This is a genomic window from Segatella salivae F0493, from assembly GCF_000477535.1.
GTDB classification, from domain to species: Bacteria; Bacteroidota; Bacteroidia; order Bacteroidales; family Bacteroidaceae; genus Prevotella; species Prevotella salivae.
This window is the reverse complement of sequence record NZ_AWGW01000030.1, coordinates 173015-230685: the sequence shown is the minus strand read 5'-3', so window position 1 is coordinate 230685 and position 57671 is coordinate 173015. Positions and strand designations below refer to the sequence as shown.

At 37.6% G+C, this 57671-nt stretch carries 40 protein-coding genes and 4 pseudogenes (1 of these 44 cut by a window edge); 22 read left to right on the top strand and 22 right to left on the bottom strand.

The genetic code is table 11. The annotated features are described in order from the left end of the window. Positions 1-49: 49 nt before the first annotated feature. The 5 genes from HMPREF9145_RS11595 to HMPREF9145_RS11575 form a co-directional block, all read right to left on the bottom strand. The gene (locus tag HMPREF9145_RS11595) at positions 50-610 is read right to left on the bottom strand and encodes a lipocalin-like domain-containing protein (RefSeq protein WP_021826494.1); all 561 of its coding nucleotides are present in this window, start codon (positions 608-610) and stop codon (positions 50-52) included. A 10-nt stretch (positions 611-620) separates the two neighbouring features. Further along, positions 621-1514: a nucleoside triphosphate pyrophosphohydrolase gene (mazG, locus tag HMPREF9145_RS11590; protein ID WP_021826544.1), complete on the bottom strand. Its 894-nt coding sequence runs from the start codon at positions 1512-1514 to the stop codon at positions 621-623. A gap of 88 nt (positions 1515-1602) precedes the next feature. After that, positions 1603-2949: a tRNA lysidine(34) synthetase TilS gene (gene tilS, locus HMPREF9145_RS11585; RefSeq protein WP_021826487.1), complete on the bottom strand. Its 1347-nt coding sequence runs from the start codon at positions 2947-2949 to the stop codon at positions 1603-1605. After that, positions 2939-4120 carry a class I SAM-dependent rRNA methyltransferase gene (locus tag HMPREF9145_RS11580; protein WP_021826493.1) on the bottom strand — a complete coding sequence of 394 codons (1182 nt, stop codon included), beginning with the start codon at positions 4118-4120 and terminating at the stop codon, positions 2939-2941. Before HMPREF9145_RS11580 ends, tilS begins: the two co-directional genes overlap by 11 nt. A 60-nt stretch (positions 4121-4180) precedes the next feature. After that, positions 4181-4852 carry a 3'-5' exonuclease gene (locus HMPREF9145_RS11575; protein ID WP_021826453.1) on the bottom strand — a complete coding sequence of 224 codons (672 nt, stop codon included), beginning with the start codon at positions 4850-4852 and terminating at the stop codon, positions 4181-4183. Between the two features lie 106 nt (positions 4853-4958). Between HMPREF9145_RS11575 and HMPREF9145_RS11570 the strand changes: the two genes are divergently transcribed. The 4 genes from HMPREF9145_RS11570 to HMPREF9145_RS11555 all read left to right on the top strand — a co-directional run bounded on the left by HMPREF9145_RS11570 (position 4959) and on the right by HMPREF9145_RS11555 (position 10611). Continuing rightward, positions 4959-7457 (top strand): FtsK/SpoIIIE family DNA translocase, encoded by a 2499-nt coding sequence (locus HMPREF9145_RS11570; RefSeq protein ID WP_021826504.1) that lies wholly within the window; start codon positions 4959-4961, stop codon positions 7455-7457. A 436-nt stretch (positions 7458-7893) separates the two neighbouring features. Continuing rightward, the gene (locus HMPREF9145_RS11565; protein ID WP_021826471.1) at positions 7894-8502 is read left to right on the top strand and encodes a LolA-like putative outer membrane lipoprotein chaperone; all 609 of its coding nucleotides are present in this window, start codon (positions 7894-7896) and stop codon (positions 8500-8502) included. Between the two features lie 31 nt (positions 8503-8533). Continuing rightward, complete coding sequence (locus HMPREF9145_RS11560; protein WP_021826516.1) at positions 8534-9478, top strand: hypothetical protein; 945 nt, start codon at positions 8534-8536, stop codon at positions 9476-9478. A 62-nt stretch (positions 9479-9540) separates the two neighbouring features. Beyond that, entirely contained in the window at positions 9541-10611 is a 1071-nt protein-coding gene (locus tag HMPREF9145_RS11555) for a GH25 family lysozyme (RefSeq protein ID WP_021826551.1), read from the top strand. A gap of 172 nt (positions 10612-10783) precedes the next feature. Here HMPREF9145_RS11555 and HMPREF9145_RS11550 read toward each other — a convergent pair whose 3' ends face one another. The 5 genes from HMPREF9145_RS11550 to HMPREF9145_RS11530 are packed head-to-tail and all read right to left on the bottom strand — an operon-like array spanning position 10784 to position 17287. After that, positions 10784-11392, bottom strand: coding sequence for an AbgT family transporter (locus tag HMPREF9145_RS11550; protein ID WP_021826500.1), 609 nt, complete (start codon positions 11390-11392; stop codon positions 10784-10786). Further along, on the bottom strand, positions 11382-12107 hold the full coding sequence (locus tag HMPREF9145_RS11545; protein WP_021826557.1) for a DUF5932 domain-containing protein: 726 nt from the start codon (positions 12105-12107) through the stop codon (positions 11382-11384). The genes HMPREF9145_RS11550 and HMPREF9145_RS11545 overlap by 11 nt, the downstream gene beginning before the upstream one ends. 5 nt (positions 12108-12112) lie before the next feature. Next, positions 12113-15541, bottom strand: coding sequence for a sensor histidine kinase (locus tag HMPREF9145_RS11540; RefSeq protein WP_231369801.1), 3429 nt, complete (start codon positions 15539-15541; stop codon positions 12113-12115). Positions 15542-15578: 37 nt separating this feature from the next. Continuing rightward, positions 15579-16250, bottom strand: a complete 672-nt coding sequence (locus HMPREF9145_RS11535; RefSeq protein WP_007133647.1) for a bifunctional 4-hydroxy-2-oxoglutarate aldolase/2-dehydro-3-deoxy-phosphogluconate aldolase — start codon at positions 16248-16250, stop codon at positions 15579-15581. 14 nt (positions 16251-16264) lie between these two features. Continuing rightward, on the bottom strand, positions 16265-17287 hold the full coding sequence (locus HMPREF9145_RS11530; protein WP_021826542.1) for a sugar kinase: 1023 nt from the start codon (positions 17285-17287) through the stop codon (positions 16265-16267). A gap of 646 nt (positions 17288-17933) precedes the next feature. Here HMPREF9145_RS11530 and infC point away from each other — a divergent pair. From infC to HMPREF9145_RS11450, 17 genes and pseudogenes are all read left to right on the top strand, one after another. After that, entirely contained in the window at positions 17934-18626 is a 693-nt protein-coding gene (infC, locus tag HMPREF9145_RS11525) for a translation initiation factor IF-3 (protein ID WP_007133650.1), read from the top strand. Positions 18627-18697: 71 nt separating this feature from the next. Further along, positions 18698-18892: pseudogene (gene rpmI / locus HMPREF9145_RS13260) on the top strand (50S ribosomal protein L35); the annotation flags it as partial. Positions 18893-18928: 36 nt separating this feature from the next. After that, positions 18929-19273, top strand: coding sequence for a 50S ribosomal protein L20 (gene rplT / locus HMPREF9145_RS11520; protein WP_004380007.1), 345 nt, complete (start codon positions 18929-18931; stop codon positions 19271-19273). A gap of 222 nt (positions 19274-19495) precedes the next feature. Further along, positions 19496-20659 carry a hypothetical protein gene (locus tag HMPREF9145_RS11515; RefSeq protein ID WP_036907610.1) on the top strand — a complete coding sequence of 388 codons (1164 nt, stop codon included), beginning with the start codon at positions 19496-19498 and terminating at the stop codon, positions 20657-20659. Between the two features lie 8 nt (positions 20660-20667). Next, positions 20668-21546, top strand: coding sequence for a nucleoside phosphorylase (locus HMPREF9145_RS11510; protein WP_021826462.1), 879 nt, complete (start codon positions 20668-20670; stop codon positions 21544-21546). Then, positions 21546-22910 (top strand): tRNA uridine-5-carboxymethylaminomethyl(34) synthesis GTPase MnmE, encoded by a 1365-nt coding sequence (gene mnmE, locus HMPREF9145_RS11505; RefSeq protein ID WP_021826517.1) that lies wholly within the window; start codon positions 21546-21548, stop codon positions 22908-22910. The genes HMPREF9145_RS11510 and mnmE overlap by 1 nt, the downstream gene beginning before the upstream one ends. Positions 22911-23255: 345 nt before the next feature. Continuing rightward, a complete protein-coding gene (locus HMPREF9145_RS11500) occupies positions 23256-23672 on the top strand; it encodes a helix-turn-helix domain-containing protein (RefSeq protein WP_036907606.1) in 417 nt (138 codons plus the stop codon). Next, a complete protein-coding gene (locus HMPREF9145_RS11495) occupies positions 23588-24271 on the top strand; it encodes an IS630 family transposase (protein WP_021826444.1) in 684 nt (227 codons plus the stop codon). Before HMPREF9145_RS11500 ends, HMPREF9145_RS11495 begins: the two co-directional genes overlap by 85 nt. Positions 24272-24309: 38 nt before the next feature. Beyond that, entirely contained in the window at positions 24310-25941 is a 1632-nt protein-coding gene (locus HMPREF9145_RS11490; protein WP_021826547.1) for a DUF6377 domain-containing protein, read from the top strand. 205 nt (positions 25942-26146) lie between these two features. Next, entirely contained in the window at positions 26147-29176 is a 3030-nt protein-coding gene (locus tag HMPREF9145_RS11485; protein WP_231369800.1) for a SusC/RagA family TonB-linked outer membrane protein, read from the top strand. 21 nt (positions 29177-29197) lie between these two features. Next, complete coding sequence (locus HMPREF9145_RS11480) at positions 29198-30886, top strand: RagB/SusD family nutrient uptake outer membrane protein (protein ID WP_036907599.1); 1689 nt, start codon at positions 29198-29200, stop codon at positions 30884-30886. Further along, positions 30873-32138 (top strand): histidine-type phosphatase, encoded by a 1266-nt coding sequence (locus HMPREF9145_RS11475; RefSeq protein ID WP_036907597.1) that lies wholly within the window; start codon positions 30873-30875, stop codon positions 32136-32138. The genes HMPREF9145_RS11480 and HMPREF9145_RS11475 overlap by 14 nt, the downstream gene beginning before the upstream one ends. Positions 32139-32617: 479 nt before the next feature. Next, the gene (locus HMPREF9145_RS11470) at positions 32618-33076 is read left to right on the top strand and encodes a hypothetical protein (protein WP_036907594.1); all 459 of its coding nucleotides are present in this window, start codon (positions 32618-32620) and stop codon (positions 33074-33076) included. A 26-nt stretch (positions 33077-33102) separates the two neighbouring features. Continuing rightward, positions 33103-33450 carry a hypothetical protein gene (locus HMPREF9145_RS11465; RefSeq protein WP_021826418.1) on the top strand — a complete coding sequence of 116 codons (348 nt, stop codon included), beginning with the start codon at positions 33103-33105 and terminating at the stop codon, positions 33448-33450. A 446-nt stretch (positions 33451-33896) separates the two neighbouring features. Continuing rightward, positions 33897-34331, top strand: a complete 435-nt coding sequence (locus HMPREF9145_RS11460) for a T9SS type A sorting domain-containing protein (protein ID WP_036907653.1) — start codon at positions 33897-33899, stop codon at positions 34329-34331. After that, positions 34310-40696, top strand: a complete 6387-nt coding sequence (locus tag HMPREF9145_RS13255) for an RHS repeat-associated core domain-containing protein (RefSeq protein WP_021826429.1) — start codon at positions 34310-34312, stop codon at positions 40694-40696. The genes HMPREF9145_RS11460 and HMPREF9145_RS13255 overlap by 22 nt, the downstream gene beginning before the upstream one ends. Before the next feature lie 12 nt (positions 40697-40708). Next, a complete protein-coding gene (locus HMPREF9145_RS11450; protein WP_021826440.1) occupies positions 40709-41308 on the top strand; it encodes a hypothetical protein in 600 nt (199 codons plus the stop codon). A 296-nt stretch (positions 41309-41604) separates the two neighbouring features. Here HMPREF9145_RS11450 and HMPREF9145_RS14285 read toward each other — a convergent pair. After that, a pseudogene (locus tag HMPREF9145_RS14285) lies at positions 41605-41742 on the bottom strand (IS256 family transposase, variant Zn-binding type); the annotation flags it as partial. Positions 41743-41813: 71 nt separating this feature from the next. On the opposite strand from HMPREF9145_RS14285, the pseudogene HMPREF9145_RS14280 reads away from it, so the two are divergent. Beyond that, a pseudogene (locus tag HMPREF9145_RS14280) lies at positions 41814-42934 on the top strand (IS5 family transposase). Positions 42935-43054: 120 nt separating this feature from the next. Here HMPREF9145_RS14280 and HMPREF9145_RS14065 read toward each other — a convergent pair. The 11 genes and pseudogenes from HMPREF9145_RS14065 to HMPREF9145_RS11390 all read right to left on the bottom strand — a co-directional run. Continuing rightward, positions 43055-43261, bottom strand: a pseudogene (locus HMPREF9145_RS14065) (IS256 family transposase, variant Zn-binding type); the annotation flags it as partial. Between the two features lie 310 nt (positions 43262-43571). After that, complete coding sequence (locus HMPREF9145_RS11435; RefSeq protein ID WP_021826428.1) at positions 43572-44462, bottom strand: AraC family transcriptional regulator; 891 nt, start codon at positions 44460-44462, stop codon at positions 43572-43574. Between the two features lie 61 nt (positions 44463-44523). Continuing rightward, on the bottom strand, positions 44524-45720 hold the full coding sequence (locus HMPREF9145_RS11430) for an AGE family epimerase/isomerase (RefSeq protein WP_021826530.1): 1197 nt from the start codon (positions 45718-45720) through the stop codon (positions 44524-44526). Positions 45721-45741: 21 nt separating this feature from the next. Continuing rightward, entirely contained in the window at positions 45742-47163 is a 1422-nt protein-coding gene (locus HMPREF9145_RS11425) for an MFS transporter (RefSeq protein WP_021826408.1), read from the bottom strand. Then, positions 47160-48323, bottom strand: coding sequence for a glycoside hydrolase family 130 protein (locus HMPREF9145_RS11420; protein WP_021826531.1), 1164 nt, complete (start codon positions 48321-48323; stop codon positions 47160-47162). Before HMPREF9145_RS11420 ends, HMPREF9145_RS11425 begins: the two co-directional genes overlap by 4 nt. Before the next feature lie 49 nt (positions 48324-48372). Then, the gene (locus tag HMPREF9145_RS11415; protein WP_021826498.1) at positions 48373-49455 is read right to left on the bottom strand and encodes a glycoside hydrolase family 26 protein; all 1083 of its coding nucleotides are present in this window, start codon (positions 49453-49455) and stop codon (positions 48373-48375) included. A 2-nt stretch (positions 49456-49457) separates the two neighbouring features. Continuing rightward, positions 49458-51722 carry a glycoside hydrolase family 3 N-terminal domain-containing protein gene (locus tag HMPREF9145_RS11410; protein WP_021826442.1) on the bottom strand — a complete coding sequence of 755 codons (2265 nt, stop codon included), beginning with the start codon at positions 51720-51722 and terminating at the stop codon, positions 49458-49460. A 56-nt stretch (positions 51723-51778) separates the two neighbouring features. Beyond that, a complete protein-coding gene (locus HMPREF9145_RS11405) occupies positions 51779-53059 on the bottom strand; it encodes a glycoside hydrolase 5 family protein (RefSeq protein WP_021826459.1) in 1281 nt (426 codons plus the stop codon). 14 nt (positions 53060-53073) lie between these two features. Beyond that, a complete protein-coding gene (locus HMPREF9145_RS11400; RefSeq protein ID WP_021826443.1) occupies positions 53074-54309 on the bottom strand; it encodes an acetylxylan esterase in 1236 nt (411 codons plus the stop codon). 103 nt (positions 54310-54412) lie between these two features. Continuing rightward, entirely contained in the window at positions 54413-55639 is a 1227-nt protein-coding gene (locus HMPREF9145_RS11395; RefSeq protein ID WP_021826538.1) for a glycoside hydrolase family 27 protein, read from the bottom strand. 652 nt (positions 55640-56291) lie between these two features. Then, positions 56292-57671, bottom strand: the 3' portion of a protein-coding gene (locus tag HMPREF9145_RS11390) for a sialate O-acetylesterase (protein WP_231369798.1). The gene runs 42 nt beyond the window's last position; the window shows 1380 of its 1422 coding nt (coding positions 43-1422); the start codon falls outside the window, past its right edge; it ends in the stop codon at positions 56292-56294.

The following is a 57671-nucleotide window of genomic DNA, read 5'->3' as shown; positions in this document are numbered from 1 at the left end:
AAATAGAAATGACATCTAACTACACCTTAATATATATAGTGTGCTGACGCTATTTTAAACGTTTGAAAGCAAAGATTCCATCTTTATTTTCAAGATAAAGCGAATCAGCTCCTAAGTTGTCAATCACAAATGTATCTTTGTTCAGCAATAATTTTCCATTACATATCTTCCAGGAAGTCCACGGATTAGTTTCTGCTTTGACATTATTCTTAATCTGTCCACCTTCAAGTATTTCAAAATTCTTATCTAAACTCGTCCACTTTCCAAGTAAAGTCGTAAGGTTTATCACACGTTGTGCATAACGTTCTCCATTTACTTCATGACCAATTACAGCAAGGCGATCACCTGCCAAGAGTCCACCAAGGATAACAGCAGAGTCACTTCCCTCATCCATTGCCATGAATTCTAACGTATCTCCCAAATCAGTGATTAGCTCAAGGTTATGCATAGAACTTCCCTCACCACACAAACCATAAAGCGTTGTGTCTGTAACCGACGAATCATTTAGGCTGTCTTTGATTTCCAAATTAGAGGAACTCTGCTTGTGTTTGCATGCAACAACGCTCATCATTCCTAATAATATAACACCGAGATAAAATAGTTTCTTCATATCTTTTTATTTAATGATTCATATTTTTCTTTGCTTCTTCCCAAAGTTTATCCATATCCTCCAGCGATAAATCATTCAGCTTCCGATGCATTGCTTTTGCTTTTTGTTCAACATAATTAAATCGTTGAATAAACTTTTGATTCGTTCGCTCCAACGCATTGTCAGGATTTAGATGATATAATCGTGCCGCATTAATAATGCTGAATAAGAAATCTCCCAATTCATTGGTTGACTTATCTTTATCTTCCCGTTTAAGTTCAACCTCCAATTCATCCAATTCCTCATGCACTTTCTTCCAAACATCTTCTTTATGTTTCCAATCAAACCCAACATTTCGAACCTTATCTTGTATTCGGTAGGCCTTTATTAGTGCAGGCAATGATTGTGGAACACCCGAAAGTACTGTCGTGTTACCATCTCTTTCCTGCTGTTTGCGTTGTTCCCAAGTAGCCGATACCTCTGAAGCTGTTTGGGGTTGCAACATGTTTTCTTTTACTTCTTCATCTTTGTAAACGACATGTCCCTGTGTATTTATTTTCATTTCAGGATTGGTTACAGTCCAATCACCATCCTTATTCCAATCAATGAAATCATGTCTAAACATCAGTTTATCAGCTTGGGCATTGCATACATCTGCAATATCAAAATCGTTAGATTCCTCACCTAACATAGCATAAAAGACAACATGCTCTAAAACGTCTCCCAACTCCTTGCAAATATCCTTATGATTATTCTTAATCAGTGCATCACAGAGTTCAAAAACCTCCTCAATAGTATTTGGACGAAGGCTTTCATTCGTCTGTTTTCTATCCCAAGGACACTCGCGTCTGAGTCTTTCTTGTACATCAAGTAAGCGTGCAAACGCTTGAAGCTTTTCTTCTTTTGAATGTTTTTGTTGTTTCATATTACAAATATAAGCAAAAAATGGCATATAAACAACCTCATCATAACGAATTTATTGATTGCAGTTATAAATGCCTTTGCGCGTTCATCTATGTTACAATTGTCAGTGTCAAAATACGCTTGGTATTCTTAGTCACAGCAAAGCGCTGATCCACTCTTACGCCGACAACCCATAAAATATGCCCATGAGCATCTTCAACCATAAGCTGTTGTTGCTTATCTATAATGGAATATTTGAGGTTTGTGAGTAAATCGCTGACCAGTTTACTGCCTTTCATACCAAAGGGTTGAAATCGATCACCCTGTTTTATGTATCGAATCGTTAAAGGAAAAGCTATGATTTCACCGTCTAAAGTGACTTGTTTTGGCTCACGACTTGGCTCAAAACACGAGGTAATCTCACTTAAATTAATTTTGAATTTAATGTGCTCATTCCAAACGAATAAACCTTCTTCAGGAACTCGCAACACTTTTGTTGTTGGCTGAGTACGTGTAGCAATAAGTAGTGTTTCCCTATCTTTTACCAACTCATGAGTCTTTGAATACCATCTTTTTCCTGTAGAAGCATTGAGAGATTGAGCGATATTCTCAATCTGAGCAGACGAAAAAGAGTAGTTAGATAACACAGAATATAAAATATATTCGGGTGAAACTTCTTTTTGTAAAGCCTTGATGTTAATCGCAATCTGATTTTGTTTATTCACTGAAACAACTCTCTTCTTACCATCTTCTAAGGCAGAATTAAGTACATTTGAAGCCTCGTTTAAGTGTTTAATTGTTATAGATATATTGTCTGATACAGAGGGATTTAACGTTTTAAGCAAAGGGATTACTTCTAATCTAATTTTATTTCTCATTACGTCGGCAACTAAATTACTGCTGTCAGTGACATAATCTTGATGAATAGAAGATAAGTATTGCTCTATCTCTTTACGTGAAACAGACAATAATGGACGAATGATATGCCCATTCTTTGGCTTCATACCCAACAAGCCTTGAATACCTGTACCACGTATTAAATTTAATAATGCAGTCTCGATATTATCATCTTGGTGATGAGCAACAAGAATATCATCTGCTGAAATATCTTTTCTTAGCTTCTCAAAATAATCATAACGTAATTCGCGTGCAGCCATTTCAATACTAACATGATGCAAACTTGCATACGCTTTCGTATCAAAATAAACGCGATGAAATGGCACTTTTAATGACCGACAGAGTTCTTCACAAAACATTTCATCGCGCTTTGATTCGGCATTTCTAAGTTGAAAGTTACAATGAACTGCTGCAACATGATAGTTTAATTCTATCATAATACGAAGCAGAGCTACACTATCACATCCGCCACTCAGTGCTAACAGATAGGTACTTTCAGGCTGAAACAGTTGATTTTCAGCTATAAACGCCTTTACTTTTTGAGCAAAACTACTCAACATATAATACTAAGCCTTTCAAATATTCACCTTCAGGGTGATAAATATTGATTGGATGATCGGCGGGTTGATGTATCTGATGCAAAATTCTTACCTTGCGACCAACCTGTACTGCAGCTGCAAACACTGCATTACGGAAATTATCTTTTGACACAACTTGTGAGCAACTGAAAGTAAACAAGAGACCTCCATGCTTGATATGTTGTAGTCCATTCATGTTAAGACGTGTATATCCAGACAACGCTTTGCGTAAAGCGGAACGATGTTTAGCAAAAGCAGGTGGGTCAAGAACGATTAAATCATACTTGTCATCATGGTTAGCCAAGTATTTGAATGCATCTTCACAAAAAGCTTCATGACGTGTATCACCAGGGAAATTGAGTTCAATGTTACGATTAGTCAATTCTACTGCCTTTGCACTACTATCCACTGAATGCACTAATTTGGCTTGCCCTCTCATGGCATATACTGAGAATCCGCCCGTATAACAAAACATATTGAGAACACTTTTACCTTTTGCATAGTGCTCCAAAAGGCTTCTATTCTCTCGTTGATCGACAAAGAAACCAGTCTTTTGTCCACGCAACCAGTCTACATGGAACTTCAAACCATTCTCTAATGCCACATCATTCTCTGTCTTACCATATATGAAACCATTCTCTTGTCCCAGTTCCGCTTTGTAGGGAAGTGTTGTCTCACTCTTGTAGTATACATGCTTTATTCGACTCCCCATGACTTCAATCAAAGCACGACAAATATCTTCTCTACACATATGCATGCCCACACTATGTGCCTGCATGACTGCAGTCTCACCATAACAGTCAATCACTAATCCTGGAAGGAAGTCTCCTTCACCATGCACTAAGCGATAAGTATTATTATCAAGGCTATCTGCTATGCCTATACTTTGGCGCATCTTAAATGCAGCTTCCAATCGTTTACACCAATAATCATGGTTAATTTCAATATTAGAAAACGATAATACGCGTACTGTAATTGAACCAATCTGGTAATGACCAACTGCGATAAAGTCATTGGAATAGGTATATACATTAACGATTTCGCCCTCTTCTATTCCTTCGTCCATGTGCCGTATAGCACCCGAAAAAATCCAAGGATGAAACCGATTCAAAGATTCTTCCTTCCCCTTCTTTAGATATATTGATTTATACATATTGATTAATGTTGACAATGTAATGTGATTTTATATAAGAAATGATAGAAAAGTGCGATTTCATCGATGGATTTCTACTACTTCTTCGTTGTGAGACGCATCAGAATCCATGGGCTCCGGTGAAACGACAAGCGTGTATTCTTTAGTCTTGTAAAGCCGATTTATCTCTTCATATAATTTAATACATGCCCACGCATCCGTTGCAGCATAGAGCTTTTGCTTGTCAGAAAGCACATCAGCTTCCCAGTTTGTAAGCCGTTGTCGCTTGCTAATCTTCTGATGAAATATATTTGCGTAGAGCTTTTGTAGACTTAAATCTTTTATTCCTATCTCTTTAACTATATCCTGTAAATCTACAAAATACCCAGGATTAAATTCTACTCGGCGATGAAGTGAAAGCAGATCATCATGCCAAGATAAACCAATCTTGGGTACAGTACAATCTTCCAATAACCTGATTACAGATGGAGGAATACCTATATCGTTAAGTCTGAAAAGGAAACATGTATCCCGTGATGCGACTTGTAGCAATGCAACCTTATGTTGTTCGCCTTTACGGAACATGGGACGGGTTTCAGTATCTACTCCCAAAATATCGCAAGAGAGTAGATAATCAACGGCTTTGTCAGCATCATTTTCATTGATAATCGTTATAATCCTACCAGGAAAGAGAGCTATTGGCAGTTCTGTTATCAACTTCTTATCAAACTTACTATATATTGTTTTCTTCATTTCTAATTGTATATACAGTCTGCAAATTTAGAAAAAAGTTATGAAAAGAACGCTATTTCTCGGAATTTTACGTTAATTTTGCAGGAAATACAATAGAAAAAAAGACATGGTTAAGAAAAAATCTAACCGCAAACCTAAGAACATAGGAGAAGCAGTTGGCTTTCGTAATGTATTCAGCAACGAAAAAACAGATTTTCTTTTAGGAGTTATTCTCTTACTGGTTGCAATCTTTGTTGTTATTGCAATGGTCTCATTCTTTTCCACAGGACAAGCCGATCAGAGTCTACTTGAGAGCTTAAGACCAGGAGAATGGATGAACACAAATCGTATTTTCACTAATTATTGCGGTTCTATCGGTGCCATCATGTCTTATTTCTTTATGGCCGTTAACTTTGGAATCCCAGCTTTCTTTATTCCAATTTTCATTGTATTAGTGGGTGTAAAGCTCATGAAAATCTATACTGTTAACTTGTGGAAATGGTTCTTTTCCATGATGCTAACAATGATTTGGTGTTCTATTGCGTTTGCAAAGTTCCTGACACCCATTATGGGTGGCCTTTTCTTTAACCCAGGAGGAGAGCATGGTTTGCTATGTGTCCAACAATTAGAAAACATTGTTGGTGCACCAGGCTTAATCGGAATTCTTCTTTTTACGGCCTTAGCCTTCTTGACATATCTAACAACTGAAACCATCGAAATAGTTAGAAAGGCCATGAATCCCGTGAAATATCTTACCTCAAAGGTAAGGTTTACTATCACGAATCATGAGCCACAATCAGAGGAATCAACTCAAGAGGAAATGTCAGAAGAAGAGATAGAAGAGGTGACTACTGACGAATCGTTCATTGATGAGGGGCTACCAGAAGACCTTCCTGCCCCAATTGTTGACTTCACAAACTACGAAGAAGCAAGTAATCCAACGATAAACCCCGTTGAAAACACTCCTATCATAGCACTCTCCCCCATAGCTGATACTCCGAAAGAAGCAACAACTGACGAAGACAATAAACTCACAGTAGAAGTTGCAAAGAATGAAGAGAAGGCAGGAAGTGACGTGGTTAATGTCGAAGAAATCCTAAGTACACCGATTGATCCACTTGAACCTTTCACTAAATATAAGAAGCCGACACTTGATCTTCTCAAGAAGTATGATGATGGAGATAAGCCAAAAGTCGACATGGAAGAAATCAAAGCGAACAATGCTCGCATTGTAGAAGTGCTCAATAGTTTCGGTGTTTCAATTCGTGAAATCAAAGCAACCGTAGGCCCTACCATTACACTTTACGAGATTACACCAGCCGAAGGAGTTCGCATTTCAAAGATACGTAACCTTGAAGATGATATTGCTTTGAGTCTCTCTGCATTGGGAATACGTATCATTGCACCTATACCTGGCAAGGGAACAATTGGTATTGAGGTTCCAAATAAGAATCCACAGATTGTCTCTATGGAAAGTATTCTAAACTCAAAGAAGTTCAAAGAGACAAAGATGGAACTCCCCTTGGCACTTGGAAAGACTATAACCAACGAAGTGTTTATGGTAGATTTGGCAAAGATTCCACACTTGTTGGTAGCTGGAGCAACAGGACAAGGTAAATCGGTAGGCCTTAATGCCATCATTACTTCATTGCTCTATAAAAAGCATCCGAATGAGTTGAAGTTTGTTTTGGTTGATCCTAAGAAAGTAGAATTTAGCGTATATCATAAGATTTCAGACCACTTCATGGCTTGTTTGCCTGAAAATGACGACGAACCGATTATTACTGATGTCACAAAAGTGGTTAGAACACTTAATAGTTTGTGTGCACTGATGGATCGTCGCTATGATCTTCTAAAAATTGCAGGGGCAAAGAATATCAAAGAATACAATGCAAAGTATGTCAATCATAAGCTTGATTTGACGAAAGGACATGATTATATGCCCTACATTGTAGTCATTATTGACGAGTTTGGCGACCTTATCATGACAGCAGGTAAAGAGATTGAGCTTCCAATTGCACGTATTGCACAGCTTGCCCGCGCTGTAGGCATCCACATGGTCATTGCTACACAGCGCCCAACGACTAAGATTATTACGGGTAATATAAAGGCTAACTTCCCTGGAAGAATGGCTTTCCGCGTTAGTTCTCAAATTGATTCACGTACGATTCTCGACCGCTCTGGAGCCAATCAGCTTGTAGGACGAGGCGACTTACTATTCCTTAATGGTAACGAACCAGTACGTGTACAGTGTGCTTTCGTTGATACGCCTGAGATAGAACGCATTAACGACTATATCACCGATGAACCTGGACCAGTTGAACCCATGGAACTTCCTGAACCAATTGAAGACAATAGTGGTGGAAGTGTAGGCAGTGGAGGTGCTGATTTGTCATCTCTTGATCCGTATTTTGAGGAGGCTGCCCACGCAATAGTACTCTCTCAACAGGGTTCTACGAGTATGATTCAACGACGATTCTCCATTGGTTACAACCGTGCCGGCCGTTTAATGGATCAACTTGAACAGGCTGGTATTGTTGGTGCGGCACAAGGAAGTAAACCTCGTGAAGTACTCATCCAAGATGAAAATCAATTGAACAGCCGGCTGCTTCAACTTCGTAGCTAAACCGATAAGAATATAATAATACTCTAAAATACTAACAATATAGGGGCAAAACAGCCCCTATTTGTTTTTTATCTCAGACATTTTTATGCATGAAACAAAATCAATTGCGTTATTCATTATAACACCTTAATTTATATAGCATTTCTTTCGATTTTTCCTTTTGCTTGATTTTACACGATGAAATGGGGCATTTCGTGGGATGAAATGACTGAGTTTACTCGATGAAATCGCCTATTTTGTTTTTCTATCTCTATCGTTTATAAATGGCTATTATATCTTTACATAACTTCAAACCAAATACATAACTTTGTCACAAACCTTTATTTTCATCATCTTTCTTTAATACCTTTAACATCTTGTGTGTTTAATCTTTTAGTGAACTCATTGAAGTTCAGATAAATTATATACCTTTGCATGACAAATATAAACTGATGTAATGATGAAAAAGATTATTCTTCTATCATGTATGGTATTGGCATCTGTTTGCTGTATGGCACAGAATGCAAAAGAAGCATTAAAAGTTTTGGATAAAACTGCAGCCATTGTAGGACGTAATGGTGGTGCTTATGCCGGATTCTCCATTAGTGGGAGTAAACTTGGCGCTACCAGTGGAACGATTGCAATAAAAGGAAATAAGTTCTATGCACATACTCCCCAAGCTACTGTTTGGTTCAACGGAAAGACCCAATGGGCCTACATGAAGGCAACAAACGAGGTGAATGTTACTACACCCAACGAGGCAAAGCAAGCACAAATGAACCCTTATAAGTTTATAACTCTATACAAATCAGGGTATAATTTGACTTCAAAGAAACAAGGAAATGCTTATCAGATCCACATGGTTGCCCAAGATAAGAAACGCAGTATACAAGAACTTTATATCACGATTGGAAAGAATTATATCCCTTCACAAGTTAAAATGCGTCAAGGAACTAATTGGACTACCATTAATATCACTAATTTTAAGGCAAAGAATCAAAGTGATGCAGTGTTTACTTTCAACGCAAAAGAATTTCCGAAAGCCGAAGTCATCGACTTAAGATAAAGCATTTTAGTTCCATTTCTATCGTTTATTGATGAGAAAAAAACGTTTACTTCTCGGCTTCTTTGTATTATGTTTGTTGGTTATAGCATGGTTTGTCTATCGTCTATGGCCTACAGACACGACACAGGCAAAGCGTGCTCTTGTGCAAGTTCAACATCAACGCTACTATCAACTCAGCGATACGAAAGGCAATAAGCTCTTTTTTTCATCACTAAATTCTGATAGCTTACTTGAAGGAGCAGCATGGAATGAGAGGGATGTAAGGCCCAGTAAGTGGATTACCGATGGCTTTTGGGTGAATAAAACATGGCTATATCCTTCATGTAATGGTGAAATTGTAACTGTAGTTTCTGATAGTTCGCATGTGATGGCAAACAAATTAGAGGGTATTCTACTTGTTTCAAACCAATTAAATAAAAGCAAGCGACAACTCAATAGTCTAAAACATCAACAAAACGAATTACGTTATTATCTGCGTGTACATGGAGTCCAAGATATGGGATATAACATTGTAGCTGGCTATGCAAATGATATTCATTTACAATGTGACACCTTAAACAAGGTGATTGCCCTACTCCAATTAATGAAGAAAAGTCAGAAGGTAAGATTATTACGTAAAGATATCTTTACCGTTAGTTATAAAAACGCTGAAGGAAAGGTTGAGAAGACGCATTGTAATGTGATTCGTGAAGATGCCAACCATAAGATTTTGATTCTCAAAACGAAAGATTCGAGGTTTCCATCCAATGCGTATGCGACGACAATAGTTCCGTGGAATATTGACGACATGAATGAAAGTATGGCTGTAACGACACGATTCCATCAGCCATGTGCTATTGAATTTGCACATCCAGGAAGTATGATTTTTGTGTCAACTTACATGCATAAAGGGAGATTTGCAGGCATAAAACTATCAGACGGCTATTATAATAGCAGACAAATAGATAAACTTATTCATTTAGAAGAAAAGAATTGAAAAGGATAACACACATATTTTTTATATGCATTTCTATCATTTGTTGTGTCTCATGTGGAGAAATGACAAAGGATAATCATTTGAACTATGGTATTGTTCGTAAAGATGGATTAGTTTATCAGGGTTGTTTGGTGCATGGAAAACGCCAAGGTGATGGGAGAATGTGTGATTCTATCGGGAACATATATATAGGAACATGGAAAAATGACACGCTTATTCGTGGCACACGTATAGATACTTTAGGCAATCGATACACAGGAAAGTTCAATTCAAACCTACAGCCTCATGGGTATGGTACATACCAATCAAGAGATGGAGGCTTTTATGAAGGCAACTGGAGTAATGGACAACGTAATGGCTTTGGTATCGGATTGGCTGCTCATAGTGAACTAAAAGTGGGCGAATGGCATCATAATCATTATCGAGGGGAATGCCTTAATTATACTAATGAGCGTGTTTATGGTATAGATATCGCTAAATATCAGCATATCGATGGAAAGAAAAGATATGCTATTCAGTGGAAGAAGTTAAGAATTATTGGCTTGGGAAAGCTTAGCAAAAAGAAGGTTATTGGACGTGTTAACTATCCCATTAGCTTTATTTATATAAAGAGTACTGAAGGGAAAAGCTTGCTTAATCCTTATTATAAGAAAGACTATCAAAGTGCTAAGGCCGCTGGTTATAAAGTTGGTACATATCATTTCTTTACTACTTTGACACCAGCTGCACTACAAGCACATTACTTTCTGGAGCACTCTTACGTAAAAACAGGAGATTTTCCGCCTGTATTAGATGTAGAACCTACGCATGCTCAGATTATGAGAATGGGGGGAACTAAAGAACTTTTCAGTGCTATTAGAACCTGGTTGCATATTGTTGAGCGTGCAACAGGTCGCAGACCGGTTCTATATATCAGTCAGATTTTCGTAAATCGCTACCTTCCTGAGGCTCCAGATATCAAGAGAAATTATCATATTTGGATATCTCGTTATGGAGAATATAAGCCTGGTGTGAAACTTATCTATTGGCAATTGTCTCTTGATGGTAGCGTAAAAGGTATTCATGGTAAAGTAGATATCAATGTGTTTAATGGCTATCAAGACGAGTTTGAGCGTTTCTGTAGTCATCATTAAATATTAAACCACACAAGTCTTAGACTGATAACATTTACCAACAACTTATAAATATTACCGTGTATGCTTTGCCTGCATAACACTTTATAGTATTAGTTTTCAAGACAACTCTCTCCTATTCTCTACTATCAACCTGCAACACATGAACACTTCAGCCACAGGTCGAATCATACTAACTGGCAGATAAGACGTAGAGAACAGAGTAAACAAGTTGTGTGAACAATACATAGATGATAAAAAGCGGTGATAGTTGTCGATTTCCTTCACACAACATGTCAAATAATTCAGCTTTTGTGTTGCATCTTCCTGATAAATATGCATAAGTGATAGACGTCACACAGACAACTAAAGAGAGGTAAGGTATAATGCTATTCGCAAGACTTCCGGAGCAAATATCACCATCAATACTCAATAAAACAGCATGAGGTATCAACGTAAGTAAAAGGATGATGGCCACAAAAACAACTATTTCAAAGACAACAAAACGTATGGCGACTCGCTGACGAAAGTCTAATGGGTGTTTAAGTTCTAAGATACCACATGATGAAAGACAACCATAAGCTATTACAGCTACTATCAACCATGCAGTAAGGGGAGTTGCTATGTTACTTGAAAATTGACCGAAAAACCAACGAATACCTTCACTACTCAATAATGAATGTACTGATAAATCAGGCAATGCAGCTGAAAGCAACCATGACAATAGTATTATCATGAGCTGAACCACTACGAGTATAATTATGAAGACGCCCAGGTGACGTTGTAATTGTTTATTCTTCATCAGGTTTTAGATTGTCAATATCCAAAATACGAAGTTCAATTGCCCTCACTACCAAGCGTGTTGCATTGATTCCAACGCCTCCATTACCATTGGGAAACAGCTTTTGAATAAGTTCGTTTTGACGCTTTTCTAAGCTCTTTACACCAAAAGGCATGCCACGAAGATTAGTGATTTGCTCTTTCGTATAACCTAAAGCAAGATGTCGGAGGAAACGTTCATCGTATTCATCTATCTCATAATTGACAAGTGCTTCCTGTCTCATGAGCTGATTGTTAACGCTTTCTTCAAATCTCGAAACTATCTTTTCAAGAATCGGTTGATTAAAAACAAGGCGCTTACCATCCATTACACTCGACACATCCCCACGTGTAAGAAGTTCTCCACTCTTAAGAATGATACCATCACAACCTGCATCCAACACATCTACCCAAAGCTTTTCGTTCAGTATTTCGCCAGTAAAGATGAGTACTTTAATATTGGGATGCAATGCTTTTGTGTGCCGACATATCTCTACTCCAACAGTAGTGCTGCCACCAAGTCCAAGATCAAGTAATACAAGATCTGGTAGATTAGCCTTTAATAGTTTCCAATAGGCTGCCTCATTTTCAGCAGTTCCTATGATTTCTGCTTCTGGAATGTCATTCCGAATGATTCCTTCTGTCCCTTTTAATTCCAAAGGAACATCTTCAACAATGATGATTTTAAAGTTCTTCATAAGTCTCATTTTATATTTAATTGTCGTGGAAGAGTTATCTCTATCAATGTACCTTGGCTACCATTCAATTGACTTGCCGAGATACCGCAGCCTCGAAGATTAGTTGTTTCCCCAATCTCTCGCACGATTTGTCGACACACCATATAATGTATATCAATAGATAATGGAGTGAACAACACGGCACATTGTGCGTCAGTTAGATGCAAAGAAGGTAACTCTAAGCATATCATTGCGTATAATTTATCCTTATCTTTCACTGTCCTTTGTATGTTGGATTCTCCACTTATCTTCTTTATAAGCTCAAAAAGATAGTTAACCAATCGTGAGTTTACCTTAAGATTATTATCCAACTGGACCATAGCCTGCTCACTAAGTAAAGCATAAAGTTGCTTATAATAAAGTGCGACCTCGCGTATTGCATTGAGATCCTTCTTATCTTCATCAACTAATTGGCGAATACGTGAAGGGTAATACATCGTCTCATGCTTTAATGTTGAGAGGCAATTATCAAGTACATTATTACTAACATGAAGCTTTTGATTTTCATATATGATGCGATGTAGTTCATCATTCGCTAATTCTAAATTTGTCGTCAGCTTACTATCATCTTCTATTTTGTCTGAAAGAGCAATACGAATCTTCGACACAACATCATTCAACTTGTTGGTCGTTGACTTCAATAAAACACTTGTTTGCGCCCAGATTTCGTTAATTTGACTCAGTTTTTCATGGGAAGATATGTTAGACAACAATACAGAATTTATCATATTTACACGGTCAACAGCGAGTCGATAATATAGACGATAACGATAATATAGGAAATAATAGGCTGGGAAAATAGATATTAAAAGCAATACAAGAAGTATAATAGCAACGTTCTTATTATTCTCTGAACGTTGCATTACACGCACATATTCTCCCAAACTATTATCAGCTGAGGTCTCACGGAATAGTAATGTGTAAACACGATTATTGTAATGATACGCATCCCACTCGTGCAATGCAAGATTAGCAACAGCAGTTTCATTGCGAATATCAAGGATAACATTATAATCAAAGCGTAGATGTTTGTGATACCAAGATATCTCTGGTGGGATAACATCGGTCTCTATATAACGCAATGTGTCATTACTATCGTGTAGTTTCAATGTTCGATAGTACTTGTTTAGATAGGTTCTGCAACTGTCTGCATAGTCTAATGTACGATGATATTGCCCATTTAAGTTACAAAAATAAGCGCTATCGGCAAACGAAGCAGCCTTTTTAAGCAGGAAAGGAGATGAGAAAGCAGACAATGATATACTTGACATAAATAGACAAAGTAATAGTCGAACTGTTCCTTTGGGTAAGCGGAAAGTAAAGCGACTGCCTTTTCCAAGCTCGCTTTCTGCTTTAATAAAGCAAATTGAGAATATCGAACTAATCTTCTTGTACTTATCAATGATACCCTTACAATTCATTAATCCAAAGCCATGCGACTTCTCGTCAGCAATAGAATCACTTTCTTTTAAAGATTCATCTACAATAGTTTTATGGTCAAACAAATGAGAAACCTGCTTCTCTGACATTCCAAGTCCATTATCTTCTATGACAATATCTACTGTATTTTCCGTAGAACGACTATAGATTTTCACACATCCACCTTGCTGAGTATACTTCCTTGCATTATCAGCAAGCGTGTTAATCATAAACAAAGTCAGGGTTTTATCAGCTTTAACTACATCTTTTGTCGGGCTGACTTTCAAAGAAATGCCTTTCAACTTGAAGCTCATGTACCCCTTAGCTACGATATTAAACAAATCTTGTAGGGCGAAACTTTCCACTCGAATGCTAAGTTGTCCCTGACGAAGTTGAATCCATTGGGTCAAGACATTATTGTATTCACTTATCTGATCAGTGAGTTCGCTGATATAAGCATACCTCTCTTCTCGTACCTTTTCAGTCTCATGACGTTTTCTCAAACAATTAATTTCATGTATAATACGGTCAATCAGTGGAGTAATGCTATTGACAAGAGCTATCTTTGCGCGTTGTTCAATGTTTCTTCTCAAGTTATCTGAGAGATGCAAATTCTCCATTTTAATCAGCTCATCGACCTGCTCGAAATCTTCTTCTCGCTTTAATCGAATAACTCTTTCACGCTCTTGCCATTCATTTAATGGTGCAATGAGCCGCTTCATTGAGAACTTTTTATCACTTCTTACACGCATTCTATCAAATATAATCAATAGAATTACGACTATAACAATCATGAAGACAACGGCTCCAATCATATAGTTCAGCGTGGAAGCAGACTTATTTAATTGATCAGCACGAGCCTCAAGTTGACGATCTTGGCGTGTTTTCTCCTGCATATCTAAATAGATATTGCGATTAAAATCACTTTGCATCTTGTTGTCAATGGCTGAATAAACCAATGACATTTGTTCGCGAATAGACGCTACAAGAGCTGGTGCTTGGTTGATAACTGTATCTCGAAACAAAGCATCATTAAGGCAAATGCTCGCCGAATGATAATCATGAATATGCCAATAGCATTGTGCCAACGTTCTATATGCACCCGCAATCTGATACACATCACCATACTTGACAAAGATGTTTAATGCTCTTTGTGCAAGATTTCCCGCCAAAAGAGAGTCTGGCATGTGGTCAATGTTCAAGTACTTCATTGCTGGTAGGTTATCTGCTATCAGCATATTGCGTTGCTTCGTATCTTGAAGATGCTCACTAATTGCCTGCATTGAGTTTGCCTCCCAATAGGGATAGTTATGCTGACGGGACAATAAATAGCTCTTCATTAGATAGTCAAATTCTTTTTGAATGATTTCTTTCCCTGTTCCAGAAGATATCATTCCTCCTGAGCCTATATTGTAATAATAAGACAACAGCTGTGCCGTATCCTGCTGAATTGCGCCATAAGGGTCTATGTTATTAAGTGCTTCAATGGCCTGTTTACGTAGACCTATATAATAAAAATAGGTTGAATTGACTATATCAAACTCAGACTTAGCATAAGTAAGTCGCTTTTGTTGACGAATGGTTAGCGTTGATTGTTCTTCTTTTATACGACGAAGTCGATGAATAGCACTCTCTCGGTAAATGTAGAAGTCTTTGTTTCGAGATTGTCGTTGGCAAAGACGCATAAACTGAACATCGGCAACAAGTAATTCAATTTGATTGTCTGTAGTCTTTAATGTGGTGTTCAATAGTTTATAAGCATTGTCATAATGCATCCTGACAATACTCACAAAAGCAAGATTATTCAATGCTTCTGCATGCCCATTATCATAATTTTGGCTAAGATTCAGTGCCTTTTCTGCATAGTGTTTCGTTGAATCTAAGTTACGATAATGATAAGAATAGGATATATCATTCAGCCTGTCAACCTGAGTTTTATGCTCTGATTGACAAGCTGAAAGTAAGAATATTCCCACTATTAAAAATGGGAAAAGCTCTTTTATTGATTTAATTCTATGAGCGAGCGCTAACAATATAGCCTAATGCTTCTATACATTTATCTGTGATATACTGCCAATTCTTAGCAGCGATAACATCTTTTGGGAACAATTTTGACCCCATACCAACACAGAGAACGCCTGCCTTTATCCACGCACTAAGGTTCTCTTGATCGGGAGAGACTGCTCCTGTAACCATTAGATTGCTCCATCTCAAGGGGCTTAATACGTTCTTTACAAACGATGGACCGCCCACATTACCAGCAGGAAAGACTTTTGTCACATCACAACCAGCCGCTTGTGCATTACTGATTTCACTAACACTACCGCATCCTGGAGCATAAGGCACTAAACGCCTATTGCAAACTGGTGCTATTTCGGGATTGAAATTAGGACCTACAATGAAGTTAGCCCCCAACTGAAGATATAGAGATGCTGTCGGCGCATCAACCACCGTACCTACTCCAAGAATAAGTTCGGGACAGTCTTTTGCAGCCCATTTTATTAATTCACCAAACAACTCATGGGCAAAATCGCCACGATTGGTGAACTCAAACACACGCACTCCACCTTTGTAACAGGCGCTAATAACTTGTTTGCAAACTTCTAAATCTTCATGATAGAACACAGGAACCATTCCCGTTTCTTTCATTGCTGTTATCACTTGGACTTTATTAAATCTTGCCATAATATCGAATAGTATTATCGTTGAACACGACCATTGGCATTACCTTTGGCTAAACTTTCTACTTCAGAAGTTGAAACGAGATTGAAATCACCAGGAATTGTATGCTTTAATGCACTTGCTGCAACAGCAAACTCTAAAGCTTTAGTCTGGTCTTTATATGACAATAATCCATGAATCAAACCTGCAGAGAACGAGTCTCCACCTCCAACTCTGTCTATTATTGGATTAATATCATAGTGTTTGCTTTCATAGAATGTTTTACCATCATAGATAAGAGCCTTCCAACCATTATGAGAAGCAGAATAACTCTCACGTAATGTTGAAACAACATACTTGAAACCAAACTCCTTCATCATGCCTTTGAAGATCTCATAATAACCTTCAGCATCGGTTTTTCCACCCTCAACGTCTGCATCAGGCTTATAACCAAGACACATATTTGCATCTTCTTCATTGCCTATACAAACGTCAACATATTGCATTAAGGGGCGCATCACAGAGATAGCCTTCTCTGATGTCCAAAGCTTTTTACGGAAATTAAGATCAACCGAAACAGTAACACCATGGCGTTTTGCAGCTTCACAAGCAACACGCACAATCTCGGCAGCTTTATCACTGATAGCTGGTGTGATACCACTCCAATGAAACCAATCGGCATCTTCCATGATTTTATCAAAGTCAAAATCAGAAATATCAGCCTCGGCAATAGCAGTATGTGCCCTGTCATAAATGACTTTAGATGGGCGCATGCTGGCCCCTGTCTCGGCATAATATAGTCCTACCCTATCACCGCCACGCGAAATATACTCTGTTTTGACGCCATATCTCCTCAAAGCATTTACAGCTATCTGACCTATCTCATGAGAAGGAAGCTTTGAAACAAAACAAGCTGTGTGACCATAATTAGCAAGACTCACAGCAACATTGGCCTCTCCACCCCCTGGAAAGATTTGGAAAGACTCACTCTGAACAAAGCGATAGTTCCCTGTAGGAGACAAACGAAGCATAATTTCGCCTAATGTTACAATTTTACCCATTTTACTTTAGATTGTTTTTTTTGATTATAGATTAAGTGTTTTGTTTATCATCGCAAAAATAGTAATTATTTATGAATTTGGAAAATAAAACAAAAAGAAAATGATTATGAACGCAATTGTTATACCATAAAAGAGATATTATCATGCTTTTTAATGATACATAAATTCAAATCATTTATATCTTATGATATTGATACAACAAAGTTAATAACTAATTGTATGTCAACTATTTATTAATTCCTATATTAATAAAAACTAAAATGTATCATTTTACACAACCAAACCTATCATATAAGCATTTAAAATCAGTCATTTCATGAGACTAAATGCATCATTTTACAACGGAAACAAATATAGAAAACAAATGAATTAAAAAGTAATAAGAGAATGATAAGAAATACTTCGAAATAAACTTGATATACAATCATGGCATGGAAAATATATTTGTAACATATCATAAAGGTAAAAGCAAACCTTAACACCTTATTATATATACATAGCTTTAATCCTATCTGCAACAAATAATGCCTTTTTGTAGGAATTGATAAAAAACAAAGAAAAATATAATTTTATTTTCTTGTCTAATTCGTTGGAAAATAGTAACTTTGCAGGCGTTTAGCAAAAATAGCACAATTAAAATAGTTGAATGAAGAATGACAAATTGAAAAATCAGTACCGTATTAACGAACAAATACGTGTACGCGAAGTACGCATCGTAGGAGAAGATGGCTCTGAAGTTGTACCTACACGCAAAGCGTTAGACATGGCACGTCAGAACGGCGTAGATCTTGTAGAGATTTCACCCAATGCTCAGCCTCCGGTTTGTCGTCTTATCGACTATTCTAAATTCCTTTATCAGCAGAAGAAGCATCAAAAAGAGATGAAACAGAAGCAGGTGAAGGTTGAAGTTAAAGAGATTCGCTTTGGACCTCAGACAGATGAACATGATTATCAATTCAAATTGAAGCATGCTCGTGAGTTCCTCAACGAAGGCAATAAGGTTCGTGCTTATGTATTCTTCCGTGGACGCTCTATCCTATTCAAGGAGCAAGGAGAAGTTTTATTACTTCGTTTTGCCAATGACTTGGAGGAGTTTGGAAAGGTTGAACAGATGCCTAAGTTAGAGGGAAAGAAAATGTTTCTCTATCTTGCACCGAAGAAAGTTGGTGTCGTAAAGAAGAGTCAACAAAAGGTAGACAGAGAAAAAAGAGAGGCAGAAGCCAAAGCGGTTGAACAGAACCAAAAGAATGAACAGGCTGAGAACAATGGCCTATTCGCCAATGCAAAGAACGGAGAAGACGTTCTAAGCAAGCTTAAAAAAGAAAGTTCTGTAGAATAATTAAAAGAAGTGCGTAACGCCGGGTATATGCGTTGCCACAATAAATAACAATTAAAAATTAAAAAAAATAGCCAAAAGTAAAGACAAATTCCGGTGCAAAGAAGAGATTCACATTCACCGGTTCAGGTAAGGTTAAAAGACATCATGCTTACCACAGTCACATTCTGACTAAGAAGACAAAGAAGCAAAAGAGAAACCTTGTTCATCAAACACTGGTTGATCAGAGTAATATGAAACAGGTACGTGACTTACTCCGCCTTCGTTAATTAACTTTTTAGTGGAACATTTAAAGACAGAAAATTATGCCAAGATCAGTAAATCATGTTGCTTCTAAAGCAAAAAGAACAAGAATTCTGAAGCTCACTAAAGGTTATTATGGAGCAAGAAAGAATGTTTGGACGGTAGCAAAGAATACCTGGGAAAAAGGTCTCACCTATGCATATCGTGATCGTCGTAATAAGAAACGCAATTTCCGTGCATTGTGGATTCAGCGTATTAATGCTGCTGCTCGACTCGAAAACATGAGCTATTCAACTTTGATGGGTGCCCTTCATAAAGCAGGTATAGAGATTAACCGTAAGGTTCTTGCTGACCTCGCAGTTAATAATCCTGAAGCATTCAAGGCTATTGTTGACAAAGTAAAATAAGCTTTTAGATTAAAAATAGCATATAAAAGAGAGTGAATTACAATAATAGTAGTTCACTCTTTTTTCATTTTACAATATTTATTTTAGCAAGTGGTAATATCTTTCAATACATATTCAATCCTAAAAAGCCTACCATAGACTACCCTACTATTGAAAAACTATGCAAAACATTTTCTTTCTTATTTTTTTTCTTATTTTTGTAACTCTTACATTTAATAAGAAATGAAAATAAAAAATACATTATTATATATATGCATTGTGTGTGTGTTACCCACAATATCTGTTGATGCGCAAAACCATCAGAAAGTAAAGGTAAAAGCACCAAAGACGCAACGTTTGGGTATTAAACACAGCATGAACAATGCTTTGTTTACAGAGATGTTGCCATCAACAGCGAAAATACTATTCGTTGATAGTGTTATTGTAGACAAACAAGACTTCTTCAAGCATATTCCTCTTGATAAAGTATCGGGACAATTTACAAAAACCTCAAGTTTTATTCCAGGAGTAGATGAGCCAAACATGGTAACTTTCTTAAATGGTTTACAAGATAAGGCATATGTCTCCAAGGGAGATTCAACACAATCAACAATCTTTTATACTGATAAGATTGGTGGAAAGTGGATAAAACCTACACGAATCGCTGCAATTGATGATACTTATTTGCAAGCAAACTACCCTTTCATGATGCAGGATGGAGTGACACTTTATTTTGCAGCAAAAGGCAATCATAGCATTGGTGGTTATGACTTGTTTATAACAAGATACAATAGTGAGCAACATAGCTTCTACAATCCAGAGAACATAGGCTTGCCTTATAACTCCCCATCAAACGATTATTTACTGGCAATTGATGAGGTACATGAGTTAGGTTGGTTGGTAACCGATCGAAGAATGCCAGAAGGAAAGGTTTGTATTTACACCTTTATTCCAACTAAACAGCGGCTTTCCTATGAGAAAGATAATCTTACAGCTAAACAGCTTGAGGCTCAAGCACAAATAACTTCAATTGCTTCTACATGGAAGAATGGGAATCGCGAACTTGCACTAAAACGCTTAAATGATCTTATTTCAACTCATAAGACTATGAGAAAGGAGAAAACTCGCCTCCATTTTTTTGTGAATGATGAAGTTGAATTGAATGATATTACAGAGTTTAAGCCAGAGAATCAGTCAAGAATCTCTAATTTACTAAAACTCAAAACACAAGTAAAGCAACAAGAAACGGAGTTAGAGAATCTCAGAGAACGTTATAGAAATTCTTCTCAAACAAGTAAGAAAGAACTCTCAAAATCAATTATAAACGGAGAGAAACAGCTGTATGATATGCAACAGAAAGCTTCAAACTTAGAAAAAGAGATACGTAATATAGAAAACCTTAAATAAAAACGAATATGAAAGAAAAGAAATATTTTGCACCATCAGAACTCATTATAAATGAAGATGGAAGTGTTTTTCATTTACATCTTAAAACAGAACAATTAGCAGACAAAGTAATTTTAGTTGGTGATCCTGAACGTGTAGCCTTGGTTGCAAGCCATTTTGAAGCGAAGGAATACGAAGTTCAGAGTCGTGAATTCCATACAATTACAGGAACATATAAAGGGAAACGCATCACTGTTCAAAGTACAGGAATTGGTTGTGACAATATTGACATCGTGTTAAATGAGTTAGATGCTTTAGCAAATATAGACTTCACAACACGTACAGAGAAAGAAACACATAGAACACTATCCCTTGTTCGCATCGGAACCTGTGGTGGTTTGCAGCCCAATACACCTGCGGGAACCTATATTGCCAGTGTTAAGAGTATTGGATTTGATGGCCTATTAAACTTTTATGCAGGTCGAAATGAAGTGTGTGATCTTCAATTTGAAGAAGCTTTCAAACAACATATGCAATGGAATCCCTTATTGTGTTCACCATATGTTATTGATGGTGATAAAGAGTTAATCGACAGAATTGCGCAAGATGATATGGTAAGAGGGGTTACGATTGCCTGTGGCGGATTCTTCGGTCCACAAGGACGAGAACTTCGTGTGCCATTAGCCGACCCAAAACAAAATGAGAAAGTAGAATGTTTTGAATACAAAGGACTACGCATTACGAATTTTGAGATGGAGAGCTCTGCACTCGCCGGCCTATCAGCGCTTATGGGACATAAGGCTATGACATGTTGCATGGTTATAGCAAATCGCTTAGCAAAAGAGGCAAATACAGGCTATAAGAATACAATTGACAAACTGATTGAAAAAGTTTTAGAACGGATTTAATGGAAAATCATGCTATCTGCGCATTGGCAACTGCTACGGGAGGTGCTATTGGTATTGTGAGAGTAAGTGGAGAAAAAGCTATAGAAATCACAGATCGCATATTTAAGAGTACGCGACTTAAAACCTTGTGTGATGCAAAAGGAAACTCATTGCACTATGGTGAGGTGCATGATAAAGAAGGGAATGTGATTGATGAGGTTCTTGTTAGCATTTTTCGGTCTCCTCACAGCTATACAGGTGAAGATTGTACAGAAATATCTTGTCATGGTTCTGCATTTATTTTAGGCCAGGTAATAAAGGCTCTTATTGACTCTGGGTGTCGACAAGCAGAACCAGGAGAGTTCACAAAACGTGCCTATCTAAATGGTAAGATGGATTTGAGTCAGGCCGAAGCCGTGGCCGATTTAATTGCGTCATCGAATAAAGCCTCCCACCAACTTGCACTCAATCAGTTAAAAGGACACTTTAGTAGTGAGCTATCACAACTTCGAGAACAACTATTAAAGATAACATCACTATTAGAACTTGAGTTAGATTTCTCTGATCATGAGGAACTTGAGTTTGCCGACAGAGGGGAACTTGAGGCACTTGCTGAGAAGATTCAACATCGAATATCTGACCTTATTCTATCTTTTGAAACAGGAAACGCATTAAAAAAGGGAATTCCTGTAGCCATTATTGGCAAAACAAATGTAGGAAAGAGCACACTTCTCAATTGTTTGTTACATGAAGATAAGGCTATTGTAAGCAACATTCATGGTACAACACGAGATATCATTGAAGATACTACAGAAATAAATGGAATCACTTTTCGATTTATTGATACTGCAGGGATTCGTAAAACAGAAGATTATGTTGAACAATTAGGCATTGAAAAAGCCTTCAAGAAAATTGATGAAGCGTCTATTATATTATGGACTATAGATCAAATACCTACGACAGATGATATTAATGAGATGCAACGACTAACTGAAGGTAAAAAACTTCTCATGGTATTTAATAAGATGGATTGCCTTTCTCAACAACAAGCCGATAACCATTTGCCTTTCCGTGTAATTTATATATCTGCAAAATACAAAGAACATATTAACGAATTAGAAGCTGCAATATATGAATCTGCAGATATTCCAACAATTAGAGAGAACAGCGTTATTGTGACCAATGCACGCCATTATGAAGCTTTGGCGCGAGCAAAAGAAAGCATTCAGCGTGTTATTGATGGAATCCAACTTGGGTTAAGTGGAGATTTGATTAGTGAAGATCTTCGTCTTTGCCTTGAACAATTAGGCGAAATAACTGGTGGACAGATAACGACGAACGAGGTACTTGGAAATATTTTCAAACATTTTTGCATCGGGAAATAAGTCGATTTAAGGATATCTATTTAAATATAAGACAGATATAACCAATGCGAGAATACAAAGTAGATTTCATTAAAATAAGTATCAGAATATAAATCAGGAATTTCGCATTAATTTTATTGATTTTATCTATTATTAAATATAGCTGTAATATCGTTATAAATCAGTGATAAATGTCAAGCTATTAATATAAAAGATATGGAAAGATAGTCAAAAAATAAGAACTTGCTGTATAGCAATAAGTATTTTAATATTTATAAAAACAATTATAAACAAAATATTATAAGTAAGTGAACAAAATTAATTTACACAAAATAAATATATGTAATTTCCGTTCTACTTTGAGTTATGGGAAAACCAAAAGTATTGGGGTTAGCCGAGACAGAGCGTCTGGCACTCGATAGAGGATTTCGCTTTGGCGAGAAACATTGTTTCCGTATGCGTTGTCGTGCAGTATTACTGAAGTCGGAAGGTCTGTCATCAGTAGCCATAGGTGCGCAAACGGAAATGAGCCATGTAAGCGTAAACGCTTGGGTAAAGCGTTTCAAGTCGGAAGGCATAGAGGGGTTGAAGACTCGTTCCGGACGGGGTCGGAAACCTATTATGGACTGTTCAGACGAAGAGGCGGTACGCCGTGCAATAGAGCAAGACAGGCAGAGTGTGAGCAAAGCCAGAGCAGCATGGGAGCAATCCTCAGGCAAAGAGGTAAGCGACGCAACGTTCAAACGTTTTTTATCAGCATTGGCGCAAGATATAAGCGAATAAGAAAACGCCCAAGGGGAGTCCTCTCGCCGCAACTCTATGAATACAAGGTCGAGAAGTTGCAAGAACTTGAGAGACAAGCGTATGAAGGACGCATCAGGCTCTATTATGCTGACGAAAGCCACACTTGCACAGAAGGATATGTCCCTTACGGCTGGCAACTGCGAGGGGAAGATGTTTACATCCCCTCCCAAAGAGTGGCACGTCTCAATATTTTTGGAATGATAGATAGAGACAACCGCTACAAGGGTTTCACAACATCCGAGAAAATGACAGCAGACAAAATTGTCAGTTTCCTTGATGAAATCTCGTTCAATCTGAAGATGGATACATTTGTCGTCCTCGACAATGCTTCTGTCCATCGAAACAAGAAAATCAGGGAACTTCGTCCTATATGGGAACAAAGGGGACTCTTCCTTTTCTATCTGCCACCATACTCGCCACAGTTGAACATTGCCGAGACACTGTGGCGCATACTCAAAGGCAAGTGGATGAGACCACAGGATTATATAACTTCTGACATGCTGTTCTATACAACCAATAGAGCTTTGGCGGATATAGGAAAAGGATTGCGTATAAACTTCTCTAAACATGTCGCTTAATTTTGAACAGTTACTTAACTATAATATTCTATACACTAATGATAAAGATTTTATTCACCATGATATTTTGGTCTCTCTCATTACCTACGCAATGTGAGGAACATGACTTGCAAACATTATTACGTAAACTCGATAAGATCATAGCACTATCAAACAAAATAAGCTATAAGCAGAAAATATCCGTAGAAAAATCACTTAAAAGATTTGATGAGGCTGTGAATGATACGCTTAAATATAAGTATTGTTTGGAGCTATTTTCTCAATATAAGAAGTATAACCTTGACTCAATGTATTTCTATGCTAAGAAAGGATACTTACTTGCTAAAAAAATAGGTGATAGGGAGAAGATACAGGGGGCAATGTTAGATGTTGCAGATGCCTATAAAAAGCTTGCCAGGTATGATGAATCCTTAGATATTTTACAAAACATGGACAAAAACTATATTCGTACACATGGCAAACAATATTACAATATGCTTCATGGAATTTATTTCTCTTTACTGAAAGAGGGAAGGAGCAGCGAAGAACAAAGATTTTACCGCCTTATACAGCGCCGGTATAGAGATTCTATGTCTGTCTATGAGATTCCAAATACGATGATGGCTGTATGCAATCAAAGTATGATTTTACGTTTAGATGGGCAGTATAATCAAGCAATAAACTTGTTTCGCAGTTATGAAAAAAAGTTTCCTGATAGCATTTGGAATAATGCTTCTGCATGTGCTGTAGCTTCTGATTTGTATGCTTCTGCAGGATATAAAGATAAGAGCATGCTGTTTTTGGTAGAGGCTTCAATCCTTGATAAATTATCGGGTAATAAGAGTTATACAGCGCTTCAAGACCTTTCCAAAATGCTTTATGAATATGGCGATGTGGACCATGCTTACCGCTATATGATGGTTTGCATGAACGACATCATGCAGAGTAAGGCAAAGAGTAGGCTGACAAATGTTGCAGGTTTGCTTCCAATTATTACGGCTGCTCATGATAAAGTAGTTGAGGAAAAGCGCACTACGTTTATCATTTACATTGTGACTCTTATTTTTTTTCTTTTGATATTGGTGGTCATGGTACTGCTCATTTCAAAGCGAAATCGGCGATTAACGATGTTACGGAAGGAGTTGGAGCAGAAAAACATCAAGCTACAAGAGAATGATACCTTTATTGAGGCAAAGAATAAAGAACTTGCATCGCTAAATCATCAATTACAGGAAGAAAACAATATCAAGGAAGAGTATATTGCTCAACTGTTTAATATTTGTTCGATATATATTAATGATTTGGAAAACTATCGTCTTAGTTTACTCACAAAAATGAAAACGCATAAGACAAAGGAGTTACTTACAACCTTGGAATCTCCTGTAGCATCAAAATATAAAAGAGATCTTTATCGTCTTTTCGATACCATATTCTTAAAGCTGTTTCCTAATTTTATTTCCGACTTTAACAGTCTTATCACTGATGGGACAGTCTTTTTACCAAAGGAAGGTGAAATCCTTTCGCCTGAGTTGAGGATTTACGCACTGGTTCGTTTAGGAATAACTGATAGTGTCCGTATATCTTCATTTCTTGGCTATTCCAAACAAACGGTATACAACTATCGCCAAAAGGTGCGTTCCCATATAGGTATTTCTCGTGACGAATTGATTGAAAAGGTAAAACTTTTATAGTAATAATACTTACCTAAAACTTACTTTTCTTTTGTCTTTAAAACTTGTAAGTTATTGATTATCAATAATAATATAACTCTAATGCACTTACTTTATTTGAATATTGCTTGACTGTGAATAGATTTTAATGTAATTTTGCCTCAACGATAGACAATCTAATCTCTGTAACCTAATAATGAAAGAGAATACTACTAATATTAAATCTATGATGAAGAGAAAATCAAATTGTATTTGGCAAAGTGGATATTTGTTCCATTTGCTATGTATGGCAGGATTGCTCATTACTCCTACATGTGCAGTTGCCTTGGGGTATGTACATGGTAACCTACCCTCTGTGCGTGCTGCTGTCCAGGATGGCAAGAAAATCAATGGGAAAGTCTCAGATGCCAACGGTGAGCCTCTCATTGGTGCTACGGTAATGGTTAAAGGAAGTACTATTGCTACTGTTACAGACATGGATGGTAATTTCCAATTGGATGTTCCTAATGGTGCAACACTCGTAATTTCTTATGTAGGTTATAATCAACAGGAGTTCAAGGTAGGCAGTCAGCGTAGCTATAACTTCAAACTGGACGAAGATAGTAATACGCTGAACGAACTTGTAGTGATTGGTTATGGTCAGGTGAAAAAGAAAGACCTTACGGGTTCTGTAACGGCAATCAATCGCGACGACCTTAATAAAGGTGTGCAGAATACAGCTCAAGAGGCCCTTGTGGGTAAGATTGCTGGCGTGAATGTTATCACAAATTCGGGTGCCCCCGGAGCAGGTTCTACTATCAGAATACGTAGTGGTGCTTCACTTTCTGCAAGCAACGATCCATTGATTGTTATTGATGGCGTTCCTGTTGATAATTCAACGATTGAGGGTGGAGGCAATGTTTTGGGTGGTATCAACCCTAATGATATAGAAACATTCACGGTATTGAAAGATGCTTCAGCTACGGCTATCTATGGTTCACGGGCTTCGAATGGTGTAATTGTGATTACTACCAAGAAGGGAAGTGAAGGCGGTATAAAGGTGAATTATAACGGAAATGTCTCTGTGGGTGTTATTGCCAAGCGTCTTACTCCACTGACTGCTGACGAGTTTCGTAGTTTTGTGCCAACAGTAACTGGTGTACCTGCTGGTGTTTCATTTGGTACTGCAAATACTGATTGGCAAGATGAAATCTTCCGTACGGCTATTGGTACAGAGCAAAATGTTTCACTTTCAGGCAATGCGATGAAAAAGACTCCGTATCGTGTTTCTGTAGGTTATACAAACCAGAGTGGTATCATCAGAACCAATCACTATAGCCGTTATACGTTTGATGGTGGTATTAATCCTACATTCTTTGATAATCATCTCACCGTTGGTTTGAAGCTGAAGGCTTCGTATGAAGATAATGCAATGGTAAGTGGCGATGTTGTAAATAATGCATTGCGGTATGACCCAACGCGTCCGGTTATGACTGGAGCAAGAGGTAGCAACACTCCTGGATTGGGATATTTTATTTGGATGAATGGCAGTTCTCCAATGGCTATTCAGACTGATAATCCTGTGGCCCAACTTGAACTTCAGAAGTTCAACAATAAGCTATCCCGTGCGATTGGTAATGCAACGGTGAATTATAAAGTGCATGGTTTTGAAGACTTGCAGTTGAATGCAAACCTTGGTTTTGATATTCTTAAAAGCATTTATACCAAGGATGTCCCAGATAAAGCAGGAATGATGTACACCTCAAACATGAAAGATGGTACAGGCTTAGATTATGATGGCACGCAGAATAAGCGCAACACGCTTTTAGACCTCTATGCCAATTATCGGCATGTATTTGATAAGAAGCATGATTTCAGTGCAATGGTAGGTTATGGTTGGCAGCATTTCTGGAAGAACTACAATGATACCACACTTTCACCTTCAGGCAAAGAACTTTTCTCCCCATCGCATTATGAGTCAGAATATTACTTGCTTTCTTTATATGGTCGTGTCAATTACACCTATGATGAAAAGTATATGTTAACAGCCACCTTACGTTCTGATGCATCATCACGTTTCGCCAAAGGTAATCGTTGGGGCTATTTCCCATCTGTTGCATTGGCATGGCGTGTGGGCAGTGAGGATTTTCTCAAGGACAACCGTGTCTTGAGTAATTTGAAATTGCGTCTGAGTTATGGTGAAACTGGTCAGCAGGATATCCTCAATGACTATCCTTATATGACCACCTTTACAATTTCTTATCCTGAGGCAAGCTATCGTTTTGGAGACAAATGGTATCGCACTTATCGTCCGAATGCTTATGATACGGATATCAAGTGGGAAACAACAGCAACTTGGAATGTAGGTTTTGACTATGGTTTCTTGGATAACCGAATCTATGGAACTGTTGATTTGTATAAGCGTCATACAACAGACCTTTTGAATACTATCAATGTGATTTCAGGAACTAATTTCTCTTCTATTCTCACTACGAATATTGGTGAGATGAACAATAAAGGTATAGAGTTTTCTATCAATGCACAACCTATCCGTACTAAAGATTTTACTTGGGATTTAGGGCTGAACTACACATGGAATACTTCTAAGATTACAAAACTGAATACCATCGATTCTGAGTCTAACTTTGTTCAAACTGGCTCAATTTCAGGCACAGGTAAATATGTTCAAGTATTCATGGTGAACAAGCGTCCATATACTTTCTATCTTGCCAAGCAGGCATACGACAGCAATGGAAAACCTTTAGAGGGGAAATATGTACAGCCCGATGGCTCAATATCCTCTACAGAGACTCGCTATGCTACTAATAAGAGTGCACTTCCTAAGGCATATTTAGGCTTTAATACTCATGTGAACTATAAGAACTGGTATTTGGGTTTGAATGCTCATGGTGCTTTCGGAGCTTATGTTTATAACTATATTCGTGCTGACCAATATTTGCAGCAAGTGTATAGTGATCAAGGAAGCTTCTCTAACATTCTTCCTTCTACTCGGAATTTGGGCTTTGATGTACAGCAGCTCTATTCAGATTACTTCCTTGAAAAAGGTGATTTCTTCCGTTTAGACAACATTACGCTGGGATATACCTTTAAGAAACTATGGAACGATAAGTCTGATCTCCGTTTGGCTTTTGCCATACAGAATGTCTGTACGATTACAGGCTATAAGGGCATCGATCCCGAGTTGGCAAGTGGTATTGATCGTGATGTCTATCCGCGTCCACGCACCTATTCTTTGTCTGTGAATCTGAACTTTTAATTCAACCAAGAATATATAACTATGAATAAGAATAAAATCATCGCAGTCATATCAATCCTATTTTGTTTAGGATTTACATCATGTTTCAACGACCTTAACACCATGCCACTTGATGATAACCAGATTGTTAGCGAAAAAGTCTATAGCACAACAGACGGATATGCTGGTATGCTTGCAAAGTGTTACGGCTCAATGATTCTAACTGGTCAGAAAGGTGGCGATGGAGGAGATGGCGATTTGCAAGGTGCAAACGAAGGCTATTCTGGGTATGTCCGTCTGTTGTTCTATCTTCAGGAACTGAACACCGACAATTTCCTCATGCCTTCTTCTTCCAATGGGCTTCGCAAAATGCTCAATCTTTCATGGAATGCTTCCAATGCTCCAGTAGTCACCTGGACCTATCAGCGCCTATACATGAGTATTGCCTATTGCAATGAAGTGTTACGTGAATGCACGGAGGATAAGCTGAAAAAACGTGGACTCTGGGATAAAATGTCTGGTGAATATGCAAGTTATCGCGCTGAAGCACGTTTCATTCGAGCTTACTGCTATGTAACCTTATGCGACCTTTTTGGTAATGTTCCTTATATTGATGAGAACACGGGTGTTAAAGAAATCCCTGTACAATGGAAAAGAAAACAAATCTTTGAATTTGCTGAAAGTGAACTGAAGGCCATTAATGCCGATTTGAAGGCACCACACAGGAATGAATACGGCAGGGTTGATCAGGTAGCTGCATGGTTCTTACTATCAAGAATGTACCTCAATGCGCAGACATGGATAGGCGATAATCGTTATACAGATGCTCTTACCTATGCCAAGAAAGTTATCAATGAAGGTGGTTATCCATTGGCTTCTGACTATCGTCACATCTTCCTTGCTGATAATGAAAAATGTTCTGAAATCATCTGGCCTCTTTGTCAGGACGGACAGAAAGCCCAGGGTTCTGCAGGAACAAACTTCTATGTGAAAGCTTTTGTAAATGGTCCAATGAACGAACTCTATAAGACAGGTGTCGGTTCACGTGGTTGGGGAAATGTGCGTGCTAAAGCAACCCTTGTAGATGCGTTTGATGCAGATGATGTTTTGTTTGACAAGGCTGATGTGTGGGGCAATCAGAAAAAGGATAAGCGTGCACAGTTCATGACAGCACTCCCTAATCAAAAGAAGGAAACCTATGATAACAAGGGTGCTATGACAAGCACATTCACCTGTGGTTATGGTTACATAAAATGGCGCAATGTTACTAAGGAAAATCAGATCCCGGCACAAGGTGAAGCCTATACCTCTATCAACTTTCCTATGTTCCGTACCGGCGAGGCTTATCTCATTGCTGCTGAAGCTATCCTGCGTGGTGCACAAGGTGGTTCAATAACAGATGCCCTCAACTATGTGAACGAGATTCGTGAGCGTGCCTATATGAGCGGTCAATATGCAAAGTTAGGTATTCGTTCTGATGTAAGTGGTGCTATTACAGCTTCACAGCTTACGCTTGATTTCATTCTTGCAGAACGTCAGCGAGAATTGGCTTCGGAACTTGTACGTCGTACAGACCTCATCCGATTCGGAAAGTTTACAAAAGGAAAGAACTGGGATTGGAAAGCAGCTCAACAGCAAGGTGCTGATGTTGATGATAAATACCTCTTATTCCCAATACCTGAAACCGAACTCACCAACAATCCAACTTTGAAACAGAATGAAAATTATTAAAATATACCTGCTTATCATGCTTCTCCTGCCCCTTGGTGGGGCTTGGGCTCAAACTTCTTTCGAAGAGATTGATGCCAACCCTGCCAAGGCGGGAGGAGTTTACCTGGTTTATCCTGTAGAGGAATATCAGCAAACTCCTGCTCCCAAAGGCTATCAGCCTTTTTATATCAGTCACTATGGCCGACATGGTTCTCGTTTTCTCTTGGGCGACAGGGACTATAAATGGATTATAGACTTGCTCAAGGATGCACAGGCGCAGCAGGCATTGACCGACTTGGGACGTGACTTGCTTACTAAACTCGAAGAACTGTGGCCCGTGGTAGAGGGCAGAGGCGGTGATCTAACTTCGGTAGGCGAGCGTCAGCATCGTGGAATTGCACATCGAATGTATGTCCACTATCCTGAAGTTTTTCAAAAAGCGAAGATGGTTTCAGCAAGATCTACTATGTCCCTGCGATGTGCAATGAGTATGGCAGCCTTCTGTGATGAACTCAAAGGATTATCACCAGGACTTGATATGCATCTCGAAGCCAGTGAGAAATATGTGAGATATTTGAACTGGCAGTCGAATGCATCTAATGCTTTTGCCGATGAGAAGCATGGTCCATGGGTAGAAGAATATCGTAAGTTTTCACTTGCTCAAACACACCCTGAACGTATGTGTCAATCGCTTTTTTGCGATAGCAACTACGTGTTGAAAAAAGTAAATCCAAGTGAATTTATGTGGGGACTCTATTGGATAGTTGTTGATATGCAGGATATTGATACAACGATTCAATTGCCACAAGTACTGACAAATCGTGAGTTGTTCGACCTGTGGCAGGTCATCAACTATAAGTTTTATGTTGATGGTGCTAACCATGCAGATGGCAAAGGTGCTTGTCCGGGCAAAGCAGCCCCTTTGGTGAAGAATATAATAGAAAGTGCAGATGAGGCTATTGATAGTAACAACATTGCAGCCACTTTGCGATTCGGTCATGATGGCAACATCATTCCATTGCTTGCATTCATCAAGCTTGAGCACTTTGATGTCAGTGTTAGTAACCCTTATGAAGTTTATAAGGTGTGGAGCGATTTCAAAGCTGTACCCATGGCAGGTAATATTCAGTTTATTTTCTATAAGAATAAAAAGAATGATGTTTTGGTAAAAGTTCTCCATAACGAAAGAGAGGCACATCTTGCATTACCCTCAGATATCTTTCCTTTTTACCATTGGAAAGATCTCCGTAACTATCTTCAATCACTCTTATGATTATTTCTGTTACTTATAATTAAATAATTAAGTTGTTTAATTATAAGTAACTCTATTAAAAATATTACCATACACACTCGTCTGTGGCCACCTTCAATAGTGTTAAACATAGATTACTTTACATTCTCGCGTACTATTGTTTGATAACTGACATTCTTGTATTCATTTTAATTTTTTGAGTATAGAAATCAAACACTCCTGATTCCATTAAAAAGAAGATCAATGAAATAGAAGAGACTATATAGTAAAACAAACAAAAGTGTAAAATCACTTGCAATGTAAAGACATTATATCTATTTTTGCAAAATAAATAATAGTAATAACTGGCAAAAGAAGATACGATGGAGAAGCAAAAAGATAAAGGCTAATACAAAAGTTATAAAATAACTACATAGGGTCAGTTTCGAGGATTACATGATGGCTGTTTTAACGTTTTCTTCCAGATAAGAATAGTCACGAAAATTAAATAAAAAAAAGAAATGAGAAAGAAACTATTTTTTCTATTATTATTAATTTGTATTGCAAATTCTTTGCCTGCAAAAAATAGGCGAAAAACTTCTTTTTGTCAAGTTTTGATTCCTAAGGACATTGCGACACAACTTGATGAGAGTTATGGTAAAGAATTTGTTAATGCAAGTGCAAATGTGTGCAATTTACTTAATAACAAGGAAAAATATTTAGTAAATGGAGTATATGCTATTAAAGGACAAGGCCCACATTTCCCCCGAAAAATATTTATTTATCGTAACAAAGAGATTTTCTTTTTTCAAAATATTGGCGCATTTAATCCAGACGGAGTTATTAAAGAGTTCTCTATATTTTTATCCAAGAACAAATTAACAAACAATGAGATCATCATGTATCTAAGAGCAATATATGAATATCTAAAAGATGAAAATGGTATGGAGTATGGAAGCGAAATAAAGAAAGATAAATAGAAGGGGTTGAATTAAGAAAGTTCAATATGAGTGGTGTAACAAGAAAAACACTCTACTCGGAGTATATTAAACGTTATCCACAAGGGGGGTATTCCTATTGTAGTTTCAATCGTTTCTTGCGCACCTATATGGCCTCCCATAAATTACTTTTTAAAGGTTTTGGCATTTCCGCGCTCGGCGAAAGTCATTTCCCGAGCGGTTTGGCATTTCCGCGCTTGGCGAAAGTCGTTTCCCGAATGGTTTGGAGTTTCCACGCATGGCGAAAGTTATTTCCCGAATGGTTTGGAGTTTCCGCGCATGGCGAAAGTCGTTTCCCGAATGGTTTGGAGTTTCCGCGCATGGCGAAAGTTATTTCCCGAATGGTTTGGAATTAGTTGTTGCAAAAATATGGAAATTAACGGTTCTGCGTAATGGGCATGTAGTCTGCTGGGACATTATTATAGCGTACCCCACACTTATGTGGAAAAGAAAGAATCTATGAAAGAAAAGAAAAACAAAAGAAAGTGAGAAATCACTTGCTATGTAAAGATATTATATCTGTTTTTGCAAAATAAATAATAGTAATAACTGGCAAAAGAAGAACGATTGAGAAGTCAAAAAAAATGAACGCTAATAACAAAAGTTATAAAATGACTACATAGGGTCAGTTTTAACTTTTTTACAAAAGTAGTAAAAATGCTAAGAAAACACATTTTTTTAAAAAAACTATTTTTCTTGTTATAAACAATAGTTATTTGTATATTCACACCAGACTTGCTACTATAAGAAAAACAATAATTTCGAAAGATAAAAAATTATTAACATAATAATCAGAATGAACATGAGAAAATTTCACTTATTGTTTTATTTGGCTTTGTTGCCAGTAGTATCCTCTGCACAAAGCAGAATTGGATATAGTTATGATACCTCAGGTAATCGTGTAAAACGGGAAATCGTTATGATAGTTCCTAAAGCTATGACAAAGCAGCAAAACTTTTCATCTGACAATCAGAGTTTCTCTGATATGCTACGTGACCATTCTATAAAGATATATCCAAATCCTACAAAAGGGGCTTTGAGAATATGTATTTCCGGGTTAAAAGGGACGGACAAGTGTTCTTTAGAGGTTTACACGACTCTGGGAGTGCAAATTCTGGCGAAGAAAATAGAGACTGATAATATTGCTATTAACATTAGCAATCAACCCAATGGAGTCTATCTACTTCAAATCACAATCAACGGAAAATCAACCACATGGAAAATCGTAAAGAAATGAGAAGATATTTACTTCAAGCACTACTTTTTTCTGTAGTAACAGGTTTGGCGAGTACAATTTCTGCAAATGCTAGCAATGATTCCATCAAAACAATAGCTAAGCAAAAAACAATTACTGCTACGGCTAATACATTTGATAAGCTCTATCCAAATCCTGATAAGCTATTTGAACCGATAGATCCAATCGGTCCTGTTCATCCTATCGATCCTGGAGACCCAATATTACCTATTGATCCAGGAGACCCTGTTTTACCTATTCATCCTAATAAACCAGTGATGCCGACTCCACCAACGTCTACGTCAAGTACCTATGATGTTGGTAGTCCTAAAGGAGCACTTAGTGTAAATAATTCTGGAGCTGCAGTTTATAGTATTAATATATCTGCACCTAATGGTGGTAGCCTTACCCCTTCTATCGGTGTAAGTTATAATAGTCAGTCGGGTAACGGTTTGGCCGGTTTTGGTTTTAACATTACTGGCTTATCATGCATTACACGTGCCTGTAAGGATTTGTATCATGATAAGCAAATTGCTGGAATTTCGTACGGTATAGGTGATGCCCTGTTTCTCAATGGACAACGCTTGATATTGAAAACAGGAGCTTATGGTTATAATGGCTCTACATATACTCCAGAAGGTGATCCTTATACAATAGTAACCCTCCATAATAATATCAATACGAGTGCATGTTGGTTTTCTGTTGTTTGTACTGATGGCAAAACTTATCAGTTAGGTAATACGAGCGAATCACGATTGTCTTTTGTAAATAGAAAGAATGTAACATGTATTGCTGCATGGTATATCAATCAAACTACTGATGTACATAGTAATTTGGTAAAATACCATTATACGACAACGAATTATAACCTTCGCCCTGTTAGTATTGAGTATGGTATTAATACAGCTAAGAGTCGCGGTATAACCAATCTAATTCTCTTTACGTACAGTTCTTTGGCAGGTTCATATGCTCGTCCGTTTGCTATTGGCGATAGACAAGGCAAAATGGATGTTTATTTGTCTAAGATAACAACGCAGACGAATGGTTCTGTTTTTCGCGCTTATACATTTACCTATAATAGTACGTCTGACGGAACCAAAGATAAGTACTATCGCCTTACTCAAGTAGATTTGGCTAATGGAGCAGGACGTAAGGTAGCTCCAATTAAAATTGATTGGGACCATTTGCTTTCATTGTATATTTCTAATACGAATCTAAACGTACAGACAAGTTCTCCTTCTAGCATGATCGAAGAGAGTGCCAAGACGTTTATTGCTGTAGATGTTAACAATGATGGTATAAGTGATATTATCCGTTTATCTCGAGGTGCTTATGTATGGCGTTATAATGGTGGTGAGAGCAGACAGGGGAAAACCTTCCTTTTTGTCAGTTTAAGCAAGAAAGATGCTAATGATAATGTGACTTATCAGACACCAAAACAATTTGATTTGAATCCGTCATTCTCGATGGATGATTTGAATAATGTTATTGGCGGTATTCAAGCTATGGACTTCGATGGTGATGGTTATAATGACCTGATTATTCCATATTATTGTGGTTATAAGAGTAATTATGGTGAAAGGTATACCATTGTATGGGGCAAGAGTATTGTGAATGGTGGTGGTTTCAGTGAGATTACCGGTAGGTTGGTTAATTGTGACCATACTCCACTGTTTACCACTTATGACTCAAATGGTGATGGTCGCGATGATTTATTCTATTTGGAGGACCGTGCTAAGGATGGCTATTACAATGGTGCCATTCTTCGTTACAAAGATTGTAACAGTTTAGATGCTACAAAATTTCAATTCAAATTAGATCGTGAACCAAAGAAGCTTTTTGTAGGTGATTACAACCATGATGGTCTTACTGATATCATTGTCTTCTACGATGGAGGTTATAAGATTTACTACAATAATGGTGGTGAATTATCTTCTACAAAATATACTGAGTATAATTCAAAGGAGGGAGCTAATCTTGGTGATAAGCATCGTATTGTACAGGGTGACTTCGATGGTGATGGCATGATTGATTTTGCCTTCCTTCAGGGTGACTGGAAATATGGTCTGGCCATCAATAATGGGGATGGTACGTTTACGGTCAATAATGAAGCTGTTACTCTAAGTGAAACCAATCAGAAGACGAATAAAGATAATAGTCGTTTCAATATGGTGGCCTACGATTTTGATCATGATGGCAAATGTGACTTTGTGATTACCAAGGCGCATTACATATTCCATGGTGGATTCCGTTCTAAGTATTATTACGACTTTACCAAAACTCTTTTTGTTAGATCTACAGGTACTGGATTTGAATTACACAAGGAATATGTTACACATCAGGAAAAAGATGCTGAACCTAATAATATATTCTTAGGCGACTTTACTGGCGATGGTGATGTACAATATGCTTCATTCGGTAAAAACCTTCTTGTAGATAATGATAAGTCCGATGATAAGATTCATACTTATCGTAGTGGCTATAATTTAGTTAGCAAGGGCAAAATTTCTTCTATTACAGATGGTTTTGGTCTGCAGACCTATATTTATTATAAGAGTGCAACAGATCCATCTGTCTATACTCAGACTTATTCTTCTGCTTATCCTGTAAATAGCTATACTATTCCTGTACCTTTGGTTTCTAAAGTTATTAAGGATAATGGTGCTGCCGGTTCACAAACCATACAATATCAATATGGCGATTTGAAGCTACATGTTGCTGGTAAAGGTACAGTAGGTTTTTCTTCTATGACCACAGAGAACCTTACCTTAGGCACTAGGGAAACAACAACTGTAGATAAGTGGGATACTGACAAGTGGATACCTATTCAGACAACTACCACGTCAACCGTTGGTGGCAATTCTTCAAAGATTGTTTCATATACAACTATTGCTAACAACATAAGTGGTCAAAATTATTATGCATATACTTCCAGAAAATCATTGACCGATTTGGATGGAAATACATCAGAAACATATACTACTTATGATACTGCAAAGGGAGTACCTACGGTTGAAATCGTCAAAAATGATGGCGATAATATGTATAAGAGAGTTGCTTATAATAGCTATATACAGAAGATGAACCAATGGATGCCTCTGAATGTTATTAAATCACAAAAACATGAAGATGATTCTGAAGTAAACTCTTCTACAACTACATATACCTATAATGATAAGGGTGAGGTAATTAAAGCAGTTGCTAATGATGGATCAACATTACCTCTCACAGTAAATACTACGTATGACGTTTATGGTAATGTCTTGACATCAACTCAGAGTGGTAAGGGTATTGTTGCCAATACCGAGATGAGTGTATACGATGCTTCCGGTCGATTTGTCGTTAAGGCATATGATAGTGTCAGTCCTCGAATAACTACCTATACCTATGACTTGTTTGGTAATGTTCTTACAGAGAATGATGAGACAAATAAGTCTCATATCCTGACGTCTAAGCATGTTTATGATGGATGGGGAACAGAAATTAGTGAGGCGAATTCTTTTGGTATTACTACTACAAAAAAAATGGGATGGGGTTCTTACTATGGTAAGAAGTACTTCATCACAACTTCTTCTACCGGAAAGCCATGGGTTGCTGTATGGTTTGATAATGCAGGCCATGAGGTACTCCAGGAGTCTGTTATGCAGAACGCTAATGCTTATTCTCTGGCTACTACCTACAATTCTAAGGGACAGAAGACTAAGATTGAAGAAAAGACAGGTAAACTTACTCTTTCAAAAACATTTAAATATGATGAAAGAGGCCGTCTTACCCGTGATGTTAAAAGCTCTGGAAAATCGTCTACGTTTAGCTATGGTAATCGTAGTGTAACTGAAACAACCGCTGGTAGAAGTTATACTAAAGTTACCGATGCATGGGGTAATCTTGTCAAATCATCAGATCCTGTTACACAAGTTGACTATGTCTACTCTTCAATAGGCAAGCCTGCTAAGATTACAGTCAATGGTACCACAACCCATTTCCAATATGATGAAGTAGGAAATAAAATCGCGGTTCAATCGCCAGATGCCGGCAATATCAACTATGAGTATGCTGCCGATGGTAAGGTGATGAAATTTACAGATGCTCGTAATATCACAACCATCTATACGTATGATGCTGAAGGACGACTTGCGTCAACTAGGGCTGGTAATACATTAATTACGAACACCTATGGTACATCGGGTAATTCTATCAATCATCTAGTAAAAACTACAGTAAATGGTAATAGCGTAGAATATACCCATGACGAATTGGGCCGGATAATTACCGAAACGCGAACAGTTAGTGGTGATGGAACGTATCAGTTTAAGTATGCATATAATGCAAACAATCAATTGGTACAGACTACTTATCCTGGTAACCTTATTGTAAAATATACATACGACAAGTACGGAAACAAGACTCAGACTACAGCAAATGATAAGATTGTATATCAAGTTGATGGTTATGATGGATTAGAGACTATAACATCATCCTTAAACAAATATACGACAACATTTACACTCGATTCTCGAGGCTTCAAGAACGATATTGTTCTGAAGAATGGCAGTACTGTTCTTGATCAGTTTAAAATGAATTATGAGGGAGCAACAGGTAATTTGCTTTCACGTGCTCGTAATTCACTTTCAGAGGAAACATTTGGCTATGATAATCTTGATCGATTGGTGTCTGTTAAAGTTGGCACCAAAGAGACGATGCATATCAAATATGCCGAGAATGGCAATATCACTTCTAAAACAGGTATAGGTCAGTACTATTATGATGCAGAGCGTCCTCATGCGGTATCATCAGTAGACAATACAGATAATCTCATCTCAACACAGGATTGTACAACCCTGTTTAATGACCTCAATAAAATTTCGTCACTTCAGGAAAATGGTAAGGTTATGACCATCGATTATGGTCCGGATCTTGAACGTTGCTTTAGTATTTTGAAGCAAGGTAATATGGTTCTGCGTAAAGTTACCTACATGGATGATTACGAGAAGGTCGTTGCTAATGGTGTTACTCGCGAATACTATTATCTGGATGGTGATGTCATTGTTATCCGACAGAATGGAACTTTCCAGATATATCAGTCATTCAAGGACAACTTAGGTAGTATTTTGTCTGTTGTTGATGAAAATGGCAGCAAGGTATTCTCTGCAGAGTATGATGCATGGGGTAAACAAACTGTATCAGTCAATACAATCGGCCTTATCAGAGGTTATGGCGGTCATGAGATGCTGAATGAGTTCAACCTCATCAATATGAATGGCCGTGTCTATGATCCGGTACTAGGAAGATTCCTGAGCCCCGATAAATACGTACAGGAAGGAGACAATAGTCAGAACTATAACAGCTATAGTTATTGTCTGAATAATCCTCTCAAATATGCTGATCCTAGTGGTAATGTATTTGTTCTTGATGATTTTATCGCAATAACTGCAATGGGCGCAATGATGGGTGCCATGAATGCAGCTATGTCAGATAAGCCAATATGGAGAGGGGCCTTGATTGGAGGTCTTAGCGCGGCAGCAACTTATGGTATTGGCTCAGTCTTCGGACCGGCGGGCTTATTTGGCCGTGAAATGCTTAGAGCGGGAGCACATGGCTTGTCTAGTGGTGTATTAAATGCTTTAAATGGAGATAATTTCTGGAATGGATTAATTTCAGGAGCAGCTTCTTCAGGTATGGGATCGTTTGCACAGTCATCTAATTGGAATCCATATTTATTAATGGCATCTACAACTGCTGCCGGTGGAGCAATCGCTTGGGCAACAGGATGTGACTTCTTGCAAGGTGCCTTAAATGGTTTACAAATTGGTGCTTTCAATTTTGCGGAACATGATGGATACGATGGTAATGGAGGCACTGGATATGTAAAGAGGTTACCTGATGGAACATTAGAAGCCATAGAGCCTTTGCAAGAAGTTGTTTGTAAAAGCATAATAACAAACCCGATTTTAAATGTCCAACATGAAAAGCCGCTAGTTGCAGTTTATCCAGAATTTGATTTGTTATTTGGAGGATTAATAATAAAAAGTGCTTATAAAACGTCGTTATCATTATTCAGGTATTTATTTGATAATAAACCAAATCAAATACATCATTTTGCAACGAACAAAAATAAGCTTTACACCCCAAAGATGAATAAAATTGCAGATAAATATGGTCTGGATCTGAATGATTCTTGGAATACGGGAGTTATGCCTCATTTAGGAAGACATCCTAACGAATACCATGCTTTTGTTCTGGAGAATATGAGATCTGCAGATCATATGGCAAATGGAAGCACTTCAAAATTCTTATATTATTTTGAAAAATATGTTAAGGATCCTGTACGTAATAATCCAAATATGCTTAGAAAGAATTTTTGGAAATAACTATAATATAAAATGAAGAAATATTATTCCTTATACCCTAAAGAAAATAAAGATGGTGCAAGTGCATTTTTATCAGATGCTGTTACAATGCCTTGTAAACTTATTCAAGATAGTGATGGCTTGTTACAATTGCCTTATGTTCTTACACTTCGTTGTATTCATGTAACTCATGATGGATTGCAAATCAGCCAAGACTTTTTGGATCTGAAAGAAATATGGCTTGACTATTTACCTAATAATCAGGCTTGGCCTTTGTTTTCATCACAACTAAAAGAATGTATTGATCGTTGCTTGACAGGACAAGAAAAGCTTCAGTGGATTAGGTGTCGTATTGTGTATAACCAGGAAGCCAAGAATTATTATGTTCCTATGTTTTATGAGCAATTTGATATACTAGATGACAGTAAATGTATTTTTGCAGGAAATGGAAGAATAATTAAACGTGTTTATGCGCAATCCAAGATTCAAAAATATAGCATATTCCCAGTACCAAATCAGGAAAATTGGTGGGAGATATTGCCAACTTTGTTTGTTTCAGAGGATATTCGCAAAAATATAAGAAAGGCAAACTTAACGGGTGTTGTATTGGAAAGTGCCCCCATTTCTAAATAGTATAAATTTGTAATAAGGGAGTAACATGGTTAAAAAAAACAAGTGATTCTCCATGAAATATTTGGCAACACTTTTGGTATAGTTAGGGAGGAAGAATTGGCAGTGCAGCTCTTGGCTGATTAGTTGGTTCAGGCTCAAATCCAGTTCCTCTTGGAATTGCTGGTGGTATGGCTGATATTATTATGGAGGAGAATTTGGAAGATGGCTCTCTGATGCTATTTTTGACTTCTTTGCACACCAAGTTTTATGTAGGTATCAGTAAAAATAAAAGGCGAAATGGACATTTGGTAGGCTGGTCATTCCAGTCTACTTTTTGTATTTATGAATCCATCTATAAACTTCTTTTTATTAGTTCCATTCAATCCATTATGATTATGTAATGCTCTTTTAAGTTGTGAGTTAAATCCTTCCAACTGGTTTGTTGTATTAGGTATTGTATATCAAGACCTCTGCAATACTCCTCCTATAATTTGCCTTTCTTAAATATTTTTTGTACCTTTATCGTATGAAACAGAAGTTATCTTCTCCAAGTTTTGCTGACTTGTTTCTTGGGCAAAGAAAGGTCAAGCAGACATTCTTTTCACAAATAAACACAGTCATTGATTGGGCGCCTATTCGTGCTATAATGGAAGTGGCTTATACGAAAGGCTATAAGTCTACTGGCCGGCCCAGCTATGACAGCCTTGTTTTATTCAAGATTGAATTACTCCGTACCTGGTATGGTCTGAGTGACGGAGAAGTTGAAGATCAGGTTAACGACCGCCTGTCTTTCAGCCGTTTTGCAGGTCTTGGCATGGAAGATATCGTTCCTGACAAGTACTACAGTGTGCCGTTTTCGCAACATTCTTGTTGAAGCGGATCTGTATGATACGCTTCTTGCGGAGTTTAACAGGCAATTGGAAGCTAAATGAATCATTGTAAAGCGTGGCGCCATTATTGATGCCAGCATTACGAATACGCCCCGTCGCCCCCGCGGAGGTAAGAGCTATGAGGTCGTTGAGGATAGAAAAGAGGATGAGAACATGGAGGCTTCGGAGAAAGCCATGCTCAAAGAAGTTGTCAAGCCTAACGTAGACACAGAAGCCCGTTGAGTAAAGAAGATGGGAAAGCTCCACTTCGGTTACAAGCGTCACACGGTAACGGATGAAAACGGAATGGTGCTTGCCGAGGAAACGACAGCTGCCAATGAAAGTGATATGAAACACTTAGAAACACCTCTAAAGAAAGCTGAATTGCCACGGAGAGCACTTGTTTATGCCGATAAAGGATATGACTCGATGGAGAACAAAGAAACCCTCAGACGTATGAAACTTAAAAGTCGTATCATGCATAAGGGAACAAGAGGACATGAAATTACAGAAAGGCAGCAGCGTATCAACGTTGCTATAAGTAAGATACGCTACAAAGTAGAACGTACCTTTGGTTCTATGCATAGATGGTTTGGTGCGCTATACATGGGTGCGAGGAACGGAGAATGAGAACTTTGGTTCTATGCATAGATGGTTTGGTGCTGGAATAGCAAGATACGTCGGACTTTCAAAAACACATGCGCAGCATATTATGGAATCCATTGTCTACAACTTATACCGAACGCCAGGGATTATTGTGTCAAATTGTATCAAATAATATGAAAATACACCGATAAAAGATTATTATCTACTCAAAAAGTAACCTCCAACAGCATCTTTTGGTCAAAAATATTTATTCTTCTAATAGTTATGGGTGAAAATTGAGAGGATGGTAGGTTTTGCAGAGATCTCGATAGAGTATTTTTCCCGAAGAAGCATCCTGAAACAGCATCACACCAAATGTCTTGGAGAAGCATGTTGTGTCTAGTATTATTACTGCAGATTTGGGATAAGTAACAGTAAAGCTATCTACCACTAAGCTCAACCTACGTCGTATGGTTCATTCTGAACATTTATGAAGAGTGGATAGATCCGAAATCGTTTGGATACAGTTTTTTAGTTATAGGTTTTCAAATGCTGCAAAGGTAGTAAATAAAAGCGTTCCGAGGGATTTCATCCTACCAAAGGTCCATTACGCCTTATTTTAAAATGTTAAATAACATTAAGCATGTTGTTTTCAATGATATCAGATCTGCTTAAATCAATGCTTCTTAAGATTCTACCTAAAATCAACAGATAGTAACTTTATATATTATTTTTCAACATATAACTCTAATAATACTAATATAATTTTTCAAATATAAATTAATTCTGATTCAATATAGAATAAAAGACTTCCAAGACTGTTTAGAAGACTATACTATAACTTTGATTTTATGGTGATTATTTCTAAATTCAGTTGGTGAACATCCTTTCTTTCGCTTAAAAATACGATTGAAGTTGCTCATATTATTATATCCGCATTTAAAACTTATCTCAGCAACCGTATCTGTTGTGTCAATCAGCATGCGAGTAGCATAACCTAATCTTATATCTATAATATAATCGCTCAAGCGCCGACCTGTATGAAGTTTGAAAAAACGGCAAAACGCACTCTCACTCATATTGGCTAAGTCCGCAAGGGTCTTCAAACGAAGTTCATACATATAATTATCTGATATATATTTCTTTACTGATAGTATTCGTCTACTATCATCTTCAACATCGACTTTAGCATAACTGGTTGTTGCTAAGGTTCTAGCCCCTTTACTTTTCGATAGGATATGCAAAATGTTTAGAAACTCCATTAAAGCTGAAAAACGATCGGAAATCTGACTCAGTCCGCTGAGTTTACTATACACTTTCATTATAGCAGACATAGGAAAGACTAATCCTTTCTGAGCTTCTTTCATCATTTGACGTATACTTTCAAAAGGAGTCTTTCCAAAAAACAGGTCATTCTCATTCATGCCTGCACCGAAATTAAATTGTATTGTGATTTCACGTATATCATCACTACTACATTGATACTGCTCCCAAGCATGCTCGAGCGTTGGATTAGTGATAAGAACTAAGTCATAATCACCAATGACTTCAGTGCTATCTCCTACTATTCTTCTTACACCTGCCGCATTTTCTACAAAGTTAAGCTCGTAGACATCATGATTATGTACAGGGTAAGAAAACTCGCCTTTATGCCTGTCTGCAATATAAAGTGCATCAGTCTCCATCAACGGGGTTATCTCATGTAATACATAACTATCCATAACCAGTAAATTATAACTTCTCATTCATAACAAGAAAGCACAAATTCAAACTAATAAAGATTTAGTGCTTCTTCATTACTTCATATCGTTCTATTATCTCTAAACACATTCTTGTATTGTGATAAGGGCATTTCCAAAAACCTGCTTTATCGTCACTTCGATTTGGATTTCCATACTGATCACATCCCCAAAACCATTCGCCCTCGTGGTAATCTATAAGATGCTCTTTAGTATATTGCCAACAACGATGTGCTATCTCTAAGGCTTTCTTATCTCCAAAATATTGATAAAGGTCCACATGTCCTATGATACATTCACACATTACCCACCATTGACGCTGTGAATCAACCTGATTTATATCAAGCCAACGTTCGTATATCATTGAACCATCAGCCTGAAGACCTTCATCTGCGGCTTTAGCTATCTCCTGAATTACATTCTCTACTTTAGCTCGTAGACTTGTATTACCCAATTCTATAACTGATTCATGTAACAACCAAACAGCTTCTATATCATGACCAAAGCTTTGAATGTTTCGTTTTCCATGCCATTTGTCATCGAAAAATAAGTCAAGATGCCTTGTGTTTTGATTCAATATATTGTTCAAAAAGATATCAATTAAATTATGTATCCGTTCGGCAAGCTCTGGAGTTCGCCACACTCGATACAAATTAGTATACGGCTCTATAATGTGTAAATGAGTATTCATGGTTCTCGAACCATTTTCATCTTTATCACTTAATCGCATATCAGCAATTGGTTTCCAGTCACACGTCAACGCCTCTACATAGCCATTATGGACAGCATCAAAGGCATATTGTTCGAGATCTGAAAAAAGTTGTTTTGCATATTCCAAAGCCTCGTTATCTCCTGTAGCGCGAACATATTCACTAAGTCCGTAAATAGCAAAACCAATAGCATAGGTCTGCTTCTTTGAATCCAAAACATTTCCTTTTTCATCTAAGCTCCAATAGACCCCACCTTGTTCTCGATCGATGAAATAACACACAAAGTAATCTTTGGCTCTTGTTGCTATTTCTAAATAGCTTTGCTTGCGTAAGACACGATATGCTGCTGAAAATGCCCAAAGAATTCTTGCATTTAAGACAGCGCCTTTTTCTGCATTCTGAACAGGATTGCCATATCCATCAATACGACCCAAGAAACCTCCGTTGACATTATCAATCATCTTATCCATCCAGAACGGAAGTATATTATGTTCTAACTCATATAATAAAGCTTTCGAAAGCTGTTCCATAATACGTAAACTAATTAACAACTAATTTGAACTTGATACATTTTCATTACGTCTAACCTCCAATTCTCCTGTTATCCGCTTCATCTTTTCTTCACTAAGAGGATAAAAGTAGATAAATAATAATGAGATAAAGGCTCCTATCGCAGGTAAGATAGAGAGAAACATCTTAATTCCTTGTATCGTTTCAGCAGACTGAACGGCATTTGCTTGGAATCCAAATCGGGCAAGCATCCATCCTGTTATCGCTGTTCCGAAAGCCCAACCAAACTTCTGGCTCATAGAAGAAGAGGAGAAGATTAATCCTGTCGCCCTATTTCCTGTACTCAATTCACTATAGTCTGCACAATCCGCATACATGCTCCACAATAGAGGAAATATACTACCTGCACATATACTAATAAGTGTCTGAAATATAAAGATGAGCGCTATTTGGTCTTTATCAAGCCAGAAAAAGCCTACACTAAGTAATGATGCAATCAACATAGCAAACATAAATGTACGTCTTTTGCCTATAAAATTACTAATTGGAGCTGCTATTACAACACCAAGAATATTGGCAGCTTGGCCTATTGCCAAATAAAGACCGCTTAGAACAAAAGGAATTTCTAAGATCGTGATATTTCCAAAAGCTGTCTCATCCACATAATACTTAAAATAATAAACGGTCGCTCCGTCTCGAATAGAGTTAAAAACCAAAGAGGCTATGCCCGCTCCCAATAGTATCCACCAAGGTTTATTGTGTAATAAATCACGAAGATCGGTCTTTAAAGAGGACTTTTCTTGGTTCGTTGGTTTCACTCGTTCTTTTGTAAGTGCGAAACAACCAAGGAAAAGGATGACACAAACAACCGCAAATATAGCTACTGTTATAAACCATCCGAACTGTGAAGCACTTAACCAGCCCAGCCTATCTAAACTTGAAAACTGCCCTTCAAAGAGGTTAACTAACGGCATAAAGAGTAAAAGCGCAACAAAAGAGCCTAAATATGCAAACATCATGCGATAAGAAGCCAACGTATTCCTATCCGTAGGATTAGGACTCATCACTCCTAACAATGATGCGTACGGAACGTTAATGACTGAATAAACCATCATCATTAATCCATAGGTGATAAAAGCATAGATGATTTTTCCTGTTTCGTCAAATGGTGGAGTGAAAAAGGTTAATATACCGACTATACCAAATGGCAATGCCAAGAAAAGTAAATAGGGTCTGAAACGCCCCCAACGTGACGAAGTCCTATCAGCAAATGCACCCACGATAGGATCGAAAAAGGAGTCCCAGATACGCGTAACAGCGAACATCGTACCAACAATTGCTGCCGAGATTCCAAACACATCAGTGTAGAAAATCATTAGATAGGCACCGAAAAGTTTCCAAAACATTGACGAAGACATGTCGCCAAGCCCATAACCTATCTTTTCACTTAGTCCAATCTTCATAATGAATGATTTCTGTCTATGAGTTTTTTTATAGTTTCAACACTTGCCGAAGTAGTAAGTCCATCTTGTGGAGTATTCAAACAATAATCTACTAACTTATCAATTGTTGAGGTTGCAACATGCATACGAGTATCTGAAGAGGCATAGTAAATAAATATACGTCCGTCTTCATCAGCAATCCAACCATTTGAAAAAACAACATTCATTACATCACCAATATATTCAGGCCCTTCAGGAACTAAGAGATAACCACCTGGTTGTGCAATCATGCGTGTTGGTTCATCCAGCGCTGTCATATACATATATAATACATAACGAAGTCCACTGGCACATGCTCTTACTCCATGAGCTAAATGTAACCATCCCTTAGAAGTCTTTATAGGATGGGGGCCTTCGCCATTTTTCAGCTCCATAATTGTATGATAGTGGCGAGGATTAATAATTGTTTCTTCCTGCAATTCAGCATGAGTAATATCATCAACCAAGGCCCATCCTATTCCACCACCAGACCCTGTGTCGATAAATCCATCTTGTGGTCGTGTGTAAAAGGCATACTTACCATTAACGAATTCGGGATGAAGCACAACATTACGCTGCTGACTCTTCGATTTCAAATCAGGCAAACGCTCCCATGTTTTGAGATCCTTTGTACGAGCAATTCCTGCTGCTGCCACTGCTGCAGATAAGTCATTAGGCTGACTATCATCATGTCTTTCCACGCAAAATATTCCATATATGTAACCATCTTCATGGCGTGTAAGCCTCATATCATAGATATTAGTCGCAGGTTGGTTTGTATCTGGCATTGTAATTGGTTCATCCCAAAAGCGAAAATGGTCAATTCCATTAGGACTTTCAGCTATTGCAAAGAAGCTCTTACGGTCAGCTCCTTCTACACGTACAACTAAAACATATTTATCTTTCCATTTTATAGCGCCAGAATTAAGCGTTGCATTAATCATAATTCGTTGCATTAAAAATGGATTTGTACGTTCATTCATATCATAACGCCATTCCAAGGGCGTATGCTCTGCTGTAAGAATAGGATTCTCATAACGGTCATAAATACCATTACCAAATTCAACTTTATGATTAGGTTTTGCAAGAAGAGCTTCGTGATGCAGACGAAGAACATTGAGTTTTGTATTGAAAGTTGACATATAATAATTATTTTTTATTTTAAACTACTCTTGTATGTGAATTATCTTTTCATTTATATTGTTGAACTTTATGCAGGAAAAGCAATTCGTTCTTATTATATAGTTCCTTGAAATCTTTAGCACATGACTTCTCAGGTGCAGGGCCAAAGTTTTCTTCAGCCTTATCCCATGCATTGCGCCATAATAGGATATAGCATGGAGAGTAGCCCTTAATAGCTGGCAACAAGGTAGAAGTAAACCACTTCTCATCAGGAGTATTGCGATATCCGGCTTCTGTTAAGGCGTATAGTTTATAGTGAGTTTTTGCATAAGTTGACATGATATTCATTTCATTTTGACATTGTTCAACAAATGCTTCCCTTGTACCATATTGGTAAAGATCAACACCTAACACATCAACAAATTTATCTCCTGGATAATTTCTAAAATAATTATCAGATGTATCATTTGCTTTAGCATTTGGAGAAAAGCTCCACACTAAATTCTTTAGTTTTTTATCTTTCATTGCTTTGTAGGTAAGCTGATATAAGGCTCTATATTGTTCAGATGTACAATGTTTGCTTCCCCACCAAAACCAATCACCATTCATCTCATGCCAAGGCCGGAAAATAATAGGAATTAGTTTTCCTTTATTATCTTTAAGAGACAAAAAGAAATTAGCAAGTCGTTCATGCCAAAGCTTCATCTTATTCTTTTCACGCCCCCCAGGCAACACTTCTTTAACAGCATCTCCCCCTGTATTCCACGCATCTTTACCTGTAACTGGATTATAGGGATGCCAACTGATTGTGACAATACCCCCATTTTGATAATGCTTTATAATCTCTTGGCGCATCTTGTCAAAAGGAACTCCGTCAAGATTCTTTTCATTTCCTAACTCCAAGCCACCAAGTTCACAACCAAGTACAGCCGGATAATCGCCACATACATCATGAACATCACTCCTTCCATATTCCCATTTCCATGTCGTTCCATAAAAATATGTATCTTGATGACCAAACATTACACCTACCTTCTGCAATCTTTCTAAACGTTCTATAAGAGATTGCGCTGGTGTTTGATTGATTTTATGCTGTGCATAGGCACTCATTGTGAGCAAACCTGTTGCAATAATTAATACAATTCTTTTCATATCTATTTCACATTAAAAGTTACTTGCTGTAAATCTTCATCTTTACTACTCCCTCCTATCATTACTTTAAACTCCCCAGGTTCAATCTTTAACTTCATATCAACATCGTAGAAAGCAAGCTTATCAGGAGTAATTATGAATTCAATTGTTTGTTTTTCTCCAGCTTTTAGTGTAACTCTTCTAAAATCTTTCAATTCTTTTACGGGACGAGCTACAGAAGAGACAATATCATTAATATATAATTGACACACTTCTGTACCCTCACGATTTCCAATATTCTCTATCGTTATTTGAGCTTTTATGACTGATTTACCATCGTTCTCTATGACTGTATCACTCAAAACCAAATTACTATACTTGAACTTTGTGTAACTTAATCCATAACCGAAAGGATATAGAGGTGTATTATCCGCACAAACAGCAGGATGAAAATAGGCCGAACGTTTATGATTATACCATGAAGAAATCTGTCCAACATGCCGAGGTATGGTCATAGCTAACTTTGCTGATGGATTAATCTTCCCGTAGAGTATCTCTGCTATCGCTTGTCCACCATATTGCCCAGGCTCCCAAGCATTCACTATAGCAGGGACATGATCAGCTGCATACCTTACACTTAATGGGCGACCACTAATAATAATTAGAATAGTTGGTTTTCCAGTTTCATTCAATCTACGTATCAACTGCTCTTGAAGTCCAACAAGGTCTAAGTTATCTCGATCTGTATCTTCACCCGAAGTGCGTTCATTCCATCGGAAACGCATCATATATTCTCCACAACAGACAATATTTAAGTCACATTCTTTTGCAGCTTCTACTGCAGCATCTACTTGAGATTGTGACATATTTCGTGGGTCCCAACCTTGATCAACAAATCTAAAGTCTGTATGAGGTGACACTAACTTTAACCCTTTGAGTACAGTCCACACCTTATCTTCGGGCTGAAGCTCACTCCAATCCCCCATAATGTTCTGGTCGTTGGCATTGATTCCTGTTACAAGTACCTTTTTATATTTATGTTCATCAAGTGGCAATAACTGCTTTTCATTCTTTAATAAGACAATACTTTCACGTGATGCATCTAATGCGGTTTGCTTATGTACAGGGTCATTAATCACTCGGTCACGAGTCTTTACATCACTATAAGGATGTTCAAAGAGTCCTAATCTAAACTTAACTGTTAGTATTCTACGCACACTTTCATCTATTCTGCTCTCAGGAATACGACCTTCACGAACTAACTCCACTACATCTTTCTGCCATTCAGGCCCATGCATGTGCATATCCATACCCGCCTTAATACTTTGATAAAAAGCTTCTTTGTTGTCCTTTGCAGTATGATGTTGATCAACGCAATGCTCTATATCCATCCAATCGCTAACAATAAAGCCCTGAAATCCCCATTCTTTTCGCAAGACATCAGTCATCAGCCACCGATTTGTATGGCAAGGTATACCATTTAATTCATTATGTGACATCATCACATTCCAGTCTCCACCCTGTTGAAGGGTAGCCTTGAAGGGAGGAAAGAATACTTCTCGAAGAGTGCGTTCTGATACATCACAAGGTGCTCCATTAGTTCCATTAATAGAATATGACCCACCAACGAAATGTTTTACACATCCTAAAACATCTGAGGTGTTATCCAAATTACGCTGATAACCTTTATTTGTTGCAACACCCATCTGCATAACTAAGTATGGATCTTCACCAAATGTTTCACCACATCTCCCCCATCGTCCGTCTCTTGCTACCTCAACGTTGGGATTAAAGTTCCAATGCATGTTCATTGCACGCATCTCTTCTGCTGTTTGTCGTGCAATTTTATATGCTAAATCAACATCAAATGATGAGGCTAATCCTATGTTTGTTGGATAGACTGTATTATTTTTACACTTCGCATTACCATGAATCGCATCAATGCCTATAATAAGAGGTATCTGCAAACGACTTTGCATACTCAGTTTCTGCAAATAGTTAGCTTCTTCAAGTGTAAGTACATGAAGAAAAGAAGAAACCCAACCACGACGTACCCAATCTTCTATTTCACTAACAGTGACACCTGGATAAAAAGCCGTTGCTGTGTTTGTAGCTAACTCTTCAGCTGACATTGTTATAGAGTTAGTCTTGAAATGTTCTATACCAACAAGTTGATTCATCTGTCCAACTTTCTCTTCAAGCGTCATTCTTCGCAACAAATCGTCTACTCGTTGCGCTACACTTGCTTTCGGATTCTTATATAAAGGCTTCTCCATCTTTGCCAGCATAATTTGAGATATAGAAGTTAAGAGAATAACTATGAATATTTTTTTCATGAGATAATTTAATCTTTTGGAAGACCTTTTATAGCTTTTCTGATAATATTAATTGTACTTTTATCAGATGAGAATACCGAATTCAGCCCTTGAGCCTCTTGGGCTGGATCACCAGTATACTCATCTCCTGGCTGCCACTGCTCGTGTTTAGGCTGCGCTATACCTCCCCAACCCCAAAAATTACAGCCAACAAAGTACCCATGTTGAGCCACATCATTCAATAAAAGCGAGAAAACAAAACTATAATATGAATCTCGTGCCTTTGTAGTTGCCTGTTTTGAAAATGAGAAACCATCTCTTGGATATCCAAATTCCTCCATTACTAAAGGCTTATTCAACTTGGCACATATCGCCAAATGCTTGTCTATATACTCTTTAGTATTATCTTCTGCACGCTTTAAGTTCTGTAATAATGAATCTTTCTTAGCCCAACTCCAGTTATAAGGCCATACATGTATGTTACAATAGTCAACATTCTTATCTGCACAAATACGCATCCAAACATCATAATCAACTTCACATCCAAAAGCACCCTCAGAGCCTATGCTCACCAAATGATTTTTATCTATTTGCTTCATCAATGCTGCAGCTTTGGCAATCCACTTTTCAAATGCCGGCAATACAGCCCGATCAAAGGCCCGAGGCTCATTTGCTATTTGCCAAGACATAATAGCGGGGTCATCAATATAACGCTTACCTGTGTATCTATTAGTGCGATTTAGGATAAAATTCAAATGATTATAATAAAGTTGTTGCGCTTTTTCATTCGTAGAGAACGGTGATGCATACTTTATGTAAGCTGAATATCCTGCTTCATTTGGCTGAACAGCTTTTCCAGCCCCACTATTCTCAAGATAAAAACCATAACCACCACTCCATTCCCACGCATTATTCAGATAGAGCACGGCAACCATTTTACGACGCTCCAACTGTTGCATTAGGTAATCTAATCCATCAAGAATGGTATCGTTATATACTCCTGGAGAAGTCTGTAAGACGGGTTTTACCTTCCATTTTGAATCATCTTGCCCATCACTTCCAACAAGAATTCTAAGATTGTTTATACCTAAGCGTTTAAGTTCATCCAACTCACGATTCAATCGTTTGCGGTCACCTCCACTTCCTTTTGACCCAAGAATTGCTCCATACCAATAGTTTGCACCAATAAAAGTATAAGGTTTCCCATCACGTTTTAATCGCCCATTATCTACTGTTACGAATGACTGTGCTTGTAGAATTGTAGAACAAGCAAGCAACAAACCTATTAAATAGTATCTCATTTTATTCATATCTCAATGTAATTTTATTGTTCCAGCTTCAATTGTTTTGCTATCCAAGACTGCCATTCATCCCACTGCTCTTGAAACCAAAAATGACCTGTGGCGGGATACACACTTAATTTCTTAGCTCCTTTCACAACATTATAAGTAGCATACGAACTATTAGGTGGGACAACTTCATCATTATAACCAAACGAAAACCAACTTGGTATTGTTAAAAGACGTGCAAAATTCACACCATCAAAATATCCACTTACTTCCACTTTCTGCAAATTTGGATGCTTTTGTCCATAAAAATAGTGCGGCCATCCACATGCTTTACCATACAAAGACGCTTTATGATCACACAAAGCAGCATGTACAGCACCAATAAAAGTTACCTTAGGATGCATTGCACCACACACAAGTGAAAGCATACCACCTTGACTTGAGCCAGTAACTCCAAGTTCTTTACCATTCCACTCAGGCAATTGAGTAAGATAATCTACAGCTCTTAATGCACCAATAAATATGCGTTTGTAAGGCATTTGGTCGCGATTGTCAAGATTTGCTTCCCAATAACCATTCAACGCCCCATGTAATAAGTCGTCGTATACTTGCTGTTGCATTGTCACAGGAATCCCATGTACTCCTATCTCCAAAGTAATTGCTCCACGTTCTGCCATCCATATATCTCCCTGGTAAGGTCTTACACCAGCTCCAGGTACTCGTAAGAGTGCCGGATGTTTAATATTCAACGCTGTCGGGATACAAAGAATACCATATATCCGACTACCCGGATTGATGCCATTAAAGCTCACTTCATAAACCATTGCACGCTCAGTACAACGTTCAGGCAATAGTTTTCGATGAGCATCAAGAGGATATCGACTTGCATCTTCATAAGCTTGTTTCCAAAACTGAAGGAAGTCTTTTGGGCAATTCTCTGTGGGTAGCAATCTATTGGGAGCGAAACCAACTGTACAAAGTCCATCATAAGTACGTCCGCCCACGTGTGCTGTGACCTTCAAACGATAGAAACCTTCTTTTGTCATCTTTGCTTTCCATGTCATTTTCCCATCTTTCAAGACCACTCTTGAACGTTTGACATCAGGATACATCACAGGACCTGCTTCTATATCTACTTCCGCTTGTGGCATGGGACAAGCATCTTTCAATACCGATATATTGAATATAGCCTCTTCACCTAATTGATAATTCCAATCAGTATGATTGGGACTAATCAATACCATGACTTCATTACCACGTATTTGTGACATCAAATTCAATGTCAAAAAGAAAGTAATAAGAAGGGTTACGGAGCGTTTTAATGAAATAATCATATTCTGAAAGATTAATTAATAGAATAAATACCGAAATAACTTATTTTCTATACAAGCGATAAGTAACCACATCTTGTGCAGGAATTGTAAGCTGACGATCAATCTTGTTCTTCAACGATGTTTTTCCTTCCATTCGACCAGTCCATAAGTTCCTTACCTTATAAACGATTTTGTTGAATGCAGTACTTCGCTTGCTTACAGCCTCATCTGTAAAGTTAAAGTCTTGCCAGTTCACCTTGCAAACAATAGGCTGACGTGTTGGATTTAATATCGTCATAGCCCAATCACCATTTGCAAGTGGTTTAAACCAATAGTCCAATCCCTCTCTACGCAAAAAGCGAAGACCTTGTACACCAAGTTCATCTTGGTCAATAGCAATAAGTTCTCGGTTTGTCAGTATAGCCTTAGTTTCTGCACTCATGTTACGAACATCATTACCAAGAATTAGTGGACTGGCCATCATACACCACATTGTGAAATGTGCTCTGTCTTGATTTATGGTTAAACCATTACCCACTTCGAGCATATCTGGGTCGTTCCAATGACCAGAACCAGCATAAGATCGCAAGCTATCATTTTTGTTAATACAATCTAAAACGCTATATTGTACATAAGTGGGAAACACTCTTGTTGAGTCAAACGAACACCAAATATCAGGCCCTATGCGCCAGGAGTTACCAATATCTCTTGCCCATCGCCATGGATTATTATCCCCCCATTCACACATAGAGAAGAAGATTGGGCGACCAGCAGCACGTAATGCGTCACTCATCAGTTGATATGCACCGCGCGCATTAATATTTGTTGTGTTACACCAATCATACTTTAGATAGTCTATATCCCAACGCGCATACTGTAATGCATCTTGATATTCATGACCCAATGAGCCTGGACGGCCCGCACATGTTTCTGAACCAGCATCACTATAAATACCAAGTTTCAAACCACGTGCATGTATATAATCTGCAAGTGCTTTGATTCCATGTGGGAAATGCTTTTGATCAGCCTGTATAAAACCATTAGAATCACGCTTACCATGCCAGCAATCATCTATATTTACATAGATATATCCAGCATCACGAAGCCCACTTGACACCATAGCATCGGCTATACTCTTAATAATATCCTCATCAATGTTGCCTTGAAACTTATTCCATGAGCTCCAACCCATTTGAGGAGTCTTCGACAATTCATCCCATTTCTGAGCACTAACTCTAAGCGATAGGAGTAAAAGCAATAGTAAAGTAATAGCGTTCTTTTTGTTCATGTTATTGAATTTGAATTTTGGCTTTAGGTAATTACTTTGCAAAGATAAAACTTAAATATCTAAATCACAAATACTATTTTGACTAAAATAGACACTTTCATGGGGCTGTAACTATTTCTTTCAAATGTATTTAATCTTTGTTACTATCAATTATATTTGACGATGTCTAATGAATAAGAACATAAGATGAATTTGAACAGCCCCATTTTTTTATAGTTTTTAGAAGCATCTAATATCATTCAACCATCAGAATCATCATTTCTTTTATACACTTTATTTAGTTATACAATCTATTAATAAACAGATAATTATAAAGATTGATTCAATTGATATTTAAACTAAAAAAATATCATAATTCACACTGAATTTAACAACGATATGAATAGACTCATTTTACCAGGTAATCTGATACACTTCATTGTACAATTTAAGTCAGATCAAGACATAAAATACCTGATTTCATATCGTGATTATTTCATATCTATAATTAGACTGCATCCATTATACATTAAATTTTCTCATGATGTTTTCAATACTTCGTATGATTTTCCACAGATATACCAATCGACTTGTCTTTAGATTAATATTATTTCAACTAAAATTATACTAATTGTCTTGCTGTATTTCCATTTCCTCATACAAATATTTATGTTCAATCTGTTTTGAAAGGAAGCAGTGGTAGCCCCGCTTGATTCTTCACTGTTCCTAATTGAAAGTTATGATAACAATAACGAACCGCAACAGGGCGGGTAACATTGGGTGATGTTAAAAGGAATGTGTTATTACGGATATATTGCGCATTTGCCGGATAAAACACTTTATCTTGACCCGCTATTTCAAATCCTTCATACGATTTCGTAGCAATGATTCCATGATATGTATCTTTCAAGTGAACAAAACAACTGTCATTTCTGATTTCTAACTTCTCAAAACTTGGACTTCGATAGAAGACTTGATCAAAGCCATAGTCACGTGCTATAGCTGCCATAGCCAACCGTTCACCTACCAATCGCTTCTGACGAGGGTGGATTTGTTCTGCTTCAAAAGGGTAAACTAAATCATTTGTGCCTATAAGTACTGTATTAGATACATTATTTGCCACTTCTTGTTGTTGTGAACGGATGAGTGCAGCCGCTGTCCCCATGGCATCACCATAATTATATGGAGCAATTTCTACAAAGTAAAAAGGTAACTCAGATGAACGAAAACCTTTTCTCCATTGATTGATTAGCTCCGTTAAACGTTTTGCATACGTAGAAGAGTTATGGTCAACATTGCTACAACCTTGATAGAAAATAACACCTCGAATAGTACTATTGAGGATGGGATGGAATGTTCCATTCCCCCAAAGTAAAGGTCTAAGCCAATCCTTTGGATATTTCATTGCAATCTCAGTAGAGTCAGTTGGTTCATCGGTATGATGTTGAAGATAGTCCTTATCAAGCCAACTCTCTACCATTGTTCCACCCTTATTAGCGAGAATTAAGCCTATCGGAACATTGAGAATTTCATGGAGTTTGCGGCCGAAAAAATAACCGACTGCACTACAATATGAAGCAGAATTAGGATTAATCTCTTCCCAACGACAAACAGCATCATCTTTTGGCATAGCATTCATTGACGCAGGAATCTTCACGTATCGCACACCTTTCATTTGTCCAGACATAGCAATTGCATCTTGATACCCTTCAACAGGACACTCATAGAAACCTTGAAGAGGCATCTCCATGTTGCTTTGTCCAGCGCAAACCCATACTTCTCCTGCAAGGATATTATGCAAAGAAACAGCTTGTCCATCATCAAACGTAATATTGAGTGGTGTATAACTTGCTTTAGGTGTACGAATCTTTACATTCCATTTCCCATCTTTATCAGCTACAACCGATACTGGTTTACTCCACGAAGGCTTTACTACGACACGTGAATTCGATGTTGCTGTACCCCAAAACTTTACTTCTGCCTGTTGCTGTACAATCATATTATCATTCAAAATGTGTGGTAAATGTACTTTAGCTGTAGCAGGCAAGTTCAA

Excerpts from the sequence above, each read along its gene's own strand:
- HMPREF9145_RS11490 (WP_021826547.1), top strand. The coding sequence starts at position 24,310 with ATGATAAAGATTTTATTCACCATGATATTTTGGTCTCTCTCATTACCT.
- HMPREF9145_RS11465 (WP_021826418.1), top strand. The coding sequence starts at position 33,103 with ATGAGTGGTGTAACAAGAAAAACACTCTACTCGGAGTATATTAAACGT.
- HMPREF9145_RS11470 (WP_036907594.1), top strand. The coding sequence starts at position 32,618 with ATGAGAAAGAAACTATTTTTTCTATTATTATTAATTTGTATTGCAAAT.
- mazG (WP_021826544.1), bottom strand. The coding sequence starts at position 1,514 with ATGAAACAACAAAAACATTCAAAAGAAGAAAAGCTTCAAGCGTTTGCA.
- HMPREF9145_RS11400 (WP_021826443.1), bottom strand. The coding sequence starts at position 54,309 with ATGTCACAAATACGTGGTAATGAAGTCATGGTATTGATTAGTCCCAAT.
- HMPREF9145_RS13255 (WP_021826429.1), top strand. The coding sequence starts at position 34,310 with ATGGAAAATCGTAAAGAAATGAGAAGATATTTACTTCAAGCACTACTT.
- HMPREF9145_RS11460 (WP_036907653.1), top strand. The coding sequence starts at position 33,897 with ATGAGAAAATTTCACTTATTGTTTTATTTGGCTTTGTTGCCAGTAGTA.
- HMPREF9145_RS11410 (WP_021826442.1), bottom strand. The coding sequence starts at position 51,722 with ATGCTGGCAAAGATGGAGAAGCCTTTATATAAGAATCCGAAAGCAAGT.
- HMPREF9145_RS11425 (WP_021826408.1), bottom strand. The coding sequence starts at position 47,163 with ATGAAGATTGGACTAAGTGAAAAGATAGGTTATGGGCTTGGCGACATG.
- HMPREF9145_RS11395 (WP_021826538.1), bottom strand. The coding sequence starts at position 55,639 with ATGAACAAAAAGAACGCTATTACTTTACTATTGCTTTTACTCCTATCG.
- HMPREF9145_RS11575 (WP_021826453.1), bottom strand. The coding sequence starts at position 4,852 with ATGAAGAAAACAATATATAGTAAGTTTGATAAGAAGTTGATAACAGAA.
- HMPREF9145_RS11555 (WP_021826551.1), top strand. The coding sequence starts at position 9,541 with ATGACAAAGGATAATCATTTGAACTATGGTATTGTTCGTAAAGATGGA.
- HMPREF9145_RS11500 (WP_036907606.1), top strand. The coding sequence starts at position 23,256 with ATGGGAAAACCAAAAGTATTGGGGTTAGCCGAGACAGAGCGTCTGGCA.
- HMPREF9145_RS11545 (WP_021826557.1), bottom strand. The coding sequence starts at position 12,107 with ATGAAGAACTTTAAAATCATCATTGTTGAAGATGTTCCTTTGGAATTA.
- HMPREF9145_RS11450 (WP_021826440.1), top strand. The coding sequence starts at position 40,709 with ATGAAGAAATATTATTCCTTATACCCTAAAGAAAATAAAGATGGTGCA.
- HMPREF9145_RS11475 (WP_036907597.1), top strand. The coding sequence starts at position 30,873 with ATGAAAATTATTAAAATATACCTGCTTATCATGCTTCTCCTGCCCCTT.
- mnmE (WP_021826517.1), top strand. The coding sequence starts at position 21,546 with ATGGAAAATCATGCTATCTGCGCATTGGCAACTGCTACGGGAGGTGCT.
- tilS (WP_021826487.1), bottom strand. The coding sequence starts at position 2,949 with ATGTTGAGTAGTTTTGCTCAAAAAGTAAAGGCGTTTATAGCTGAAAAT.
- HMPREF9145_RS11430 (WP_021826530.1), bottom strand. The coding sequence starts at position 45,720 with ATGGAACAGCTTTCGAAAGCTTTATTATATGAGTTAGAACATAATATA.
- HMPREF9145_RS11405 (WP_021826459.1), bottom strand. The coding sequence starts at position 53,059 with ATGAATAAAATGAGATACTATTTAATAGGTTTGTTGCTTGCTTGTTCT.
- HMPREF9145_RS11595 (WP_021826494.1), bottom strand. The coding sequence starts at position 610 with ATGAAGAAACTATTTTATCTCGGTGTTATATTATTAGGAATGATGAGC.
- HMPREF9145_RS11495 (WP_021826444.1), top strand. The coding sequence starts at position 23,588 with ATGGGAGCAATCCTCAGGCAAAGAGGTAAGCGACGCAACGTTCAAACG.
- HMPREF9145_RS11485 (WP_231369800.1), top strand. The coding sequence starts at position 26,147 with ATGATGAAGAGAAAATCAAATTGTATTTGGCAAAGTGGATATTTGTTC.
- HMPREF9145_RS11435 (WP_021826428.1), bottom strand. The coding sequence starts at position 44,462 with ATGGATAGTTATGTATTACATGAGATAACCCCGTTGATGGAGACTGAT.
- HMPREF9145_RS11535 (WP_007133647.1), bottom strand. The coding sequence starts at position 16,250 with ATGGCAAGATTTAATAAAGTCCAAGTGATAACAGCAATGAAAGAAACG.
- HMPREF9145_RS11515 (WP_036907610.1), top strand. The coding sequence starts at position 19,496 with ATGAAAATAAAAAATACATTATTATATATATGCATTGTGTGTGTGTTA.
- HMPREF9145_RS11580 (WP_021826493.1), bottom strand. The coding sequence starts at position 4,120 with ATGTATAAATCAATATATCTAAAGAAGGGGAAGGAAGAATCTTTGAAT.
- HMPREF9145_RS11565 (WP_021826471.1), top strand. The coding sequence starts at position 7,894 with ATGATGAAAAAGATTATTCTTCTATCATGTATGGTATTGGCATCTGTT.
- HMPREF9145_RS11570 (WP_021826504.1), top strand. The coding sequence starts at position 4,959 with ATGGTTAAGAAAAAATCTAACCGCAAACCTAAGAACATAGGAGAAGCA.
- HMPREF9145_RS11510 (WP_021826462.1), top strand. The coding sequence starts at position 20,668 with ATGAAAGAAAAGAAATATTTTGCACCATCAGAACTCATTATAAATGAA.
- HMPREF9145_RS11480 (WP_036907599.1), top strand. The coding sequence starts at position 29,198 with ATGAATAAGAATAAAATCATCGCAGTCATATCAATCCTATTTTGTTTA.
- infC (WP_007133650.1), top strand. The coding sequence starts at position 17,934 with ATGAAGAATGACAAATTGAAAAATCAGTACCGTATTAACGAACAAATA.
- HMPREF9145_RS11550 (WP_021826500.1), bottom strand. The coding sequence starts at position 11,392 with ATGAAGAATAAACAATTACAACGTCACCTGGGCGTCTTCATAATTATA.
- HMPREF9145_RS11530 (WP_021826542.1), bottom strand. The coding sequence starts at position 17,287 with ATGGGTAAAATTGTAACATTAGGCGAAATTATGCTTCGTTTGTCTCCT.
- HMPREF9145_RS11420 (WP_021826531.1), bottom strand. The coding sequence starts at position 48,323 with ATGTCAACTTTCAATACAAAACTCAATGTTCTTCGTCTGCATCACGAA.
- rplT (WP_004380007.1), top strand. The coding sequence starts at position 18,929 with ATGCCAAGATCAGTAAATCATGTTGCTTCTAAAGCAAAAAGAACAAGA.
- HMPREF9145_RS11415 (WP_021826498.1), bottom strand. The coding sequence starts at position 49,455 with ATGAAAAGAATTGTATTAATTATTGCAACAGGTTTGCTCACAATGAGT.
- HMPREF9145_RS11560 (WP_021826516.1), top strand. The coding sequence starts at position 8,534 with ATGAGAAAAAAACGTTTACTTCTCGGCTTCTTTGTATTATGTTTGTTG.